Source organism: Micromonospora sp. S4605 (assembly GCF_003176715.1).
In the GTDB taxonomy this organism is placed as follows: Bacteria; Actinomycetota; Actinomycetes; order Mycobacteriales; family Micromonosporaceae; genus Micromonospora; species Micromonospora echinaurantiaca.
Genome location: NZ_QGSW01000237.1, coordinates 1 through 57,671 on the forward strand (window position 1 = coordinate 1; position 57,671 = coordinate 57,671).

The following is a 57,671-nucleotide window of genomic DNA, read 5'->3' on the forward strand; positions in this document are numbered from 1 at the left end:
CCCACCCCGCTGACCAGCCCAAACGCCACCGCCTAGAGAAACGCCCTCCAGGCGGTCCCACCCATCTCCGCCCAGGTCAGAACCAAAATTTCAGCTCTCCAGGTCCCCGAATTACGTCGAACCCGGGACGTAGCGGGAGCACCGGCTACCCGGCCGGGCGCCGGATCGGGTGACGGGCACATCTGGCGCGGCTGGTCACGCCTCGGGGATCCGCACGCCGGGCGCCAACTCGGCGAGGAGATCGAACACGGCGCGCAGGTCCTCGGCCGGCAGGCGCGGCTGGGCCATGCTGGCACCGATCGCGATGAGGTGAGGAACGAGGGCTGCGATGTGCACCCGCCGCTCATCACGGAGAATCCGGGCCCACGTGCGGCGCAGGAACTCGAGCCGTGCGCCGTCCAGTCGTTCCTGTACGGCGCGGGCCGCCGGGTCGGTGACCGCCCAACTGCGTACCGCCCGTTCAAGGTCGGCATCGAACAGGCCGGTCAGGCGGTCGGTCAGGGCGCCGAGAGCGGCCTCGGCCGCGACCTGTTCCAGTTCCGCGGCGAGGCGGTCCAGCAGCGCCAACTGGTCCTGCTCGTGTCGCTCCAGCAGCGCCCGGCGATAGTCCTCCACCCCGGCGAAGTGATGGTGGAAAGACCCTTTCGTCAGGTTGAGGCGGGCCGCGATGCGGTCAGCCCGGACACCCGATGCACCGTCAGCCGCCAGCGCCTCAAGGCCTGCGGTGAGCCACCGTTCGCGCGTCGACATAAGATCAACATACCATACGGTATGGTATGTTGGTGCGATGCCGGCCCTTCCTGACCCGATCTGGCCCGTCATCCTTCTTGCGGTGATCTCGTTCGGCGACGCGCTGTTGTGCCTACGTCCGGCGGCGTTCATCGCGAAATGTCTGGAGGACGTTCATTGGCCCCGCCGCTACTGGTGGGTCCTCTCCCCCGTCAAGTTCGCGGCGGCCGCCGGCCTCGTCGCCGGCATCTGGGTGCCGTACATCGGGCTCATCACGTCGGCCGCGCTGGTGCTGTACTTCATCGTGGCGATCGCGATGCACATTCGTGCCCGCGACTTCGGCCGCAACCTCTTCGTCAACGCGACCGGCATGCTGGTGGTCTGCGTCCTCACCCTCATCGTGAGCTTCTGAGGGACGTCTCACAACTCGGTGAAGGCGCTGCCCCGTGGCCGGGTTGGTGCCCGATCTCGGCACCGGGCACGACAGGGGCACCAGGTCAGGGAAGGTCGGGATCTGGGTGCTCGGCCACGAAAAGCTCGCCCGTCTCGTCGTCGACCAGCGAGTTGTCGACCAGCCACTCGACCGCCCGCCGCTGTGCGCGCACGTCGCGGAAGGCGTACCACGCCGGCAGCAGGTGCGGCCACTCCTCGTGCAACTCGTCCTTGAACCGGCGAAAGGCGCCCTTGCCATGGATGGCTCGCGCGAGCTTGCGGCCGGCCGACTCGTCGCTGATTCTCTCGGCAAAGTCGGCCATGTCCTGATACCAGAGGTAGGACGGCAGCGGATCGATGCAGATCAAGTCCAGATCATCAAGGTCAACGGGAGTGTGTCCATCGATGCCGCCGTCCGTCGTCCAGAGCACGATCTCGCCCGTCTGCGGGTTGATCAGCCATCGGTGCTCGTAGGCGGTCTGGTCCGCGAGCGCGGTAGCGATCTCCTCCAAGTCAACCCTGCTCAGGTCAAGCACATGGCCACCATAAACCGCTTCCAGCCGCGCTTCGAACAGCCACAGCGCGACCAGCGGCTGACGCGTGAGCTTGACCGTGCAGAGCGCGGCGCAGACCGCCAGCAGCCGGCGTCCCTGCACCGCTGGCCGGCAGGTCCAGGATCCGGCCCTCCGCCGAGCGCGGCCAGACCCGCCCGGAGGGCGTCCGGTCCCCCGTATCGGCAGCGGTCGGCCAGCTACCGACGCCGCGGTAGGGCACTCCGGGGCGCGTCAAATACTTTGCCCTTGCGCTAAGTGTCGTTCACGAACGATACTTAGCCACATGGCACAGTATTCGGCGCAGCTCGACGGCGTGTTCGTCGCCCTCGCCGACCCGACCCGACGCGGGGTCATCCGGCGCCTCGGCCACGGCCCGGCGAGCGTCGGCGATCTCGCCAGCGAGTTTCCGATGACCCTCCCCTCGTTCATGAAGCACGTACGGACGCTCGAGTCCAGTGGGCTGATCCGCACGACCAAGTCCGGCCGGGTGCGCACCTGTGTGCTCAACCGCGAGTGCCTCGCCGTCATCGACGACTGGCTCGCGGAGCAGCGCCGGATCTGGGAAGAGCGCACCGATCGCCTCGAACGCCTCGTCACCGACCCCGAGGAGAACCGACAGTGAATCCCGACCTGGACCTGACGCTGGAGCGGGTCATCCGCGCCCCCCGCGCCGCCCTGTGGACCGCGTGGACCGACCCGTCCCGCCTCGAGAAGTGGTGGGTCCCGGCTCCGACCCTGTGCCGCGTCGACCGCCTGGACGTCCGGCCCGGTGGCGCGTTCGTGACCCGACTGAGCGACGACGGGGTGGAGTTCGTCCCGCACGTCGACGCGACCTTCCTCGTCGTCGACGAGTTCGAGCGGATCGTGTTCACGAACGCGATCGACAGTGCCTGGAGGCCCGCGGACCCTACCCCGGTCCCGATGACCGCCGAGATCACCCTGAGCGATCATCCGGACGGCACGGACTACCGGATCATCGTCCGCCATGGCGATCCCGCCGCTCGCGCCCGTCACCAGGAACTCGGCTTCGCGCAAGGCTGGGGCTCGGTCACCGAGCAACTCGCCGGACTCGTCGAAGGCGAGGGCACGCAATGAAGATCGCCCTTACCGGATTCGTCACCCTCGACGGGGTCAGCCAGGGCCCCGGCTCGCCGACCGAGGATACGAGCGACGACTTCACCCGGGGCGGCTGGCTCGTGCCCTACCTGGACAAGCTCTTCGTCCAGCGCACCGCTGACTGGCTGGGTCTCGCCGACGGTCTGCTGCTGGGGCGGCGGACCTACGAGGCGTTCGCTCGCGACTGGCCCCGGATCACCGACCCGAACGACCCGTTCACCGAACGGATGAACTCACTACCGAAGTACGTCGTGACCAACACCCTCACGGAATCGAGTTGGCACCCGACGACCATGCTGCACGGCGACCCGATCCAGACCGTCGGGAGGCTCAGGGAGCAGCCAGGACGGGAACTCCAGATCCACGGGAGTGCGCGACTCGGCAGGGACCTGTTGTCGGCCGGCCTCGTCGACACACTCCGACTCGTCGTCGCCCCCACCGTGACCGGTTCCGGGCGACGGCTGCTCGACCGCCCGAGCGCGCCCGTCGGCCTCCGACTCGTCCGCCACGAGGCGACGGAGAACGGCTTGCTGCTGCTCGAGTACGAGCGTGTCGGCGCCGCCCCGGTGGCGGAATACGAGGGCGTCACAGCCTTCGGCGAGTCACCCCGCACACGACGTGGCCCGGCCACTGCCTGAACCTCCGAGGTCCTGCCCCGCCCCGGCAACGCGCGCCCCGGTGCCGGTGGTGTGGGCGGGCAACGAGGGCGGCCCCAACCGCTCCCGCAGAAACGGCCTGCGCGGCGCTGGTGTTTCACCGGTCCGGCCCGCGGACGGCTAAGGTAGCTCACGCCGGCCGACGTGTGCTCCCATGTCGACAAGCAGGGAGTCGACCACCACTTCCTCCAGCAGGGCTATGCCGTGTGCACGGACGACCTCAGCCAGTTGCGGGTCCCAGGGGGTGTCGTCGACTCGACCCGCCGGTGGGCCCGCACTCGGCACGGCACGCCGGTAGTCTTCCGCCTGGAGCAGCCACGGTTCCGCGCCCGTCTTGCTCATTATGTGCGCCGCGATCCGCAGGCCTTCGCCGTCGACGTCTCCGTGGTAGCGCAGCTTCGCCCCGCTGGCAGCGATCTGTCGCAACAACATGATCGCCGCCGTGCTCGGCCAACCGGCGACGCAGACAAGGGGTGGGCAGGCGACACCGAACCGCTGTAGCGCGAGTGCCATCACCGCCGGGTTCTCCACGACGAACACCGGTCCCCGCAGTCCACCGACGGGGTGGTCCTTGAGGTGAGCCAGGGTGACCACGGATGCCTGACCGGCGTCGGCCCAGGTGCGTAATCCTCGGGCGAGTGGGCCGTCGCCGGCGGGCCGCATCCCCGCGACCAGGACGGAGGTTGACAGCTCGTCGCACGCGACGCCCGAGTACTCCCACAGCCGTCGACGACCCTCCGCGTCGGTCGGTGTCTCCTCGTCGCGCAGCACGGCCAACGCCCGAAGCACCACCTTGCCGAGCCGGCTGTCTTCGTCGAGCGCATGGGAGTCACCGGTGAGGCGGGCGGCCAGCACCGGGAGCGGTTCGCCGGCCGCGGGCAGTGCCGTAAGGACCTCGAATGCCTGCTCCAGCAGCGTCCGGGTGGCGGAGGTGTCGCCGGCGACGAGGCCGCCGGCGCGAACGCGTTCGAGCCAGGTGAGCAGGGCCGGCTCGGCGAGGACGGTGGGATGCTCGCGGGCCCACTGCCAGAGCTGGGCACGCTCGGCGGCCCGTTGCCGGCGGTCCTCCGCTCGACTGGTGAGGGGGCCACCGATCGCCTCCACCACGCCTCGGGTGTCCAGTCCGCCGGTGGCGGTCTGCAGGATCGCGTCGAGCACCCGGACGGAAACGGTCACCTCCGAGTCCGGGGTGTACGCCAGGCCGAGGAGGTCGGCCAGCGCGACCCGCTCGGCCGGCTGGAGGTCGTGCAGGCGTACTCGGCTCACCCGCCCGTCGGTGCCCTCGAATCGGCGTCGAAGCTCCGTCCAGAGTGGTGCGAGTTCGGGACGGTCGAACCGGGCTGCCGTCATGGCTCGTCGTCGGCCACGACGTCGTGACCGGTCCACACGAAGCGGGCGGTGGTGACCGCGTCGTCGCCGTCCTCCCCGCCGGCGATCAACTGGTGGATGGCGATGCCGTCGACCTCCGCGTAGGTGCACCACTCCTGGTCGGAGGTGAGCAGCAGGTCGAGGTCGAGGGCTTTCAGCACGGCCATCAGCTGGCCGCGGTTGGTCTGGTCCACGCCGACGAAGACCTCGTCGAGGAGGATCAGTCGCGGCGCCGAGGGGGCTGCGCGGTAGTGCGCGCCGGCCGCTGCGAACAGCGGCAGGTGCAGCACGATGGCCTTCTCCCCGCCCGACTTGGCGCCGTGCTGGCGTCGGGTGACCGGCGACCAGTCGCCGGTGCCGGAACGGATCTGCACGACGAACCGGTGCCACCGCCGGTAGTCGAGGGCTTCGCCCAGCTGCTGCTCCCAGCCCTCGGTCGAACCGGCATTGCGGATGTCGTCGATGCGGGCGCGGAAGAAGTCGTGCAGGGCTGCCCGCTGGGTCTCGGTCAGCCGCGCCGGGTCCTGCAGCAGGAGTTCCCGGGCCTGCCGTAGCCGGGCGTCAAGGTCGCTGTTGACCTCCCAGATCAGTCGTACGCCGAGGCCCGACACGGTACGTACCCGTTCGAGTTGCGCGCTGACCTCGCGGACCAGGTCGGCGGCCTGCCGGATGCGCTGCGCGACGTGCCGGCGGGTGTCGCCGGTGAGGGTGCGGTCGAACAGCTGCCGCTCCTCCTCGGTCAGGTGAGCCCGCATCTCGTCGCGTTCGGTGGTGAGCCGGTGCACCAGGGCCGTGGGTGTGGTCGGCAGACCGTCGACGGTGGCGGTGACGATCTGCACGTCGCACTGTTCGTCGGGGATCATGGCCAGGTCGGCGTAGCCGGCAAGCGATGCGCTGATGAGGTGCAGCACGTTGCCCAGTTCGCCTTCGTCCTGGCGGAGGTGGCGGGGACCGTGTGGCAGGGCGCCGATCTCCTCGGCGAGCTGCCGCGCGGCCTGCAGGGTCGCGGTCACGGCACCGACGCCGGACAGGTCGGTGGCGAGCGCCGCGTCGGTGGCGAGCAGGTCGACGAGTCGGGCCAACCGGGCCACCGCATCGTCGCGGACACCGGTGGCGTCGTCGCGGTCCTGCTCGGCGCGTTCGGCTCGGGCGTTGAGCTCGTGCAGTTGCCCGATCAGGGCCTCGTGGCGGGGGCGCAACCGTCGCAGGTGCTGTTTGAGTGCCTCCGCGTGGGTGCGTAGCCGGTGCACCTCGTCGAGGACGGCCCGGTACTCGACGCCGACGGTCCGCTCCACCGCCTCGAGGCGGGCCGCCAGGCCGGCGGCGGATTCCTCGGCGGCCTGGGCGCGGGCCGCTTCCTCCTCGGCCAACTCAATAGCGTGGTCGGCGGTTTCGCGGGCGTCGTCGAGCCGGGTTGCCGTGTGCTCCTCCCGGCCGCGGTCGGTCAACCAGCCCTCGGCCGCCTGCCGCAGTGTCCGCAGCGCGTCGGTCAGCCGGCCGAGGTCCGCCGCGGCGGTGGGCAGGCCGTGCCGGGAGCCGACGAGGGTCAGCTCGCGCAGCGCGGCGCGGACCACCTCGTCGGCGGCGACAGCCTCACGGGCGGCCTCGTCGAGCAGGTCCTGCGCGCCGGCGAGCTTCAGCTCGGCCCGGTCGATCTGTTCCGCCGCACGCACGAGCGGGCGGTGATCCGGTCGTGCTGCCAGCTCCGCCTGAAGCGTGGTGCGCCGCTCGGCCAGGTGCCGGGTCGCCTCGGCCACCGTGGCGCGTTCGGCGTCGATGTCGGCGAGTTCAGCGGTCAGCTCGGTCATCTCCCGCTGCCGGGCCCGCTCCCGGGCTGCCGCGCCCAGGAACTCCACGTCCGGCTTGCCGGAGCTGCCGTGCAGCGGGCCGAGCCGCCAACTGCCGTCGGCGCCGACGGCGGCGACGTGATGAGGGGCGTTTGGCCCGAATGCCACGCCGGCGAGCGCGGTGGCGACCAGCGGCGCCGGCACGGGCGCCCGCTCGTCGGGAGCGAGCACCGCGAGCAGGGACTCGTGCGGCGCGGGCAGCGCGGTGGCGGCGGCGAGGTAGGTGTCGTGGCCACGGCGGTCCGAGGTCACCGATCCGTCGGGCCAGATCCAGGCGTCGAGCAGACCGGACGCCTCGAGGGCGGCCTCCACGGCGGGCTGCACCTCGGTCGGCACGTCGGCCCGCCAGTCGACCAGGCGCCACAGCGGTGCGCCGGGTCGGTCACCGCGGGGCGCCGTCCGCTGCCGCGGCGCCACCGGCTCGTGCGTGGCCGCACGCGACAACGCCGCCAGCCTGCCGGCGAGCGGTTCCCGCCGCCGAACCAGCTCGGCGTCGCGTGCCCGCCGCTCGGCGTGCGCGGCGGCGAGCTGTTCCCGTACGGCGGCCGACAGGTCGCCGACCAGGGCGTTGAGCGCTACCTCGTCGCCGGCCAGGTCCGCCAGTTCCGTCGCCCGGTCGGTGACCGGCAGGACGGCGCAGCCCGACGCCCAGCGGGCGATGGCGTCGCGCAGTTCGGCGACCTCGTCGTCGTACGCCCGCTTGACCTGCCGCAGCGCGGCGCTGGCGGCGTCGCGTTCGGCCGTCCGTCGCTCCCGCCGGGCCTGCGCCCGGTCGCGCTCGACCACCGCTCGTTCGTGGTCGGCCAGCGCGGCGGCGACGGCGGCGATCTCGTCCTCTCGGGCGCGGATGATCCCGCGCAGCAGGTGACGGGCCCGGTCCGCGGTCTCGGCGGCGAGCGGTTCGACGTGGGCGGCCATCCCGGCGGCCAGCGCCGCGGCGGTGGTGTCGCGCCAGGACCTGCCGGTCTGCGCGGCGGTGGTGGCGAGTTCGGCGACGAACCCCTCTGCCCGTTGACTGGCCCTCGCGGCCTCCGCACGGCGGCTGGCTGCCGCGACGGCGGCCTGCTCGGCGGTGCGTCTCGCGGTTGCCGCCTCCCGCCGCAGCTGGTCGAGTTGCTGGCCCTCGCGGTAGGCGTCGCTGTCGCGTAGGCCGCCGATGGTCTCCTCGGTGACGGTCTGGTCGCGCTCGTTGTCGCTGATGGCCGTGCTCACCTGCGCCAGCTCGGCGGCGGCTGTCGCGTGTTCCTGCCGGCGTTGGCGGGCGTCGCGGGTGACGTTGTCCAGCTTGGTGGTGGCCGCGACGACCTCGGCGGCGCCGCGCCGCAACGCCCGGCGCGCGTACCGTTGCTGGCGCTCGGCGAGCCGGCGTGCCGCGGTCACTTCCTCGTCGAGCCGAGCCAGGCGCTCGCGCCGTCGGTCCAGCTGCTCGAAGCCCTCGGCGATCTCGGCCAGGTCGGCGGCGTCCAGCGGTGGCAGGGCCTTCGACAGCACCTCGGACAACGCGTCGGGGTTCAGGTGCTCGGACAGTTTCGGCGTACGCAGCTGCAGCAGGGTAGCGATCAGCGCCTCGTACTGCGTCTCGCTGAGCCCACGGAACAAGCTCTCCCGTACCGCGCGCCGGTAGGACTCGGCGCCGGTGTGTACGGCGCCGCGGTCACCGAGTGCCTGAGCAAGGTCCTGGCGGGTCAACGGGACGTTGCCGTCCTTGACCAGGAACAGGCCGGCGGGCTCACCCACCCGCAGTTCGGTGGTGAAGTAGGTGGCGTCGACGGTGCGGGTGTTGGTGGAGGCGGCCAGCCGGGCGCCGCAGGTGAACCAGCGTGCTCCGTCGTCACCGTCGTGCCCGAACTCCAGCCACACGTAGCCCACCCGGGTGGTGTGCGGGTAGCCGTCGCCCATCAGGTTCCAGTGCATGGTGCGTTCGGAACCGCCGAAGGTGGACAGTCGCGAGGGGCGCAGGTTGGCGTCGAGCAGGTAGGGCAGCAGCAGTTCCAACGCCTTGGACTTGCCGGTGCCGTTGGGTCCCCGCAACAGCAGCCGCCCGCGGTGGAAGGTGAACACCTCGTCGTAGTAGCGCCAGACGTTGAGCACGCCGGCCCGGGTGGGCTGCCAGCGGTCGGTACGCAGCGTGCCGGCGGGAGCGTCGCCGCTGGGCAGAGTCAGGACGGTCACCGGCGGCTCCTCGCTCGGGTGGGGCTGACGACGGTGGGCGCGCCGATGGCGTAGCGGGCGGCGGCGGGCAGCGCCCGAACACTTCCGCCGGCCCGGTCGACAAGCCCGAATCGGCCGAGCAGGGCCAGCGCTTCCTCGGTGAGCCGCTGCGGGCCGCCGTCGGAGCGGTAGGTGCGCGCCCACTGCGGCACCGCCGCGAACCGGGTGGCGAGCTGCCCGACGAGCTGTTCCTCGCCGACCGGGTCGGGGCGGGCGGCGAGGACGGTGTCGAGCAGCAGCAGCGCCGCCTGCCCGGCGACGCTGCCGGAAGCCGGGAACCTCTCGTCCGTGGCCAGGGCATCCGGGTCGACGGCAAGGAGCCCTTCGGCGCGTTCCTCCAGCAGCATCCCGGCGTCGGCCACCGCGGTGCGCAGCATCCGACGGCCGGTGATGCTGGCGGCGTAGGCGCGTTGCGCGTCGGACAGGTCGCTGAAGTAGACCACCGGGTCGTCGAGGAGCCGCCGCACGATGGAATGCCGCAGCCACCGGTTGCGCTGCTCGTCGGAGACGTCAGCGGCGGGATCGTCGGCACCGCCGTAGCGAGGCTCATGCACCAGCGCCGCCACGTCCCGGTCGGGTAGCCGCGACGGCGCCTGCCGCGCGGCGAGCAGCCGGACCAGTCTGCCGCTGTCGACCCGGTAGAGCACCTTGGCGTCGGCGTGCTGCAGGTAGGCGTCGGTGCTGCCGTCGACGGCGGCGAGCACACCCAACTCCTCCAGCACGAGCAGGGCGTCGACGTACGCCCGGCGGTCGTCGTGCCGGGAGCTGTCGAACGCGGCGATGTCCGGCTCGACGGCGGACGCCTGGGCCAGCCGCTCGGCCACGATGCCGATCGTGGTCACCGGCCCGGCCAGCAGCTCGGCGGCCACCAGGCAGAGCAGGGTGTAGCGGCGACGGTCAAGCGGGCTCCGCGCGCCACGCGGACGGCGCGCCGGACGATCGACCGGTGGCCGTGGTGACGTCTTCATCAGCCGGGCGTAGCCGGCGCGGGGTTCGACGATCAACCGCCAGCCGGCGTGCGTGTCGAACCACGCGACCAGATCGGCGCGGTGCCGCACGACCAGGGCGAAGTCGGCGGCCGCGGTGTCGCGGGTGAGCAGGGGACGGGCCAGCAGGGCTCGGATCGCCTGGGCCCGCTCGGCCGCCCGCTCACGGTCGAGCTCGCTGCGCAGATCGCTCACGCCGACCGCCCGTCGATCACCATCGGGGCCTCGCTGCCGAGTCCCGGCGGGCTGGCGTCGCCGGGCGCCACGAGCCGCTCGGCCTCGTCGAGAATCGCCGGCAGGTCGGGGGGCTCGGTGTCCATAGCCTGGCGGGGAAAAGCGGGCGTCGGGCGGGCCTCGCTGATCGAGACCAGCAGATCGGGGGCGGACAGCACGCCGTGCGGTGTCCGCAGCAACGCGCGGCCGGCACTGTCAGCGCCGGTGAGCGTCACCACCAGCCGACCGTCGGCCGTCGCCGCGCGACGCACGCCGTGCCGTTCAGGGGCGGACAGCGCCCGCGACAGCAGCTCCAGCAGCCGCGCGAAACCGCCCGGGTCGAGCCGCCCGAACGCCGACAGTCGCACCGGCCCAGGCGTGGCCAGCTGCCGCCACGCCCGCTCGAGCTCCGCCCGCTCCGCCACCACCCGCTCGCGGCGCAGCCGGCGTACCTCGGCGGTGTCGCGGACCCTGGCCGTGCGGGCGACCTTGTCCGCCTGCCCGGTGGTACGCAGCAACGGTGACACGGGTGCCGCCGGCGCGTGCCACCACGACGTGGTGGCCGGTACCGCCGTCGGGTCGTCCAGTGCAAGGTGGGTGTGCCGGGCGGGCCACAGCCCGAACGCGGCGGACCACAACGTGTGCGCCGCCTCGTCGGAATCACAGGTGGCGAACCAGCGGGCCAACGCACGGAAGTCGGCGGCGGTGCTGGTGCCGCGCCGCCGACCGTCGGTCAGCCGTTCCAGGGCCCGCATCAGGGCGACGATGGCACGTCGGGCGACGTCGGCGAGCTGGTCGATGCGTGGGCGGGCGCCGTCGCCGGGCCGGAACCACGAGCACAGGCCGTCCCACCGCGCGGCACGCTGCTCCAGCCAGCGCGGGGCGGGATCGCTGCTGCCGGGCAGGGTAGGCAGGTCGGCGCCGCGCAGGGCCCGGTGATGCAGGACGGTGACGCCGCGCTGCTGGATGCGGGCCACCGCCTCGGCGATCGTCTGCCGGCGGCCGTCGAGGTTGGTGACGAACTCCGACAGGTAGGCGATCGTGGCCTGCTTGACCTCGGCGAACGTGTCGGGATCGGCGCCCTCCTCGCGCAGCAGCCGCTGAAGCTGGCCGTTGAACTGTTTGGTGCTGGCCCGCAGACCGGCGAGGTGCCCCTCGAGTTCCATGAGGGCGGCGTAGACACGGCGGTCCGCAGCGGCGTCGTCGGCGAGCAGATCATGCAGCTCACCGAGGCGATCGAGGATGGCGTCGAGCACCGCCGTCTGCAGCGCCCCGGTCGAGGACAGGTGCTGCACCGCGTGCAGCACGCCCTCGTAGGCGGCCTCCCCCTTGCGGCTCAACGAGTAGTGCAGGTTACGCCGTTCGTACTCGGCGGCGGAGGCGTAGTGGGCGCTGTGGTTCTGCGTACGCTCGATGAGCCCGTACTTGTGCAGCGCCCCGAGGGTGTAGTCGAGCGAGCTGTCGGCGACCGGCTCGTACCAGCCGACGCCGGGCAACGCCGCGAGGATCTCGTCGAAGGTCAACGCCGCGACCAGCCGCTCGTGGGCGTCGCCGAAGACCTGCATGACGGCGGTGTGCAGCTCGGCCCGGTCGGTGGTGGTGAAGGCGAACATGTCCGCCGGGACCTGGCGGAACATCGGTCGGGAGCGTGGACCGTCCACCACGTGCCCTCCCCTGCTCGTCGTACTGCGGACGTTCCCGCAGGCTACCGGGCGGCACCGACAGGCCGCCGCATCGCCGGCCACCGGCGCCGCGGGATCGATCGCGCCCAGCCCATGGTGGCACCACGCCGAAGGGGCTGGCCCGACCGGACAAGACCGCTTGGCCCGTCCGCAGGCCTGCGTCACCCCTTCGTGATCAACTTTGGCCCGTCCGGCCTGCGGAAATGGCCAGTCCCGCTCCCGGTCTCCGGATCAACACCTGATCTTGGATGTCGTACCCGCACGGCACGATGTGCGCCATGACGACGCACCACCCGACCACCCGCCGCCTGGTCTACGGCCACGCGCAACTGCACGACTGCCTCGCCTTCGCCGACGCGAACACCGCCGCCGAGGAGGCCGAGGAGATCAAGGCGCTCGCCGCCGCCCGCACCTGGGGAGAGGCCCGCCAGGTCCGGATGACCCACCTGTCGAATCCTGCCGCCGCGGATGAAGACTTCCCCGACGAGGATCCCGCCGACAACGAGCCCTTCGAGATCAACGAGCTGAACTCGGTCGCAGAGGGGGATTGGCCCCCGATGGTCACGGAGCGGGCCTTCAAGCTGCTCCCCGAGGACCTGCAGGACCAGTTCGGCGAGCGCCGGTTCACCGCACTCAACGGGGACTACCTGGAGATCCCGGTCGACCGCGAGGGCGAGCTGGTGGCGGAGCTGCGCAAGCGCGGCTACGAGGTCAGCCGCGACGACGAGGTCATCAACGTGCTCGACGGCCGCAGCTTCAGCCCACTCGGCTGAGCGTCTCCCTCCTTCCGCCGGCGGCGTCGCTGCTTCGGCGGCGCCGCCGGGGGATCCGGAAGGAACCGGAGGACTCAGGTGGTGGCGAGGGCTGCTCGTCGCTCTCGGTGGTCCGCCTTCAGGCTGGCAGACAGCCACAGCATGGCCCGGTCAAGCTGGCCCAGTTGTCGGAGCGGGCCGCTGAACGAGGCGAGCCGATCTGGAGCGCGCTCGTGGTCGGTAAGGACACCCGCCGGCCGCACGAGGGCTTCTACGCGCTCGCCCGCCGGCTGCGCAGCGAGTACGCGAACCTCGACGACGAGGTGCTGTGGCAGAAGGAACGCGAACGCTGCTACGCCGGAGCGCGCTCTGGCGGCATCCGCGTCAGCGCGCGTTAACGGACGTCAGGAACGGGCTGGGCTGCCCGCTCCAGGACACGTGCAGCGCCTCCCGCGCCCGCGTACTGGCAACGAACAGCAGGCACCGCTCCCGGAGCAGGTCACTTTCGTGCTGCATCGGATCCACCTCGGCCGGCGTGACCTCCTTGGCGAACGGCACCGACCGCGCCGTGACGCCGACCACCGCCACGCACCGGAACTCCAGCCCCTTCATCGCGTGCATGGTGGCGAGCCGCACCCCGTCGACGTCTGCCCCGGGCTGGTCCCGAACCCGCACAGAAGGAATCCCGGCGGCGGCCAACTCCTCCTGCACGTCGCTCAGCGTCAGGTTGAACCTGGCGCACACCGCAATCTCGCTCGCCGCCACACCCTGCTCCAGCCACTCCCCCACCCGCTCCACGAGCGCGGCGATCTCCGCCTGGCTCGTCGGGTACCCGGCGGCGTGGGGTCGCTTGCCGTGCAGCAGTGACCGGTAGCCGGCGAGGCTGTCGTCACCGTCGCCGCCGAGGTCCTCGATCCGCGACCCGACGAGCACGCCGGTGGACCAGGAGAGGATCTCCTCGGTGCTGCGGTAGTTGACCCGCAGCCGGCTGCTGCGCCCGGCGACGGAGATGCCGAGGGCGTTCAGCGAGACGCGGGAGTCGTAGATCCGCTGGTGCGGGTCGCCGGTGATGAAGAGGTCGTCCGGGCCGGGCGCCACCGCGGCCCGCAGCACCCGCCACTGCGCGGGATGCAGATCCTGCGCCTCGTCGACGACGACGTAGTCGTACCCGTGGTCGGTGAGGTCGGCGCCGTCGAGCAGCTGCGCCGCCCGCGCGCAGATCTGCAGGTGGGTGGCGGTGCCGGCGGCCGACAGCTCCTTCTGGAACATGTCCACGGCGTCCCACATCCGGTCGCGCTGCCGCGGGCCGAGCGCCGAGCCTCTCCCCGCCGGCTGGCCGCGCGGTACTCGTCCCGGCTCTGCACGTTGTGGGCGAGGATCACGTGCCGGAACTCCTGGGCGAGGAACTGCTCGGTCCAGGGCAGGTTCAGCCTGCGGCCCACCCGCCGCCAGACCTGCCGCTCGTCCACGTCACCGATGGGGGTCGGCACCCGCCCGGCGAGGGCCCGCACGGTGCGGTGCGCGAAGGCGTTCACCGTGGTCACCTCCACCCGCGCCAGCTGCTCCTCGTCGTCGAGGAGCAGCGCCAGGTTCTCCCGCAGGGTCGCGGCCAGGGCATTGGTGTACGTGGTGAGCAGCACTCGGCTGTCGGGCGTACGAGAGAGCAGGTGCTTGACCCGGTGCAGCGCCACCACCGTCTTGCCGGTGCCCGGCCCACCCGTCACCTGGGCCGGCCCGTTGCACGAGACCCGGTACGCGACACGCCGCTGCGACGGGTGCAGGAAGACCCGCCAGGCGGCGAAGGGCTTGTCGAGGATCTCGGCGAGCTCGTCCGGCCAGGTCACCAGGGTGATGCGGTTGGCGGTGTTGGCGATCGCCACGGCCAGGCTCTCGCTCGGCTCCGGCGGCGCGTCCGCCGGCCGGCGCTCGGCCACGACGTCGCGATAGACCTCGTCCGGCGTGAAGCCCTCGGTGAGGTACTGCAGCACCTCGAACTGGTCCTCGGGCAGCAGCGTGCCGAACGCGTCCAACTGCCGCTTGTCGATGATCGTGCGTACCGCCCGCAGCACCTGGTCATCGATGCCGAGGTGACGCAGCACCGTGTCGGAGTAGCGGGCGAACAGCAGGCTCGGCGCCTCCGCAGCGGCCTTCTCGAGCGCCGGAGTGAGCTGCTCGATGGCGACGACGTTGCGGACCTCCAGCGCCCGCGTCGCCGTGTAGAGCCGCTTCGCGGCCCAGGTGTACGCATCGTCGTGCGGCACGACGTTGAGCAGCAGAAAGGTGTCGCTGCCGTCGTCGGGCGCCAGCACCACCTCACGCCAGAAGTCCGTAATCCGGATGGTCCGCATCCGCGGGTCCGCGCATTGTTCACCGACGCCAGGGTGCAGGCTCCTTGTCGGCGTGCAAATCGGCGATGCTGCGCTGCTGGAACTTCTCCATCGCCTTGCGTGCACCGACGCTATCGGCTCCTGGCCGCTCGGCCAGATCACCGTACGCGAGCTGTCCATAATCCGACAGTGATTCATCACCTCTTGGATTCGGCCAGTTGCAATATCCACACTGATGCATGGCCCGCTCGGACGGTACGCCAGACGAAAGCCGGAGCCGCCACTCACCACCCCGGCCGCAGGTACGCGCGCCCGACGGTTTTTCCCCGTCGCTGCAGCCCCTGCTGGCGCGGATCGCCGACCGGCGTGCCGCGCGCAGCGAAGCAACCCTGCAAGCCGACATCCGCCAGCTTCTGCTGGCCGGCGATTTCGGGCTTTCCGACTTCCATCTCGACGACGTCGACCTCGAAGCTCCGGTAGGCGGCGGCCGACGCATCGACATCGAGGTCGGCTACACCATCATCGAAGTCAAGCGACGGCTCCAGACCGGGCGCCCGCTACTGGAGGCCGAGCGGCAACTCGGCGGTTACGTTCGGTCGCGGAGCAGGGAGAGCGGCCAGCGATACGTCGGAATCCTTACCGACGGCGCCACCTGGCGGGCCTACCAGCTGACCGGCGAGGCCCTGACTCTCATCGACGCCCATACATTGGCGGCCACTCGCCCCGACGGCCTGGCCCTCTTCTACTGGCTCGAAGGAGTGCTGGCGACGAGCCAGCGGGTCCGGCCGGCTCCCGCCGAGGTGGCTCGCCGCCTCGGCGCGCAGAGCACCTCACACAAGCTGGATCGCGCCGCGCTCGCCGCGCTCTACGCGGAGCACCAGCAGCAGCCGACCGTCAAGCTGAAGCGGAAGCTGTGGGCGGAGCTGCTGGACAGCGCCCTGGGCACCCAGTTCGTCGACGACCCGGATCTCTTCGTCGAGCACACCCTGCTGATGAACAGCGCGTACATCATCGCGCACCTGGTCGTCGGCATCGACGCCATGGAGTTGCAGCCGCACGATCTCATCACCGGGCAACGGTTCGATAAGGCCCGCATCCTGGGGGTGGTCGAGCACGACTTCTTCGGCTGGACCACCGAGGTGCCCGGCGGTCGCGAGTTCATCCAGGGGCTCACCCGGCGACTGGCCCGGTTCGACTGGCTGCGGGCCGACCACGACATCCTCAAGGTGCTCTACGAGTCGATGATCGGTCCCGAGACGCGCAAGCGGATGGGCGAGTACTACACACCCGACTGGCTCGCGGAGCACCTCGTCGACACCGTCGTCACCGATCCGGTGCGGCAACGGGTGCTGGACCCCGCCTGCGGCTCCGGCACCTTCCTCTTCCACGCCGTACGCCGGTATCTCGCCGCCGCCGAGGCAGCGGCCATACCGCTCGATGCCGCGCTGACGCAGCTCACCCACCACGTGGTCGGCGTCGACCTGCACCCCGTCGCCGTGGCGCTCGCGCGCGTTACCTACCTCCTCGCCATCGGCCACCAGCGGCTCACCGACCAGCGGGGCGCCATCACCATCCCGGTCTACTTGGGCGACAGCATGCAGTGGCGGGAACGCCGCGATCTCTTCACCGAGGAACACGTACGGATCAGTGCCGGCTACAACGCCAGCGAGGTCGAGGAATGGCTGCGCTTCCCCAAAGGCCTGCTCGACGAGCCGAGCCGCTTCGACCAGGTCGTCGCGGGGCTCGCCGGCATCGCCGCTAAGCCGCGAGATCCTGACAACCCGCCGTCGTTGGCCGCGTTCTTCCACCACATGGAGATCGAGCCGGACGACCAGCCGATGATCCGCGGCACCTTCGAGGCGATGTGCCGGCTGCACGACGAGGGTCGCGACCACATCTGGAGCTACTACCTGCGGAACCTGGCCCGGCCCGTCTGGCTCGCCATGGACGACAACCGGGTGGACGTCCTGATCGGCAACCCCCCGTGGCTCGCCTACCGCCACATGCCGCCGGGCATGCAGGCAATGTTCAAGAAGCTCTCCCGTGATCGCGGGCTGTGGCGTGGTAGTCAGTTCGCGACGCAGCAGGACCTCTCCGCCCTCTTCGTCGCCAGGGCCGTCCAGCAGTACCTCCGCGACGGTGGCGCGTTCGCCTTCGTTCTGCCCAACGCCGTGCTCGACCGCGAGCACTTCGAGGGCTTCCGCAGCGGATGGTACAAGGACGAGGTCGAGCCGACAGCGGTTGCCTTCACCGACTCCTGGGACCTGCGCCGCCTGCGTCCTCACCCCTTCCCGCGGGGCGCCAGTGTCGTCTTCGGCAATAAGGCGGCCACGCACAGCCCTCGCGGCCTTCCATCGGTCACCGAACGGTGGACGGGACGCCTCGGCGCCGATGCCAGGAGGTGGAGACAGGCCGCACCATCCATCCATCGGGAACGCGTCCCCCTGGGGCGGGCGTTCCTCGCCGATTCGCCGTACAAGCCACACGTGCGCAACGGCGCGACGATCTTCCCCAAGATCCTGTTCTTCGTCGAGACTGATACTGGCGGGCGGCTCGGCCTCGGTGCCGGCCGGCACGCCGTTCGCTCTGCGCGCAGCAACCTGGAGAAGGCCCCGTGGAAGGATCTGCCCACACTCGAAGGCGTCGTGGAGTGCGAATTCATCCGGCACGTGCTGCTCGGCGAATGCCTGCTGCCATACCGGATCCTGCCGGGGAAGAAGGCGGTGCTCCCGCTCGACGGTTCCACGCTGATGACCGGACCTGGATCCCGACTCGACTACTACTTCGGCCTGGCCGAATGGTGGCGGCAGGCTGAGGCAACCTGGGAGGCGCACCGCAGCAGCGCGCGCCTCACCCTGGCCGAGCAGCTCGACTTCCGACACAAGCTGACCGCGCAGTTCCCCGCACCGCCGCTGCGATTGGCCTATTCGGCCTCCGGGATGCACGTCGCCGCTGCCATCGTCGACGACCCGACCGCAGTCATCGAGCACAAGCTCTACTGGGCCCCGATCGCGACCTGGGAAGAGGGCCTCTTCCTCTCGGCGATCCTGAACAGCACCGTGCTGACCGAGCTTGTCCGACCAATGATGTCCTACGGCAAGGATGAGCGGGACATCGACAAGCACGTGTGGAAGCTGCCCGTTCCCCAGTACGACGTCGCGGACGCAGCGCACCAGCGGCTTGTGGAACTCGGGCGGCAGCAGTATGAAGCTGTCGCCGGGCTACACCTGACCGAGGGCACGAACTTCGTGACGATGCGTCGGCGAGTCCGAGCCGAACTCGCGCGACACCCTGCCACTCCCGAAATCGAGGCGGTCGTCATGGAGATGCTCGGTTGATCGACGCCTGTCAGTAATCTGTCGCAACACTCTCTGATGGAGGGGCTGAGTGGTCAGCAACGCGCCCGCTGCCGGATCGACGGAACGGCCGATACTGCTCAGGGCACATCGGATCGTGAACGTCGGTGGCGGCGACTACGCCTTCACCGATCTTCGCAAGACGGATCTCGGCGGCGTGCAGAGCCGGCAGTTTCGCTTCTTCACGCCGGTACGGCGGGACCGGATGCGCCTGCCCACCTCTCTGCCGGAGTTCGCGGGGTTGCGGCATGTGGCCAATCTGTCCGACAGCCCGGTGACGGTGGCGGCAGAGCTTGGAGGGCACTGGTCGGAGCACAACCTGGCGGCCATCACGCACGTCGCCGCGTGCAACTTCCGCTGTTCCTACTGCTACGTCGACTACCGCCATCTGGCCGGTCGGGACGCCTTCATTACCAACGCCGACGGCGTGGTGAACGAATTCGTCGCGCTCAGGCGTACGGCTCAGGCTGCCGGTCGGCAGCTCAGCCTGTTGCGCGTCAGCGGCGGCGAGCCGCTGCTCGCGCCCTCCCTCGTGATCGAGATCTACCGCGCCTTAGCGGCGCGGGGCCTACTCGAGTCCGTCGTCCTCAAGGTTGAGTCGAACCTCTCCGCCCTGCCGTACGCGTGGCAGCAGAGCACCCTTCGGCTTTCCGCAGTCGAGCGCGAGGAGCTGCGGCGCGTCAAGGTGCATACGACGCTCCATCACCCGCCCGGCAGCGGTGACTGGCCCGCCATCCGCGACGGGATCGTCCTGGCCCTCGAACTTGGCTTCGATCTGTTTCCGGCGGTCGGCGCCAACGACTGGACCGAGGAACAACTCGACATGAGCTTCCACGAGTTGGCCCGGATCAGCCCGGGGCTCCCCCGGCGACTCGCGGTGCGCCCCTTTCACCTCGACTATCCCGCGCTGGCGGACCGCCGCAGGCTGCCTCGACCAGCCGATTCCGAAGCGCCTTCGATGGTGTGGGAGAACATTCTGCGGCGGCACGCCGGTGTCGGGTATCTCGACGAACCCCGACATCTGATACCGCTCACCTGAGCACGAATATCGACCGCACACTGGAGGATCGATGCCCGAAATCGAGGCAGTCACGATATGCAGCAGCTCCAAGTTCTACGACACAGCCCAGCTTGCCGAGGCAGCGTTCCGCGACCTGGGCATGACCGTCTACACCCCGCGCTACGACTTCAACGAACGGCATGTGCGGGTCGACGAGCCGGACAAGATCCAGCTCACACGCGACTTCCTTGCGAAGATAGCGCGGTCGGACGCGATCTTTGTCGTGGCCAACGGCGGGTATGCCGGCGTCAGTGTGTGCATCGAGGTCGGCTACGCCGTGGGGCAGGGCAAGGTGGTGTTGTTCTCCGAGCGGCCGGCGGAGTTCGCGCTCCGGGCGCTGGTCGACGCGGTGGTCCCGGTCGAGGACATCGGCGCCGGAGTGCGATCGGTGACCAGGGCCGAGGCGGCGGGCAGGTCACAGTGATCGTCGCGGTGCCCAGTCCCTCGAGCCGACTGTACGGCCCGGTCGCCGACATCGTCGGAAGCCGCTTCGCCGGCTTGGACGAGGCTCACCGGAGGTCGCTGTGGCACCGCATGGGCGCGGATTCGCTGATCCGATGCCGGGGCTTCGACATACCGGAACTCGTGGCTTCAGGAGCCGTCGACGTCGGCATCACGGGCTACGACGTATGCGTCGAGTGGTGTCTCGCGAACGACCAGCCGCTCACCATCCGGGCGCTGCCGCCCGCCCGGACGTCATTCGTCACCTACTGCGCGGTCGCCGGCCGGAAGCCTCGCACGATCTACACCGAGTACCCGGCCATCACCCGGGCCTGGCTCGACGCATGCGCGAACCTACGATCGATGCGAATCGTACGGCTGAACGGGGCCACCGAGGGCGTGATCCGCGCCGACGACAGCGGCGCCGGAGTGTTGCTCGTGACGTCAGGCCAGACCCTGGCCGCGAACGGACTCGACGTGGAGGTGCCGCTTCTGGCCACCGACGTGTGCGTCGTGACCCGTACCCCGTCTTGCAGCGGGGGAACGCTGATCGACCTGCCGGCGCTGCCGGTGCTGCCCCTGCCGAGCTTTGCGACGCAACGGGCGTCCGGCGAGCCGATCCAGCGGCAGACGAGACGAAGGGCGGCGTCGGTGACGCGGGGAGCGTCAGGGGGATCATCGCGTGGAGCTTGAGGTGGCTACCGTGGCGTCCGGGTGGCACGACGTGCTCTCGGTCTTCTCCGAAGGACAGCCGGCGCGGGTTGCGACGCGGCACGGGATCTGTTTCGACATCCCGGGTCTCACCGTCTGGCTGCGGAATCCGGCGGATCTGACCCCGCCGCGGGGCTACCTGTACCCGGAGCTGATCAAGGACTACCGCGACCGGATCTTCGGCGACCAGCGGGAATCGTCGCTGCTCTACCAGCGGCTGCGGGGTTGGGTCGCGGCGGACGGCTCGCCAATCGACCAGTTCGAGCAAGCCACCGAAATGCTGCGGCAGGACGAGCACAGCAGGTCGGCGGTCTTCTCGATGTGGCGGCCGGAGGAGGACCTGGGCGGTCGCTTCCCGGTGTCACCGGTCGGTGGTGCCCTCCGGATCGTCGGCGACGACCTCGTTCTCTTCCTCACCGCCCGCAGCGTCGACGTCTGGGTCGGGTTCGTGCCCGAGTTGTTGACCTTCGCGCAGCTGACCTCCGACGCCGCTCTTTCTCTCGGGCTGCGCGGCAGCAAGGTCTGTTACCACTCGTGGAGCATGCACCTGTACGAGGTGGACTACCTCACCTATCTGGCGGGGGCACGATGACACGGTCACTCACCTTGCTGGACAGTGGTCTCGTCGACACGCACACCATCGACAGGGTGCTGCAGTCGGTCGTGTTCTTCTCCGACCGCGTCGTCTTGCGGGCCTCTTTCGAGGTTCCGGCCGCGTACCGGGAGCGGGCCGCCGAAATCAACCGGCGGGTCGACGAGCTGCGGGAGGCTGGGCTCCTGGGGCTCTGGGGCCACGAGTACGAGGTCGACGACGGCGGCCGGGTGCGCTTCGGCCAGGGCGCGAAGCGGGGACGCCGCGCTGACCTGGTTATCGCGCAGGGACAGATGCGCGAGAGCCTGACCCGGATGGACGAGGTGATGCGGGCGATCCGGGAAGAGGCGTACCGCCGGACCGAAACCGACACGCGCACGCTGCGGCAGGGAGCGGCGGAGATCGTCAGCCTGCGCAACCACATGGCCTCCCTCGTCATCTCCTCCGAGCTGCGGCAGGACGGCATGCTGTCCAACCCGGCGGTGAAGGCCCAGCTCACCCGGAGCCTCGGTCGGCCGCAACCGCAACGCTTCGAGGCCGAGGTGGTCAGGGAGGTCCTGGGAGAGCTTCAGATCGGCTCACTCGACCAGCTCAGCGTCGATCAGATCGTCGAATCACGCCGCTACAACGCCGGCTTCCGGAGCCTGCTCGACGAGTCGTTGCTCGCGCTGTCGCGGGGCCTCGATCCGGTCCTGACACCAGAGGCGACGGCGCGTGAGTTGACCCGTCGCTACCGCGAGACGATCGCGGAGTTCGCCCGGCCACGCGTCGCCGGCCAGGTCGCGCAGGAGGTGGTGTGGGATGTTCTCGGTGCCACCGTTCCGTCGACGGTCGTGTTCAAATACGGCCTCCGAGCACTCACCTGGCGAAAGGCAGCCCAGCGCGCCAAGCCCTTCCTGCTGTTGATGCACCTCGAGAGAGCGGCGCGGCGGCAGCCCCCGGACATCGGGTGAGCCCGATCAGCCGACCTGCGCGTCCGTGGGGGCCGGCGCATCGAACTGCCTGAAGGCGTCCTCGATGTCGGCGAGCGCGCGGTGTGCCGAGCGCGGCAGAAGGTGGCGGAGATGCCACATCGCAACCGGCACGCGGTCCCCGTTCGAGGCGTCGCCGTCCGCTGTCCTGGCCGCGGCGACCGACCACACGAGGACCAGGGCCAGAGCGTACGCGGTATCCGGGATGTCGAAGCTCAGGTCGAACCAACCTCGCGCCGCCTTGGGAAGGAGGAATGTGCGGCCATCCCGGCGGGCCTCGACGAGCCCGTCGGCCAGCATCACCACGCCCAGGCGCGGCGCGTTGTCCGCGACTCTCCACGTGATGTCGAACATCGACGCGAGCGTCGCCGCCGCCCCGATGATCGCCCTGCACTCGCTGCGGTTGAGGTGCCGTCGCCTGCGGAGCAGCCTCATGCCGCAGGCCCTGCGGACAGGTGTTGCTCCAGCATGTGCGGACCCTCCCACGAGGCCCTGCCATGGTTCAAGAACCGCCGGCCTGTGTCATGGATACCGCGCGCCCACGTTCACCTTCCACCCCCGTCCGGCCGCAGCGCGGCGACCCGGGCCAGCACCGGGCGGAACGCAGCATCCTGACCGTCCGGGCCGACCTCGACGCCTTCGAGCCACACCCACTCGCCGTCGTACCACTCGCTGAGGTCCGGCCGGACCCGGACGATCCGGAGCCGGAGCGGAGCCTCCGCGTACCGGTAGTCGGACTCGGCGAGCTGAACCACGTCCCCGGGCGCGACGGACACGCACGGGACGACCGGCACCCGAGCTACCGCCGCCCGCGCCGCCTCAGCGTGGCCATGCGGGCGCGCCGGCGGTTGCGGTCCGGTCCCGGCGGCCAGCGCCGCCCGCCGCGCCCACAGGATCAGCCGGTTACGGATCTGCGCGGGCGACAGGTCGAAAACGTTCATCGCCAGTACGTCCGCAGGTAGCGCACGATGATCGAGTCGGCCCAGGCCGCACGGGGGGCACGTGCCGTCGGCGCGGCAGTCCGGGCATTTCCTGGTACGGGGATCCTCGGTGGGGCTCCGCCAGTGCGCAGCTACGAGGTCACCCGCGACGACGAACTCATCAACGTGCTCGACGGCCAGAGCTTCAGTCCGCTCGGCTGAGCGTCTCCCTCCTTCCGCCGGCGGCGTCGCTGCTTCGGCGGCGCAGTCGGAAGGCCCCGCGCTCACCCGTCCGGCTTGCCGGCCTCGGCTGAGCCTGTCCGACCGCCGACCGCGCTCACGTCATCGGCGCAGGCGGCGGGAGCACTCGCCGTCGTGACCGTCGCGGAGCACGCAGCGCCGTCCACCGGGTAGCCGCAGGTCGCAGAAGACCCGGTGGCGGAGGAACTGCCGGTCCTCCTCGGAGACGGTGGTCTCCCCCGGGTCGGTCATCGGCAGCACGGACATCCAGCGACCGATGACCCGGGCCAGGCGTTGCGCGGCCGGCAGGTCGGCGGCGACCACGGGCAGGTGGATGACGTACCGCTGCGTCATCGTGCGCGGTCCTGGTCGGCGCGGGCCTGGTCGGACTGCCAGGCGCGCAGCGCGAGCTTGATCCGCGCGGTCTCCCGGCGGCTCTCGGCGAGAGCGTCGTGGAGTGCGGTCATGTCGAGGGCGACCCGGTCGAGGAAGGCGTACACGTCGTCGGGGTTCAGGCCGCGGCGTCCGAGCCGGGTGGGCGGGAAGCGGCGCTCGCGCACCTGCCACGGCAGCAGGCTGGGGTACGCGGCGGAGCGGTAGGTCGTCCCGGCGTTCACCGGGACCGACCTCTGGTTGCGAACGCTCATGTCAGCCTGCCTTTCTCGTCCTGGGTGCAGCGCAGCTCATCCCGGCACGACACCAGGGCTGCTCAGCTGGAGTGAGTCGGGGCGCGCGGCGACCGGTTCGGGGGATCCCGGCCGCCGCGCTGTGGTCATCCTGTGACAGTCCGGAGTGGATGCGCAACGTTTCAGGCCGCGATTTCGCTGCTGTGCATTGACTTTCTTTGCTGAACCACGTAGGTGTTGCAAGAGCACGTCACGCAGTGTTGCGTCATGAAATCAAGGAGTGTGCCGGTGGCCGAGGAGATCGGATCGACCGTGCCGCGCCGGCAGCTCGGCCGGCTGCTGCGCCAGTTCCGCAACGAGGCCGGGGTGACCCTCGACGCCGCCGCCGAAGCCTTGGAATACAGCCGGCAGAAGATCTGGCGCATCGAGTGCGGCATGGGCCCGGTTCGGGTGCTCGACGTCAAGGCGATGTGTGAGCTGTACGGGGTGTCGCCGGAGATGACCGAGGCCATGCGCGGGCTGGCCGCAGAGACGAAGTCGAAGGGCTGGTGGCACGCGTACGGCGACGCGGTGCCGAGCTGGTTCGAGCTGTACGTCGGCCTGGAGTCCGCCGCCGCCTACCTCCGCCGCTATGACGAGTCCCTGATACCCGGCCTCTTCCAGACCCGTCAGTACGCGCGGGCCATCTACCGGCTCGATCGGCCGGGGGCCAGTGAGAGCGACCGGGAACGAGCGGTCGAGGTCCGGCTGCAACGACAGGCACTGCTGACCCGACGGCTTCCAGCGGCGCCGAGGGTGGTGCAGGTGCTATCCGAGGCGGTGCTGCTTCGGTCCGTTGCGGGACATGGAGTTATGTCCGAGCAGCTCGATCACCTCAGCAGGCTGTCCGAGCTGCCAAACGTCTCCGTCCGAGTGCTGCCGTTGGCGGCAGGCCCGCACCCCGGTGCGGTGGCCGGCTCTTTCGTCATCCTCGATTTTCCGCCCACCAAGGGCGGCCGTGCAGCGCCCGAGCCCTCCGTGGTCTACAGCGAGTCGCTCACCGGCGCCCTTTACCTCGACAAGGCCGATGAGCTGCAAGCATACGAGGCAGCATGGAAGGGTTTGGATTCGCTGGCGCTCGGTGAGGCAGAATCGAGAGACATGATCAAGCGGCTCATCGGAGAGATGCGGCATGACTGACCTGACGGGCGCCGTCTGGCGCAAGAGCACCCGCAGCGGGGGCAACGGCGGCGACTGCGTCGAAGTCGCCACCAACCTACCCGGCAGCGTCGCCGTCCGCGATTCCAAGGACGCGGCGGGACCCGTCCTGGCCTTCCCCTCGCCTGCTTGGATGGATTTCGTCAAAACCATCAAGCACGAGAGACTAGGCGAATGAGTCAGTCGTACCTGGTTATCCTGGGCGACCGCGACGCCATCGGATGGGTGCTCCGGGAGGAGCGCATGGCATTCCCCTCTACCCCGCGGGCGGAGGTGGCGGCGCTTCGAAGAGGCGATCGGTTGTTCCTCTATGCGACGAGGGGTGCGTGGCGGAACCCGACCCGGGATCGGGGCAGGATCATCGGCCTCGCGTATGCCAGGTCCGGCGTCCGTCAATTCGACGAGCCGATCGAGGTGGCCGGTCGCGCGTTCGCCTCGGGCTGCGATCTCGACATCGATGGTCTCGTGCCTTACCCGGGTGGTGTGGAGCTGCAGCCTCTGGTCGCGCAGCTGGACGCTTTCCCCAAGCCACAGTCCTGGAGCATCTATCTCCGTCGGGCGCTTCTGCGGCTCTCGGATGCCGACTCGGGCACTCTTCTCGACCGTGTGCAGCCCCACCTCGTCTCCCGCCCCGACGCCCTCATGACCTACCACTGGGCCGCCAGCGCTGCGACCTCGACTGGCTCGTAGCACGGTGACGTAGGTTCCACGGCGGTTGTCAGCCGGGGAAACTCAGCAGGCGAGTGACAAACCACGAAGCGCACGGCAAGAGCGGGTGCGTCACCGGTGCTGGCGCTGCTGAGCGGCAATGATCTCGGCTCTTACGTCAGCCGGAAGTTCAACCACTTCGACATCAATCTCAAAGGCACGGAGTGCCGCGCTGGCCCACGAACGGGCGGTAGTGAAGTGTCGCGCTGCCTCGCCGTCGGAAAGACACAGTACGAGTCGCGGCGGGGTCGCCAGTGTGGACGCGACGAAGAGGAGCCGCATTGCGTCCGCCAGAACCTTGTGTTTCTGGGCGGCTTTCGGCGGGCCCTGGTGGGCCCATGCCTCGACGAGCACCGTCAGGTCCTCGTCGGCACCGTCGACCTCGACCCTCACCCCGTCCGGCAACGAGAATCGACGTGGTCTCAACACGCACCCCACCCGCTCCCCCAGCAGGCCCAGCATGATCCCTTCGGCGCGTCGCTGCACCGCACTGTCGCCAGCAGCCGGCTCTGGCAGGATCGTCTGCTCGACGACAGGGCTCGCAGGGACCGTGCCATGTAGGAGCTCGTTGACGATCTTTCCGCTCGGACCGACATAGCGGCGGAGTCGCCGGCTCTGTTCGAGCCGTCGACATGCCTGGTTGATGGTCTGCCGAGGCCGCACGTCGAGTCGGCGTGCGAGTTCGTCGTCATCGAGCGGAAGGCGGCCGCGCAGCAGCTCCTGCACAATCCGCTCCGCGATCGTCAGTTGAGTCATCTGCTTCTCCCAGTGCCGATTGCGACCAGTGAAGCCAACGTCTCCGTCTCCTACTACCACCGGGCCGTAGCCACTCTGCCGCTCAGCCGGCGTCGCCTGCCGACTCCAGGAACGGGCTGGGCGATCCACTCCATAAAACGTGCAGGGCCTCCCGTGCTCGGGTGCTCGCAACGAAGAGCAGGCAGCGCTCCCGGAGCATGTCGCTCTCATGCTGCAGCGGGTCCACCTCCGGGGGCGTGACCTCCTTCGCGAAGGGCACCGCGCGGGCCGTGACACCAACCACGGCGACGCACCGGAACTCCAAGCCCTTCATCGCGTGCATGGTCGCCAGCCGCACCCCGTTGACCTCCGCGCCGGGCTGGTCCCGCACCCGGACGGCCGGAATCCCCGCCCCGGTCAGCTCGTCGTACACGTCATTGAGCGACGTGTTGAACCGCGCGCAGACGGCGATCTCGCTTGGTTGGATGCCCTGCTCCAGCCACTCCCCTACCCGCTTGACGAGCGCCGCAATTTCGGCCTGGGATGTCGGATATCCCTGCGCGTGCGGCCGCTTGCCATGCAGCAGTGAGCGGTATCCGGTGAGGCTGTCCTCGCCCTCGCCGCCGAGTTCCTCGACCCGCGACCCGACGAGCACCCCGGCGGACCAGGACAGGATCTCCTCGGTGCTGCGGTAGTTGATGCGCAGCCTGCTGCTGCGGCCGGCAACCGAGATGCCGAGTGCGTTCAGCGAGACCCGGGAGTCGTAGATCTTCTGGTGAGGGTCACCGGTGATGAACAGATCGTCGGGACCCGGCACCACCGCCGCCCGTAGCACCCGCCACTGCGCGGGATGCAGGTCCTGGGCCTCGTCGACCACCACGTGGTCGAACCCGTGCGCCGCCAGGTCGGCACCGTCGAGCAGTTGAGCCGCCCGCGCGCAAACCTGAAGATGGGTGGTGCTGCCGGCAGCCCTCAGCTCGGCGGAGAACATTTCCACCGCCTCCCACACCCGGTCGCGCTGTCGCGCGCCCAGAGCCGACCCGCGCCCCCGGCGGCTCACCTCGCGGTACGCCTCACGGCTCCGCACATCCTGCGCGAGGATGACGTGCCGAAACTCCTGGGCCAGGAACTGTTCGGTCCAGGGCAGGGTCAGACGCCGGCATACCCGCCGCCAGATCTGCCGCTCGTCAGCATCCCCGATCGGGGTCGGCACCCGCCCAGCCAGGGCACGCACGGCTCGGTTGGCGAAGGCGTTTACGGTGGTCACCTCTACCCGCGCCAGCTGCTCCTCGTCGCCGAGCAGCAGCGCCAGGTTCTCCCGCAGACTCGCGGCCAGGGCATTGGTGTACGTGGTGAGTAGCACCCGGGTATCGGTGGAGCGCGAGAGCAGATGCTTGACCCGGTGCAGAGCGACCACGGTCTTCCCGGTGCCGGGTCCGCCGGTCACCTGCGCCGGCCCCTTGTACGACACCCGGTATGCGACGCGCTGCTGTGACGGGTGCAGGAACACCCGCCACGCGGCGAAGGGCTTGTCGAGGATCTCGGCCAGTTCGTCGGGTCGGGTCACCAGCATGATGCGACTGGTCGTGTTCGCGATCGCCGCCGCCAAGGTCTCGCTCGGCTCGGGCGGGGCGCCGGCCGGCCGGCGCTCAGCGACCAAATCGCGGTAGACCTCATCTGGAGAAAAGCCCTCGGCGAGATACTGCAGAACCTCGAACTGGTCCTCGGGCAGCAGCGCGCCGAACGCCTCAAGCTGCGGCTTGTCAACGACCGTCCGAACCGCCCGCAACACCTGGTCGTCGATGCCGAGATCGCGGAGCACCTTGTCCGAGTGCCGGGCGAAGAGCAGTGTGGGCGCTTGTGCCGCCGCTTCCTCCAGCGCCGGCGTCAGCTGCTCGATGGCGGTCACGTTGCGGACTTCCAAGGCGCGCGTCGCGGTGTTCACCGTGTAGAGCCGCTTCGCCGCCCAGGTGTACGCGCCGTCGTGAGGCACCACGTTGAGCAGGAGGAACGTGTCGCTGCCGTCGTCCGGAGCCAACACCACCCCGCGCCAGAAATCATTGATCCGGATGGTCCGCATCCGTAGGTCTCTGGCGTTGTTGACCGACTCCAGATGCAGGCCCTTGTCGGCGTACAGCTCGGCGATGGTGAGCTGCTGGAACTTCTCCATCGCCTTACGTACGCCGGCCTTGACCGGCTTCTCCAGTACGTCATAGCTCTGCCAGAAGCTGTTGGCGAAGGCGAGCTGCGGCACAGGCGGACCTCCCGGGTGGCACGGTGGCGGCGGACGGGGACACTAGCGGCCACGACATCAGTGGTGCGCGTGCGGCGCCCCTCGACAGCAGGTCAACAGGTTCGCTACGGCTACTGGGCCTCTTCGGTGTAAACGGAACGGAGCGCGGCGTACGCCTCCACAACCGCGAGCGTGTGGTGCGCCAGTCGATCGGACTCATCCTGCGACCCTCCCGCTCCTGCAGCACCGAAGCCGGCCAGCACATCTCCCGCGCGTCGTGTGGCCTCGCGAATCTCCTGCTCCCTGGCGAACTCGTCGCCCGCGTCAGCCAGGGCCTCGAACGCCGCCTTCCGCCTGGTCAGCTCGGCCTTTCCATCGTCGAGCGCCGCTGCCGCCCGCTCGCGCTGGATGGCCAGGTCACGAACCGCCGCACTGTCCGCTGGCAGCTTGCTGGTGTCCTGCTGGTCAAGGTCTTCGATGACCTTCCGGATGTCCTGCTGCCGGCCCACCAGGCGAGCTGTGTCCCACAAGGCGCGCGCCAGCGTCTCGCCGGCCTCTGCTTGTGGAATCAGCTGCTGAAATGCTTCTGTTCGCCGGTCGATCCTCTCGGCGAGACGGGCGATCTTGTCGAACTCCGATCGGTCATAGGAGTGTTCGAAGATCACGTGTTGGTCGGGGGAGCGTTGAAGCTGTTCCACCGTCAGTTCATCCGACGAGTTGACGAATCGGATGAAGAGGATCAGGGCGAGGATACTGAGCCCGATCCTCACCGGCCAGGGAGCGCCTGCGACACAGAACCCGAGGGCGCCGATGGCGGCGACCAGCACCATCAGGAAGCGAACCGCGTCACCGCTCGACTTGACCTTGGTGGTTGCCGGCACGACTGTTCGCGATACGCGATCGGCGTCGTCCGGTTCGCTCTTGCTTCCCGACAGTGTCATCGGCCGCAGCGCGACGACGGTCCGCTCCCTCTCCCGACCGATCCACAGCGCGAACGGTGGCTCTTTGCTAGGCAATCTTCTCTCACATTCATCTGACCGCGTCACGATCGTCACCACGACGTCGATGTGTCATTACGCCCCCAGAGACGATCCCCGTACGGCGGCGGATCGTCTCTGTCGCACGTCCTTCATCTTTCTGCCGGCTCAGGTGCTCTCCCCCAGCATGCGCATCACCCTTAGCAGCTGCTCACCCTCCAGGGCCACGACGAGTCGCCCGTCCTTGTCCAACCGTTCCAACGTCCACCTTCCCTTGTCGCGGCGCACCGTGACCTGGACGTGCTTCCCGACGCTGTGCCAGGCAGCGCCCCGCAACGACACGCCGAACTTCCCACGCTCAAGCAGCCCGACCTTGCGAAGGCTGCGGCATGCAGGGCAGCGGCCGTCGGGTCCGGCCACGCAACTGCCACACAGCCGTCCGCCACACAGGGTGCAGGGACGCACGGCGTCAGGGCAGGCGGCGCAGGTCGCGGTGAGACACGTACTGCACAGTTGAAGCCACCTGACAAGGTGGTGTCGCCTGCAGGCTGCTGCCTCACGTAGTTGCTCACCGGTCGCGGCATCGGTCACGAAGCCGGTGGTCTGTCCCGCCGGTACCGCGTAGCGGACCCGGATCATCTCGCCGGTGGGCAGGCGCCACTGCTCCTCCACAGACAAGCCGACCGCGATGTCGACCTTGGGAACCTGGTGAGCCGTCACCCGAGCACGCAGCCCGTGCACAACGGGATGTGGCAGGCTGACGCCTGCCGCGGGGGCGCCGGGCTTGGCGTGGGGAACGATCGCTGCGACGGCCGTCGCAGGCGAGAGCGCCGTCCGACGCGGCTGCCCGAACGGCTGCCGGCTGACCGCGGGGGATGTACGACGGGCCATCAGGCGGGCCCGCAGAATCATGGGTCCCTGGATCTGCTCGACCTGGGTGTGCGCAATGACCGACACCAGAGACCGTTCCCCGAGCAACTCCACACCGAGTGCCGCCCGGAAGAGGTCCATCTCGGTCTTCTCGGTGAGCCGGTGCCAGGTTGACCTGTCACCATCCCGGCACACGCCGAGCAGGGCGTGCTGCCCGACGGCCGCGACCACAGCAGTCCAGCCGTCCATGGCCGCGTAAGCGATGACTTCCGGCTCGGGATACCACCCGTCGCCCGCCCAGGGCGGCGCCTCATCCGGCGTGGTCCAGTCCACTCGCTCCTCGTGGATGGCGCTCCCCACCGCACGGCGTCGCACGAGTCCGTTGGACGTGAGAGCGAGCGTGACCTCGGTGTGCTGTTGGCAGGCGGCGGCGACCGTGCCGGGCGGTGAGGTGGCGAGCGATCCGGTGAGCCGCCGCATCGCCTGACGTTGTGAGGCCGACGACGGCGTCGGCACCGGTACCTGTGCCGCGCCGTTCAGTGCCACATCGAGAGCACCGATGAGGTTGAGGTCGAGGTCGCCTGCGCTGGGCCGGGTGGTCAACCCGCGGGCGTTCCCGGCGTGCCGGCCATCGGCTGTCTGCATTTCCCATTGGAAGGTGGTGCCGTGGCTCTGGTCGAGCACCAGCCAGTCGCTCCGGGTGGGGGCTGTCTCGGGAGTGACGGCGCGCAGAGCGACGTCACCGTGGCCGAATCGGTGGGCGGCTCCCAACCGCAGCCGCAGCAGATACTCGTTGTCGTCGGTGACGGTTTCCCAGCGGTGCACGCCGGAGGGCGAGATGAGGGCGATCTCCGATCGACTGGCGCCGTGCAGCACCACCACGGTGCCACCAGCATCTTCGCCGACCAGCACGGCGAGACCGTCGGCGCACAGGGCGGCCGGCAGTCCACTGATCTGCTCCTGGCTGGCGGGGGTGAGATGTTGGCAGGTGAGGCAGAGCGGGCCGGGACCGCATGCCTGGCAGACATCGCGACCGCACAGCTGGCAGATGTGGACCGGCAGGTGGCGGGAGCACTCACCGCATGAGTGGTCTCCGCAGCGCGCACACCGGGTCACCGCCACCGTGGACGGGTCATTCGACCGGCAGCTGCCACAGGCGGCCCGCTGGCAGGACACGCAGTCGGTGATGCTGCCGCCGTCACCGCAGCAGGGCCCGTACGCCCGGGCGCAGACGGGGCAGCCGGAAACCTGCTCGTGCTCGATCAGGTGTCCGCCGCTGTCCACGTACACCTGCCCGCGCGCGGGGGTGCCGTCCGTTAGCGTGGCCGCGATCGGCTCGCCGGGGGCAACGAGAGCCCGCCCGGTGCTCAGGCGCGCGTTCAGTGGCGCGGCCGGCGCAATCAGGTAGCGCCGGTTCGCCGTACCGTGCGGTGACCGCCATTGCTCGTCGATTGTGATGCAGTCGGCGACGGACACCGGCGCGACGGGTTCTGCTAGCCCGTGGAGCACTGCACGGAGGGCTTCATCGTCGGCTAGCTGGGCGCCGGCGAACTCCTGGTGGCCACTGTCCACGGCGAGGAATCCCGTTTCCGCGTCACCCGTTGCCTGCTCCACCAACGTCCGGCGGGTCTCCACCGTACGTTTCACCGTGACCTCCGTAGCCGCGGAGCTGTATTGCAGGTCCGCTGCCGGTGGCGCGGACCATGGATGCCGGACAACCACCCGGTTCGCTGGCAGGCCGGCCGCTGCCACCGTCCGCGCGAGGTGTTCCTCCGCCCGGACAGTCGCCTCGGGAAGCCCGGGAACGAAGAGGGTGCTGCTGGAGGTCCCGTCCGTCAGCAGGCACAGGTAGGAGCGGTGCAGGCCGTCCACCTCCACGCGGACCGGACCCACGACGGTTGCGGCGACCGGCCGGCAGAACGGTGCCACCTCGTGCCGGCTAACCTGCAGCGACTGACGGTCCTCCCAGGCGAGATGCGGTGTCCGGTCGCCGTCATGCCAGAGCTCCCGGTAGACGAACCGGCCATCGCGGATGTCGACCCGCCGCACGACCGCAAAGGGCATCGCCGCCACGGCCGGGGCCGGCGGCGCTGGTTGACGACGACGCAGGTCGGCCAAGAGCGCGGCGAAGCCGGCTTCGTTCTCGGCGGCAACCGGCGGGCCGGTGACCTCCGGCAGCATCTCGACCAGCGCACCGTCGATCGTCGCCCCAGTACCAGGCTGCCAGGTCCACCACGCCGACGGTGACACCTCCGCCCACACACTGCCGGCCGTCAGGTCCGCTGGGGTGACCTTTGGGGCCGCCGCGACCAGGCCGGTGCCGGCGGGTAGCCGCAGCCGGTGAGCGAGGCCCCGCAGCCGCGCCCGAGCCGGGTCCTGGACGTCCGCTGCGGGCACCAGCGTCTGCCGGTCACCACGTCCGTCGACGAGCACGGCGTGGCGCTCCCCGACCAGCAGGTAGGCCGCGCCACCCAGGCGCCAACCGGTCTCCCATTCACTGTCCAGCTCCGCTGCGCGCTGCGGCCGGACGCAGCCGGTGCACAGCAGGCCACCCGTACGGCAGGTGGCGCAGGATCCTCGATTGCAGCCTCGGCATTCCTGCACCGTTCGCTCGGGGCCGCACGCCCCGCACCAGTCGGTCTCGCAGGTCTGGCAGGCCGACAACGCTGACCGATCAACGACGTGACCGCCGCCGCACAGAGTCAGGGTCGCGAGCGGCTCGCCGGTCGCCTCGCAGGTCAAACCGTGCTGAGCGAGGTTACCCGTCCACGGGTACCGCAGTTCCCGAGCGGTGCCGTTGGCGTGTTCCCAGCGTTCCACCACCATCAGTCGGTCCGAGCCGTGCATCTCGAGGGTGAGCAGCTCGGCGCGCAGTTCTGTGTCCACCTCGGTGGGTGTGGGTCGACGGGCCGCCTCGATCGCCCGGTTCAGCTGGCGTTCCCGCTCCTGCAGCTCGTTGTACGCCTCGTAGGCACCTCGTTTGTGCCAGCTCTCCTGCGCCTCTTGCCAGGCCTTTTCCGCCGTCCTGAGCTGCTTCTCCAGGTTCGCGACGAGCGCCTCCTGCGCCTCTCGCTGCCGGCGCTGCTCGGCTTCCCGCGCCTCCCGCAGGGTTTGCCGCAGCTTCACAGCCGCGTGACCGTCGATGGTCTCGAGGACGTCCTTCTCCGCCATTTCCGTGGGCATCGGCGCCCCGTCGGGCAGCGGTGCCCGACGCCGGTTGATGTCGACGGCCGGTCCGACGGCAACACTCACCAGTTGCTGGTTGCCGCTCGTGGCGCCCTCCTGCACCCGGTACGTCGCTCGCGCGGCCCACTCGTCCACCGGCTCGATGTGACGTTTGACCAGCTGTACGTCCGGGCTGTGGGCGATCACCGGCCGCTGGTGCACGTCGGGCAGCTCGGCCACGGTCCCGGCCAGGTCACCGCGCTCACGCAGCACCTCCAGCAGTTCGTCGAAGAGCTCGGATCCGACGACGCAGAGCTGTGCCTCGGGGTGGTGGTCCAGTGCGGCGTTGGTGAAGGCGAGGACGAGCTCGCGACGGCCTCCCAGCGCCTCGGCGAGGTCGTCAGGCAGGGTGGCGACGGTGAGCCCTTCCGAGGGCTGGCTCAATGTCGCACCGGCCGACGTCAGGAAACGCGCGACGAACCGCTCAAGGTCCTTCTGTCGGCGGCGCGGACGCTTCGAGGCCTGGGGCAGCAGTTCTCGGGCCTCCGGTTGCGCGGCGCGCTTGCGCCGCTCTTCCTGCCGTTGGGCGAGCCAGTCGCTCAGGCCGGCGTCGGCGGTCATCATGGTCATGGCCCGACTGCGGGCCTGCTCCAACTGGTTCCCCAGTTCGTCCAACCGGCGCTGCATGGTGGCGTCGCTCTTGGCGTAGAGGGCCTCCAGCACCCGGTTCTCCATGCTGGAGTCCTGCGTGCCCTCCAGCTCACCGAGCACGGTCACCACCTGCCCGAACAGCAGCTCGAACATGGCGAGCTTGTCGTGCAGCAGGCGGTATACGGCCTCGTCGAGGGTGTCCCGGGCGAACAGGTTCGCGATGTGCACGTCACGGGTCTGGGTGAGTCGGTGCACCCGTCCGATGCGTTGTTCGACCCGCATCGGGTTCCACGGCAGGTCGTAGTTGAGCACGCAGTTGCTCACCTGCAGGTTCTGACCCTCGGCACCCGCGTCGGTGGAGACCAGCACGCGGGCTCGGCCGGACCGGAAGTCGGCGACCGAGGCGCTGCGGGCGGCATGGGTCATTCCGCCGTGGAACGGCGCGGCGCTGATTCCAGCGCCGTCCAGCAGCCGGAGAATCCCGGTCAGGGTGTCCGTGTGCTGGGTGAACATCAGCACCCGTCCGTGTTCGTCGAGCCAGCGCTGGACGACCTTCAGTGCGGTCTGCTCGCGGGAGGTGTGCCGGATGTCTCCCGCCAGGTGACCGATCTCGGCGAGGACCTCCCGCAACTGCCGGTCCGGTTCCCGCTCGGCCATCCGCAGAGCGCTGCGGGACACCGCCTGCGGGGACGCGGTCAGCCGCAGCGCGAGTTGCCGGCGCCGCATGGTGTCGGCCGGACCGGTCATCCGGTGCCGCAGCGTGTGCAGGAGGAGGTCGTAGAGCTGGCGCTCCGGCGGGGTCAGCACGACGCCGTGGTCCTGCGGTGGCATCCGGTGGACCCGATCGACCCCCGCCTGCTGTCGGGTGGTTCGTACCACCACGCTGCTGATCAACTTACGCAGCTCTACGGCGTTCACCGGCCGCCGCGGGTCCGCCCGGTCGACGAAGCGGCGCGAGAAGTCGTACTCGGAGTCGAAGGTGCCGGGGCGCAGGAGCTCGACCAGCCGGTACAGCTCCAGCAGGTTGTTCTGGACCGGGGTGGCGGACAGGAAGAGTGCGCGGGGTGCCTTCGCGACGAGTCCACCGACGATCTCACGGGTACGTTTCGCGCCCGCGCCGGACAGGCGGTGGGCTTCGTCGACGATGACCAGGTCGAACCGCTTTCGGAACCGTTCTGCGTTACGGAGCACAAGCTGCAGGGTCATGATGACGCGGTCCTGCTCGAACGCTCTGGCGTCCTGGCCGCTGGCCACGACGGTGAAGTCCTCGTCGAACTTGTCGCGCAGCTCGTCGCGCCACTGGTCGCGAAGCGGTGCCGGGCAGATGATCAGGATCCGTTGCGCCAGCCCGCGGAGCATGAGCTCCTTGAGAATCAAACCTGCCTCGACCGTCTTGCCGAGACCGACCTCGTCGGCGAGGATGCCCCGCCCGCCCATGCGGGTCAGGACCGTGCGGGCCGCCGCCTCCTGGTGCGGCATGTGTTCGATGTGTGCCGCGTCGATGGCCAGCAGCTCGTCGAACTGGTCCAGGGTTGCCAGGCGCTCTCCCTCCAGCCGCAGCTCGACCGCGTCGGCCGGATCCCAGCCACGGTTCTTGAGCGCACTCACGGCGTGGTTCCGGGCGCTCTTGAGAAAGCCGATCTGGCCCTGCCAGGCGTATTCCTCGCGCTTGCGCAGGCGGTATCGACTTCCGGTGCTGGCTCGGCGCCGAGGGCTGGCAACGGAGCGCGCAGCCGCTGCGCCGCTGGCCGCGGGCGTGGCTCGCGCGGCCACGACAGCGCCCGGAAGCCCCGCAGCGAACGACAGATGGGCTCCCGGCGCGGAGACGACCAGCCGCAGCGGGCCGTCGCCGCGGCGCTCCAGTCTCAGCAGGCCGCCTACTCGAGCTGTGTCCTGAAGGTACTCGGCCAACGCCTCGCCGTGCAGGCGTCGCCGGCCAGCGACCCACGCAACGGCAAGCGACTCGTCGTCCACGACGAGAGCCAGGTCTGCGGAGTGGCTGGGAAGCCCGAGCCGGGTCTGCTCGACCGGCCCCAGGGAGATTTCCCCGTTCTCCAGCAGTTCGGCCGTGATGGTCCGCTCGACACTGACCAACTCACCCACGCCGTCCCCCCAACCGTTCCCGCCCGGCACCCGTGATCGCCAGGCTGGTGTAACTCCTGCCGTCCCTGCTCACCTCGTCAGAAACGAGAAGCCCTTCAGTGATCAGGCGAGCGGCCGCCTCGTCCCAGCGCCGTTCGGCCCCCCGGATGTAGCGGAGGGCACCGAACTGGGGGCAGCGCCGCAGACCGGCACCGATGGGATGACCGCCCGGCAGCACTTCCGCTCCCAGGACGGCCGCCCGCAACCCGACCGCCCCATAGCGGCCGGTCCGCAACGTCGATGCCCACGCCACCGCCTGCAGGACGGTCAGCTCCACGTTGACCAGGTGTTCCGGATCCGGCACCGCCGAGGCGGGAAGATCATGCCACGCGGGCCTCCCCCCGCAGACGTCGCACGCCTCCCGCTGATCTCCGCAGGCGTAGGCGGGGAACCCGAAGTAACGGACGATGTCGGCACGTCGGCACCGTGCGCTCCCGACGTACGAGATGACCGCGTTGAGCTGCTCGCGCTGCCAGGCGCTCCACCGGCGGATCTCCCGCGTCAACCGGGCGCTGTCCACCTTCCTCGTCCTGAGCCGGAGCCGGCGGTAGCGCTGTGACGAGGAGAACGTGACCAGTCGGTCGAGCGACCAGGCGACCAGGTCGCGCTCCAGTTCGTCGGGGTCGATGCCGTGTTCCTGCTGGAGCCGGTCGAAGTCGATGCGGCTACCGACCTGAGGCCGCAGCCGCAGGAGCACCGACATCTCCCGGAACCGGCGTCGCTGTTGTTGATCCTCCGGCTCCCGGACGCCCACGTGAACGGTGCCGCGCGCCGAGCAGTCCGGCAGCAACTCCACCGCGCCGGCGCGTTCCAGCCAGCCCAGCAGGACGTTGAGCTCGTCCGGATCGATGCCGGCCGCGTCGGCCAGTTCCTCCTGGTGGAACACCACGTCCCCGCCGCGCGTGCCCTGATCGCCCAGCAGGCTCAACACACGCTGTGTCAGCGCACGCCGGTCGGTGTCCGTCGCCTCGGCCACCTGCGCACGCCGTCGGGCGATGTCACCGCCGCTGTAGAGCAGGACGCATTCCCCGCGCAGCTCCGGGGCCCGTGCGGCACGACCGGCCTCCTGCACGTACGCGTCGAGCGACTCGGGCAGGTCGTAGTGCACTACCCAGCCGACGTCGGGCTTGTTCACGCCCATCCCGAAGGCCTTGGTGGCCACGATGATCTGAGTGGTGCCGGCGAGGAAGTCGTCCTGGACGGCTTCGCGCTGCTCCGGCACCATGCCGGCGTGGTAGTGACGGGCGGCCAGCCCGGCGCGTCGGAGCAACGCCGCGATCTCCTCCGTGACGGCTCGGCGCGACGCGTAGACGATGCCCGGCGCGGAGCCCATGACGGTGGCGATGCGGAGCAGTTCCCGGGCACGTTCCCGTTCATCGGCGACCTTGGTGACCTGGAACCGAAGGTTCGGGCGGTCGGAGGGCAGACTGACCGTGACGGGGTCGCGCAGCTCGAGGGTGGCGATGATGTCCTGGACCACCGGCGGGGTTGCGGTCGCGGTCAGTGCCATGCGTGGTGCGCGGTCGAGGTGAGCCACCGCCCGGGAAACCTGGCGGAATTCGGGCCGGAAGTCGTGTCCCCAGTCACTGACACAGTGCGCCTCGTCCACGACCAGGGCAGCGAGGTCCTGTCGTTCCAACGCCACCCGCAGCACCGGATCCCGCACCAGCCGCTCCGGCGACACGTACAGCAGCCGCACCTTGCCCGCCGCGAGGTCCCGGAGGATCTCGGTGCGGACGGTGGCGGGCGTGCTGCCGGTGATGCCCTGTACGCCGCGCAGGCCCCGACGCCCGCGTAGGTCGTCGAGTTGGTCCTTGATAAGTGCGACGAGAGGGCTGACGACCACGGTCGCTCGGTCCTCGGGACGCAGCAGCGCTGGCAGTTGGAAGCAGAGCGACTTGCCGGTGCCGGTGGGCAGGATGCCGACCGTGTCAACGCCGGCGAGATGGGCCAGCATCAGCTGCAGCTGCGGTTCCCGCAGCTCCTGCACGCCGAACAACAGGCGCGCGCCTTCCCGCAGCTTCGGCTCCGGGTCCTCACCCGGCACCAGCCGCAGCCGTTGCAGGATCGCGTCCACCTCGTTGCCCGCCAACGCCAACGCGTCGCGCAGGTCCGGTTCCTCGCCGGTCACGAAGCGCAGGGCGTAGCGCCAGGCGTCGTCCCGGTCGACGGCGTGGTACAGCTCCGGCCCGGGGAGCGTGGACAGCAGCATGCGGTTGGCGGTGCTCGGTGACTGCATACGTCGATCGCCGATCAGCGCCACGCCCCGGTCGGTCTCGCTGCGGATCAGTCGGCCGAAGCCCTGGGCCAGCAGCACTGCCGTCTTGGGCACCACATAGTCGAGGAAGGGGTCTCCGCCCCGGTCCGCGATGGCACGGATGCGTGCGCTGACCACGGCGTCATCGGGATGGGGGTAGGGCGGTTTCTCGATGACCAGGTAGCTCAAGGTCTCGCCCGGAGCGTCGAAACCCTGCCAGTACGAACGCAGCCCGTAGACCACGGTGCCGGGATCGGCGCGGAACCGGTCGGAGATCTCCGTCCGGCCGGCCTCCCCCTGGACCAGCAGTCGCACGCCGCGGTCGGCGAGGGCGTCGCCCTGCTGCCGGACGAGCTGCGCGACGCTCGCCATCCGCCGTCGCGCCGCGAACAACGTCATGGCCCTACCACCGGTCAGCGACAGCAGTCCCACCTGGTCCCGGGCGAACTCCTCCACGAACTCCTGTTCCTGGCTCGGAACGGGGACCGGGAGGTGGTTGGTGAGGACAACTGCGGACTGGGTGGCGTAGTCGAACGGGCTTCGCAGCTGGCGTCCGTCGAACACCCCCGGCTCACCGCTGCCGGGCGCGACCCGGATGCTCAGGCGGGAGGCGACGTAGTCGAAGGTGCCACCTGTGGTGAGGGTGGCGCTGGTCAGGGTGACGCTTCGGGCCGGGCGGACCACAGCGTCCGCGAAGGCGGGGCCGACGTCGATGGGAATGCACTCGAACGTCCAGTCGGACTGGGCATCCCCGCTCTCGTCCTCGGACGGAACATCGGAGGCCAGCTCGGCCGAGAGGCGGTACACCCAGAGGTGTTCGTCCGGCAGGGCGCGCAACCGCCAGAGCACCTGCACCTTCTCGGTGACGGCCTGGATCAGCCCGGAGAGGCGGGACGCCACGGTTCGAAGCAATGGGTGGGCGCCTTCGTTGCTCTCCCCTGCTCGCGCTCGTGCGGCGGTCTCCACCGCGGCCAGTTCCTTCTTCAGCTCGCCCAGGCGGTGGCTGGTCTGCCGGACCTCTTCGACGAGCTGTCGATATTCCGGCCGGGCATAGACGACCCCACTGCGGGGAACTGCCGTGCGCGCCGCCCCGCCGTATTCGTGCAGGTAGCGCAGGACCGCGGTGGTGAGGCTGTCGCAGTGGCGGCGGAGTTGGCGGGCCATGGCGGGCAGTTGACGTCCCGCGCCTAGGTCGATGCCGGAGGCAACCAAGCGTCGAAGCTGTCGGTCGAGCCCGTTCCGCCCATCGAGCCGGGTGGCGAGATTGAGTAGTTCCCGACGGCTGGTCTTCTCCGTCCATGCGCTCGTAAGCGAGTCCTCGAGGTCGTGAGCTTCGTCGAACACCAGGTCGCCCGCCCCGTCGGCGAGGACGTCGCCGGGACTGCGCACTCCTTGCTGGGCGAGCCGGGCCCACGTGGCGATCAGGGCGTGATTCACGGCCAGTACGCCCGGGCGCTCCCTCATCCCGTTAAGCCGCTGGAAAAGGGGACAGCTCGTCACCCACGGACAGAGTTGCCGTTCGCAGGAGCGCGCGTCGGTCCGAAGCGTGTCGCGGGTGGTCCGATAGGCCGGTCGCCGACTGCTGAGGTTGGTGTCCGAGATGTCATCCCAGACTCCTGTTTCGCTGACGGCGAGGCCGCGGATTGCTACCGCCAGTGCCAGCCATTGATCCGGCTCGGCCTCCTCGTCCGATCCGTCGAGCGCCGCACCGATCTCCCGTGGGCAGATGTAGTTGGCGACGCCGAAGAGCTGGCGGAGTGGGGTGGAGAAGAGTCCCTGGTCCCGCAACCGGGTGACGTCGCGGCGCAGCTGCTGCTGCAGCACCTTGGTGGCGGTGGCGATTACAACCGGCCGATGCTCACCGCTGGCGCGTCCGCCGGCCGGCGTGAGGTAGGCCAGGGACTTCCCGGTGCCCGTCGGTGCCTCGATGGCAAGCAGCCCACCGTGGTCGAGCACCTGGGCGACTGCCACCGACATCTCATGCTGGGCCGGCCGTGCGGCATAGCCCCATTCGCCCAGGCGGCCGAAGACCTGACGAACGGCCTCCCCCGCCGACCGGAACTCCTCACCGAGCGGCTGGATCAGCGGATCCTGCGCGCAGGTCAGCCCGTCCCGGGCGCGCTCGGGTAGCGGGCCGTCCGGCAGCAGCCGTGCTACCGCGGAGCCGGCCGCCGCCAGGCACGCGCGGGCGAGCTGCCAGGACGGCTCCGAAGCATCGATGAGCTCGATGATGGCGGCCAGGCATTCCGCTGCCGCCGCGGCGTCTCCGGCGAGGTCGTCTCCGGTGGTTGGGACGTCGAGGGCTGCACACAGTTCCCCGAGTCGTTCCGCCGGTCGGGTGGGGTCCTGCAGCAACGCCAGCAGCCGCAGATCCACTCGAACGTCCGGAAGACCGTCGCGTACCTGGTGCGGCACCTTTGACCAGTCGATGTCGTAACCCACCACGCATGCCGCTCCGGCGGCAAACGTACGCAGCTCGTCAGGTCGCTGCGCAACTGCGGGGAAGTGCCGGGACCTTCCGTCACCCATGCGTACGGCGACCAGCTCCCCATCGACACTCGACTGATCGACAGCGATAACAATGCAGTCAGCGAGCGCGATGGGCATTGGCAGCGGCGTACGCCTCCACGCCGGGACGGTCGGACGGCCCGGCGGCTGCGGCCGCTCGTCGGCAGCTTGGGGCGAAGCCTCGACGACGGTCTGGGACGGAACAGCGAGACGGCCCTGGTCGTCGAGGACGAACGCGCCCGGGAACCGTTGCGGCAGCCTCGCCAGCCGGGCGGGGGCGACCACGATTCCGCTGGCGCGAAGGAGCGTGGCCACCTCCTCCGGGGGCAGCGGGCCCCGCTGCAGCAACAGATCGCTAGCCGCCGTGAGATTCGGCGGCATCATCGGCAACACCATCTACTTCCCCAGACCCCCGTGCAGCCCAACCTTCGCCGGGCAAGGGTCGGAAACACCGGCTGGAGCGCCGGGGCCGGCCTCACCGTTCAGGTTCCGGCCCTCGTCCGAACCACCTCCGCTCGGCATTCTGACCTGCCCAGACAGAGGCGCGAGCAGCAATAACCTAGCGAACGGGCGTCCCGCCCGAACCACCCGGACGGACGTTCCTGACGTCCACCGTCCTGCTGACCTCATAGTCAGTTCGGCTCACTCGAGGGCGGCCGGACTCGACCGCGCTTGCCCGATTTGTAGGCAGCATCCATCGATGAGTACTTTGCGGCCCGCGCGATCATGCCGTTCTCCGTCTGATCGGCAAGGTAGGCGAGCGCGGCCGCCTCTTCCGCCAGATCCTCCCGAAGGTGTGGCGGCGCGGTGGGCAGGGTTTCGGCGAGGGCAGCCTGCGCGTTGCGGATCTCGGTTAGCGCGGCTGTCGGTGCACCTGAGCTGAGGTGGCCAGACGCGCGGCGCTTCGCCTGCTGCAGGTGGAGATAGACCAGCTCGGTGCGGACGGTCGGATCGGGGATCCCCTCTGCGGCCTGGTCGCCGGGGACGACGTTGACGTGCAGCGGCACAGTGACCGTGTGCTGGGTGAGGCCGGGCAGCTCGACCCAGGTGAACCGCAACGAGGCGATCTGAGCCAGGCCGAGTGCAGCGATGGCGGGAACGTCGAAGGTCAACAGCACCTTGCGGGTCTCGTCCGCGTAGAAGCTGCCCAGTTCGACGAGGAGTCCGTCGTTGCTCGTCGTCACGGGCAGGTCGTTGACGACGTGGACCGCTCGTACCTGCGGTGCGACGTTGATCAGCAACGAAGCGGCCTGGGCGGTCTGGGAGAGCAGCCCGTCGACCTCGTCGGCGATGAGCGCGCCGGCGGTGTCGGGCTCCTCGGCGAAGAGTTCGTTGCCGGAGCCGCCGCAGGCGATCGCCGACATGAGCCGCTCGTCGTAGCCGAGCCCGTAGCCGAGTGTCGATGTGGTGATGTTGTCGGTGTTGGCCTTCGCGGCGATGCCGCCCAGCCTGTCCGGATCGGTAACGCCAGCGTTGGCGTGCCCGTCCGAGATGAGCAGCACGGTCGCACCGGTCGCCCCGGCCACCCGGCCGGCTTCCTGCAGTCCGCGCAGGTAGCCGGCGGACAGATCCGTGCTGCCGCGCGCGCTGAGCTGTCCGATGGCGCGTTTGACCGCCTCCTTGTCGGTGAGCGGCCCGGCTGCGACCGTCACCTCGACCCGGTCGTCGAACGCGACCAGGCCGAAGTTGTCACTGGGATCGAGCTTGTCCACCAGACCGATGAGTGCCGCCTTCGCGCCGTCGATCCGGGCACCGGTCATCGATCCGCTACGGTCGAGCACCACCTGCAGGGTGGATGCCGCGCGGACGGTAGCCGAAGCCGGCGCGGACGGGGCGGCCAACTCGATAAGGACGGCGAGCTCGCTGTCGGTCTCGAGTGCCACCACGTCAAGATCGAGATGAGCCGAGATGTGCATGAGGGGTCTCCTTGAGGGGAGAAGGGAAGGGTGGTCACAGGCCGAACACCTTGTGGGCCAAGCTGCGCCAGGCGGGGTAGTCAACCCCGCGCCGGTCATCCGTGGTCACGAGCCTGCCTCGGCTGCCGCCGCCATCCTCATCGGGACGGATCCCGTTGGCGACGTACCAGGCCTTTTTCTGCACCCACTTGGAGGCGTAGCGAGGGTCGGAGAGCATGCCGAGGTGCTCCCAGATGACGGTCTCGCCCAGGTCTGTGAGGATCGTGAAATCAGGTCGGACCGTACGACCGTCGTCGCCTGTGAAGGGCGACTCGTAGTCGTAGGACAGCCCCAGCTCGTCCAGCAGGTTTGCGATGAGCACCTCACTCTTGCTCCGGACCAGCTCGCCACGGGCGGTTCGGTGCACGAGACCGCGGTCGATCACAGCGTCGCCAACCTGGATCGGCTCGGAGGCCACGAAGAGGTTGGTGAGCCTCCTGGCGGTGTCGGAGTAGACGGCGGAGCCCAGCCTGGCGACCTCGTCGAGGTCGGCCTCGTGCAGCAAAATCACCTTGTGCTGCTGCCGGGTCAGGGCCGTGTACAGCAGCTCGCGGCTCAGCCCCGCACCGTCCGGCAGCACGACAAGCGTGATCTGGAACTCGCTGCCCTGCGCCTTGTGAATGGTGATGGCCCACGCGAGTTCCAGCATCGGCGCCCGGTCGTCGTCGGACCAGTCGCGGTAGGCGTACTTGACGCCAGCACGACCGCCGAGCTCGATCTCGGTCTTGTTCGGCGCCCAGTTCACCTTCCCGGACCGCGTCTGGCCGATCACGACGCCAAGCTCGCCGTTGGCGACGAACCGCTCCGCGTCCTTCGGATACATCGCGTAGGGACTGAACTTGTGGTTGCGGATGTTGATGACCTTGTCACCGACGACGATTCGCTCGGGCCCGATCGGCTTGGCGTTGTAGCGCTTCGGTCCGATCGCCTGCTCCAGCGCGCGCGTGCCGAAGGTGTCCTTGAGGGCTCGGTTGATCTCGGTGGTGCCCCAGCCACGACTGCGGACCGGGGAGAGGATCTGCCAGGCGTCGGCCTTCTTCGCCGCGCCGCCGGGGTAGTAGAGATTGCCCCTGCCGGAGACAACGCCACCGTAGCTGCGGCCGAAGGCGGTCGACAGCTCTTCGTCGGAGGCCTCCCGCAGCTCCGGGATCTCGTCCCGCAACACCGTGAGCAGGGTGGCGAAAAGGTCAGCCCGGTCATAACGCACCGCCCGCAGGGTTGGCAACTGCTCGCCGGCTCGCAGCCGTTCCCAGACGAGGTCGGCGGCCGGCGACAGCTCGCCGTCGGCGAACCAGCTAGCGAGCACCAGGTCGTCACGCTCCTGGCCGACCTGGCGGCGAGGAATCGTCAGCTCCGCGTAGCCGGGGGCGCAGCGGGGTGTGCGCGTGGCGATGTCGGCGGGTGCGAGCCGCCGCACGATGTCGACGAAGGGGCGGCCTGCGCCGATCGGCGGGAGCTGGCGCGGGTCGCCGACGAGGACCAGACGTTGCACCCCGGTGACCGCGTCGAAGAGCGCCGCGAGTTGCTCCTCGGTGAGCATGGAGGCCTCGTCGACCACGACCGTCCTGTAGTTCTTGGCGCGGGTCTGGACGTCTCCGGTCACGAGGTAGCGCTCGGTCCGCGGGTTGTACCGCTTGGTGGCGATGAGGAACTGGGCGAGGGTGACGGCCTCCGCCTGGACACGGTGGGCCAGCTGTACCCGGGCCTTCCCGGTCGGGGCAACCAGGAGGACGCCGCCCGCGTCGACGGTCTTCGTGTGCCGCAGCACCTGAAGCAGCGTGGTCTTGCCCGTGCCGGCGGAGCCGATCAGCACGCTGATGCGCGAGGAGTACAGCGTGTTGAGAGCGGCCACCTTCTCCGCCCGCGCTCGCGTCTCGGCGTCTCGCTCCTCGTCGGTCAAGTCACCACCGATCGCGCCGAGGAGGTCATCGAGCCGCCGCGCGAAGTCCGGCACCTCGGTGATCGACGGGGCCTTCAGCCGCCGCTCGACCTCCTTGCGGATGACGGCGCCGACCTCGGCCAGTTCGGTGAGCTGCAGGGCAGCGGCGCCATTGGGCAGGGGCACACCGGTCAGCGGGCCTTCCGGCGGCAGGGTGTCGGCGGACAGTTGGTGGGCGTCGAGGACATCGCCGGTGACCGGGCAGGGCACGCTCAGCGTCCGAGCTCTGATGCTGGTGACGATGTCTGTCTGGGGCTGGAGCGTGTGTCCCGCCGCCTTCGCCCGCTGCAGTTCGTCCACGATGAGGGCACGAACCCGGCGGGCGTCGAGGTCGTCCGACATGGCGCTGGGGGCCGGTACTGGGTGCTCGGCGGCGACGGCGGCGTCCGGGAAGCAGCCCCGGTCGATGATGGCGAAGGGTACGGCGTCGGGTTGGCCTCGGTCGGCCTCGAACAGCCGGTACGGGTTCGTGATGATCTGCTCGTCGGTCAGTGCCGGGTCGCGTTCCTCGACGACGAAGAACCGTTCGGCCTGCTCCCGGGTCAGCGAGAAGCGGCTCAGCAGCTCAAGGAGCTTCCGTCGCTCCGGCTTGAGCGCCTTCCAGGTGGCGCGGACGGTGCCTGTCAGGTGCGTCTTCGCGGCGATCCCGAGTCGGTCGGGGTCGGCCATCGCCTGCTCGAGAGTCAGCCACGGGTCCGTTCCGGGACCGCCCGCGGCGGCGACCAGGTGGGCGAGGGTCACCGACTGCGGAACCCCGAAGGCGGCCAGTACGCTGGCCAGCCCCGGCCGAGGTCCCCGCAGCTTCCAAAGCCGGTTGAGCTGCCCCTCCAGCCAGTCGAACCCCAGCGGCCCCGCCGCGGCTCCGAGCAGCCGCTGCGCGGTGCGGCCCGCGGCCATGAGGGCGAGCAGGGCGTCGATGGCCAGGTCGTGGCTGACGTGCTCGGTGACGTACGAGAAGGCCTCCCAGCCCCCTTCCGGGGCAAAGGCCAGGGCGTCGGAGATGTCGATGCCCCGGTCGTCCCGGGCGGCGAGCAGCGCCTGGTACGGCATGAGGAACCCGCGCTGCTGGTCCGGCCGTAGCGAATGCGAGATGTTGGTCTCCCACATCTGTGCCGGGAACTGCTCCCCGCCGCTGCTGCGGTATGCGCCGGTGGGGTTTACGTCGGTGACCATGGCTGCCCCGACCAGGAGCCGGCGAGGGTCGTCGCTCAGCGGGCTGTGCTTGGCGTAGAAGAAGACGAGACTCGACTCGCGCTGCACAGTGCTGAAGAAGGCGTCGAGGATGGTCCGCTGATTGTCGCCGTGCATCATCCAGGTGGAGCTGTCCCAGCCGGTGATGGCGTCCACCTGCTCTTCGAGCTCCGGACGAAGGCCGAGTCTGCGTTGTTCGTTGATTTCCCTCGCGCCATCGCGGGACATCCACCGGAAGGGCACCGCCTGAGCGGCGTACGCCGGTATCGGTTGCGGGGTGAGCTGGAACGTGGCGAACGCCGGCGACTTCTGGGTGAAGGGATGCTGGCGTTGGAACGGGATGACCCGCGGGGACATGAAGGTGCCCCGTTCTGCCACACACGGCGGCGCGTCCGCGAGGGGCAGATCGGCGATCTCGCTGCCGGCCAGGCGCCGCTCGTGGTCGTCGTTCCGGCGCTGGCCGATGTTCTTCAGCAGCACACAGGTGCCGTTGCCGTGTGGGTCTGCGCAGATCGTGCCGTTCCAGCCGGCGTCATGCCAGGGCACCCGGATGGAGATGTGTTCGATCGGCCGGGCCGGCTCGTTCATGGCGCTCTCCTCGTTCCGTGCCGCGGATGACGACGGCGGGGTGGTCGGGTGGTCGGGTGCGTGCGAGTTATCGCGACTGGCGCAGCGAGGCGAGCAGGTCGGCGATCTCGGTGGTAGTTGGGTCGCCCGCTTCGCGCAGTCGTTTCAGGTCGGCGAGCAGCGTTGACAGGGTCTGCTCGGCGGCCTGCCGCTGACCGGCGCCGAGTTGCAGCAGGCCGATCTGGCGGCGCAGTTCGAGGGTTCGGGGGTCCTCGTCGCCGTAGGCCTGACGCTCATCCTGAAGCAGGTCGTTGAGCTGCCGCAGCGCCTGACTGGTCTGCCCGGTCAGCGCGTGGCAGGTCGCCTCCTGCAGACGGCAGCGCAGCAGGAGGTCGGTGTGCGTGGCGTCGGCGGCGGCGAGGTCGGCGGCGAGGTCGTGGTACGCCGGCGCGGCGCGACGGTAGTCCCCGCCCTCGAACAACACGTTGGCCAGTTCGAACCGCAGGCTCACCACGTCCCGGTCGGTCTGGCCGAATGCGCGGCTCGCCGGTCCGGCCGCTTCCGTCAGCACCTCTGCGGCCTGGCTGTAACGGGACTGCCGAACCAGCTCATGGGCTTCGCTGCGGGCCCGGTCCAGGTCACTCCGGTTGAGCCGTTCGTGTTGGGGTGCCGGCTCCGGTTGGCGTGGCGGTGCTGTGGTGGGCTGCGGCGATACGCCGGCTGAGGTACTCGAGACCACGGTCGTCTCGGCGAACACTCGGCTCAGGACGCCCGCGTACAGCCGGACCGGGCTCGTCGTCGACGGGGGATCGAGGACACCAGGCAGCGGACCGAGGGCGGTGGCGAAGGGCAGCAGCCGGTCGTAGACGGCCTCGGCGCTCGCCGGCCGGGACTGTGGCTTCTTCTCGAGCAGGTCGAGCACCAGTTGTTCCAGGTCGGGGGGCACCTCGGCGCGGATCGAACGCAGGGCGGGCGGGGTCTCCTTCACCTGCTTGCTCATCACGGAATAGGACGTCGAGCCGGTGAAGACGTGTTCGCCGGAGAGCATCTCGTGCAGCGTGCAGCCGAGCGCGTAGAGGTCGGTGGCGGGGCTGCTCAGGTTCGCCTCGACCTGCTCAGGGGCCATGTACGCCGGCGTACCCAAGGGCTGGCCGGTGTGGGTGATCTTCGAGAAGTCGGCGAGGGTCGGCGCCACGGCGAGGCCGAAGTCGAGGACCTTCACCCGTCCGTCCGGTTCCAGCATGAGGTTGCTCGGCTTGAGATCCCGGTGCACCAGTGAGGCGCGGTGGGCGGCGGCGAGCACGGCGCAGACCTGGGCCGCGATCGCGGCGGCCCAGCCGATGGGCAACGCCCCCTGCTCGGCGACGAGGTCGGCGATGCTGATCCCGTGGATGCGTTGCATGACCAGGAAGGGGCGGCCGTCGCCGTCGACCCCGACGTCGTAGACGGCGGGCACGCCGGGGTGTTCCAGCCGGGCGGTGATGCGCGACTCCCGCACAAACCGACGGATGTGCTCATCGTCGCGGGTGCCGTCCGGGAAGCGGATGAACTTGACGGCGATCTCCCGGTCGAGCTTGGTGTCCCGCCCGAGCCAGACTTCGCCCATGCCGCCCCGGGCTAGCGGAAGAGTCTCCAGCTCGTAGCGCCCGTTGCTCAGCGTCCGCCCAGACACAGCCTCTCCCCTGCCCCCACGGCGATGGCCACGCTAATCATCCGTTGCTCCGTCCGGCCTCAGGCTGCCATCGGCGAGACCCGCGAAGCCTAGTGCGACAAGGGAATCCGCGAGGTCCGCCAACTCCCGTACCGACTGTTGGAAAGCCGACAGTGTCTCGAGCGCCTCGCCGTAGACGCGCTGGGCGTCGATGGGTAGCCGGGGCAGCCTTGCGCGGTGCAGATCGGTACGCGTCGAGCCGGACGAGGTACGGGGTGCCGCTTGCGCGATTCGGAGGAACCCGGCGAGAAAGTGAGGGTCGAGCTGCTCCGGGTCGACCCGGAAGAGAAGGAGCTGCGGGCCGAGCAGCGTCCCGTCCTCGGTGAGCACCCGTACGGCCGAGTGCCGCCCGGGCGGCACAGCGACCACGTCGCCCTGCCGCAGGGTGATCGAACCGGGGGCGATGCTTGCGGCTCCGGATGGCGGACGACCGAGCCGAACGTCGTTGGCGGTGAGGACGGGTTGGTCTCCCCGGTCGGTCCGCATTCCCATCGGTGCTTGACGGATCGACACCGCGCCCGACTTGGCGAGTTCGCCGATGGTGGTTGTGGCCAACGGCTCGGACGGAGCCGGCATCGACAGGTCGGGCAAGGTGTCCGCGAGGGTCCTGGCGGCCGTCAACAGCCGGGTTCGCACCGGACGGAACGCCGGTCCCCTGGCGGCTGGGCTCGCGATGACGTGGCGGGCGGGCGTGAGGTCGACGACCTCATCCAGCAGGTCTTTGATGCGGAACGACCGGCTCAGGCCTGGTAGGTCGGTCTCCGGGTCGGCGAGGAAGGCTCGCCACGCCTCCTCGACCAAGTCTCGATCGGCGGTTGCATCGACGAGCAGCACACGCGTCTGGTCTGCACCATCAGGGCGGCGCAGCACCCACAGGTCCGGGCCGCCGGGAGCGGTGGTGCCCCATCCGGGCAGGCTGATGACCGCCCGGAGGGCGCCGGAGCGAAGCAGGTTTGCCCGGATACGGCGACCCGCGCGGCGGCTGGCGGCGGCGGCCGGCATCAGGATGGCCACGTGTCCCCCGGGCCGGACGTGGGCGAGGCAGTGCTGCAACCAGGCCAGCTCCGACTCGCCCCGCGGTGGCAGGCCGTACGCCCAGCGAGGGTCACTGGTGAGTTCGTCGTATCCCCACGATCGATCGCCGAACGGCGGGTTGCAGACAACGACGTCAAAGAGTTCGTCGGCGAAGGCATCGGCGCGCAGGGAGTCAGCGACGATGAGTCGCGCGTTGTCACCGGCCAGAAGGAGGCGGGAGACGGCCAGTCGGGCCGCGGTGCGGTTGATCTCCTGGGCAGCCAGTTCGGTGGCGCCGGCAGCCCGGGCGGCCAGCAGCAGGGTGCCGATTCCGCACGTCGGGTCGAGCACCCGCCCACGCGCCGCGCCGGACAGGGTGATCATGAGGTTCGCCACCCAGGAGGGCGTGACCGTGTGTCGGCGGGAGTGGACCTCCAGGTACCGCTGGCGGAGGAAGTCGAAGACCGCTCGCGGGCCTTCGAGGTCGGCCGCTTCGGCGGCCAGCCGCACGATGGTCACCGCGTCCGCGTCCGGTAGGGCGGTGACCAGGTGCGCGAACTCCGGGACAACCGCCGCCCTCGCGTCGGCGAGGCGGTTCCGCACGATGTCGTCCGGCTGGTCCGAGAGGATCTTCCAACCCGCCGGATCCCGCTCCTGATAAACCAGGAAGCCACCGAGGTAGCCGATGCGGTCGCCCAGCTCCAGGTCGGCCGCCGCACCGCGCAGCGACTGCCAGACCCGGTCCATTGCGGTAAGCTGGAACGGCTTGTCGTGTCGGGTCAGCCAAGCCTCGACCTCACTCAGCGCAAAGAGCGGGCTCGCCGAGCTGCCACCAACCGGGTGGGGAAAGTCGGGAAACCGCCGTCGCCAGTTGCTGACGGCGGCTCGGCCAACGCCGGCGAGTCGGGCGATATCGCCAGCCGCGACCGTGGCACCGTCCACCGTCACCACCCCTGCCCGGCATTGCGCAGCCGGGTCAGCACGCCCCGGCTCTGAAGTTCGGCGATGTGCTCGGCTGCCCGCTGGGGTGCCGTGCCGCCGCGCACCAGCAGCCCGGCTTCGATGTTGCGGTTGACTCCTGACTGGGTGAGGTTGGCGCTGGACACCAGCAGCACCCGGCGATCGGCGACCGCGATCTTCGCGTGCATCTTGGCGGGGTGCTCGGCGCGTTGCTCCTTCGGCCAGTGCCAGAGCTTGACGCCGGGCACGGTCCCAAATGCCGCCGCCGGCTCCGTGCCCTGCAACGCGCCTCCCGCACCATCCCGGGTCTCGACCACGACGGTGACGCGAACGCCACGCGTGACCGCCGCCGCCAGCGCCGTCAGCAGCGGCTGGTACGGCGTCGCTGAGTACGTCATCAGCAGCAGCTCGCCCCGGGCCTCTCCCACGAGTTCAACCAGCACCTGGGCGGTTGATCGAACCGGCACCGGATGGGTGCTCGGCCCGCTCCACACCGACTCGATTCGCACCTCTGCCGACCGCTGGGCGTGCCCGGCCGCCAGCCCCCTCAGGTACGCCGCCGCCTCCACCGGCGACATCCCGGACGCATGCTGTGCGGCCAGCACCGCTCCGGCCGCATCGGCGAAGCCGGGCACCGGGACGGCGTGCCGCAGCGCCTGCTCCGGCCAGCCGCCGCCGAGGCGGTCGGCCAGCACCCGCAGGTGACTCGGACCGAGCCGATGCACCGCGGCCTCGGCCGCCGCCTCGAACGCCGGATACCAGCTCATACCGGCACTCCGCTCCGCTCCGTGTCGCCATGAGGCACCGTCGGGCAGCCCTGATGATTCGTTCGCTGACGCCCGCTCATGGCAGCTCGGGGAAGAGCGCCAGTTCCGGCTTGTCGATGGGTACGACGAATCGTCGGTCGAGGAAGCGGTTGCCGCGTTCGCAGGTCGTCTCGGAGACGAACAGGCAGACGTGGCAGGCGGCGCCGTGCAGGAAGTCCTCCGGGTGGTGCGGAAGCCGCTCGGAGCAGAGCGGATCCGATGAGCAGTGCATGGCGTCGTTCAGCGCCCGGTGGGTGAGGCGGACCAGGTCGTCGTGCTCGGCGAGCGAGACCAGACCGCCGAGCGTCCCTTCGGCGTCGGGGACGGCCGTGTAGATGAGGATGCCGGCCCGCTGCGGGTCCTCTGGGGTGCCGGTGTAGATGCGCTCCGACAGGCTGGCCGAGCTGTAGCCGCACTCCAGTGCGATGGTGCGGATCAGCAGGTGCGACAGGGTGTGCAGGGCGAAGTACCGCTCCCCCGGCCAGTGCCGCATCCGGTCGAAGCCGCCGCGGATACGCCCGGAGTAGCGGTTCTCCCGGAACCGTCCGTACGCCTCTCGGTGCGTCTCCATGGTTTCGGTGTCGGTGACCCGGCGTTCCCACTCGACGAGGAGGTCCTCGGGGAGCCGGAGGAAGATCCCTTCGCCGCGTACCTCGCTGGCCGGCACCCAGGTCGGCGTGGCCTTGCTCAGGGGTGCCCGCAGGACGAGGTCGGGGTCCATCGGGTCGGGTGCGTCCAGACGGGTGAAGCCGACCAGCGCGCGGACCTCGCGCAGCCGCTCGGCCTGGATGACGTCGGCGTAGAACTCCTTGAGCTGGCCGGGCACGCCGTTCGGGTCCCGCCGCAGCGTGAAGTCAGGCGTGGCGGGCGGCAGTTCCCCGCCGGAGAAGATCTCCCACTCCGGGGTGTGCAGGTCCGGGTAGCCCTTCTCGTCGTCGTTCTTGGGGCCGCTGCGGTGCCGCTCGATGGCCGCCCAGATCTGCTCGTCGGTCCACCCTTTGAACTCCCGTTCCACCACCGGGACGGCGGCACGGGCGAATGGCAGAAACGCAGGGCTCTCCATTTTCTCGAAGGTCGGCCAGTGCTGCTCGACCTTGGTTTGCAGCTCGCTGGCACCCGTGCGCGGAACGGCGAGCGCGGAGAGCGTTTGCGCGAACCACTGGTTGGACGCGCCGACCACCAGGAGCTTCAGCTCTCCGTTGCACTCCCCCGGCTCGAAGTCACCCAGGTGTGCCCGCCGGCCCCGGCAGCGGGGGAGTTTGTCCGCGCCGCGCTGGCCGAGGACCTCCTTCATGTTGCGGCGTGCGCCGCACGGCACGCACCGGATCTCGACGTTGGCGCCGAGGTTGCCGCCCCGGTCGTCCATCCGCAGCTTCGGGTGGCTGACGTTGGGACAGCTGCCGCCCTGGTGCACGTACTGGGCGTACGGGAAGTCGTCGAGGTGCCCGGCCGTGCAGGCCAGCACAAAGCGGGCCGCCACCGCCATCGGCCGCCGGCCGGACTTCTTCCGTCCGCAGACCGTGTGGAAGAACCGCGCCTCGTGGGGCTTGCGGGCCTTCGAGTTCTCGAAGCCGAAGACTCCGCCCTCGATCGGGGCCAGTTCGTCACACGCCGTGCAGCGCAGCCAGCCGGGGAAGGGCGTGATCGGCACACCGACCTTGGCCGCCGGGCCATTGGGCTGCTGGTCGGCGCCGTCCATCCACGGCGCCGGCCGCAGTTCCTTGATGGACTTCTGCTTGAGCAGCTTGCGGACGGCGGCGAGGAGTCGGGGCTCGGCAATCGCCTCCCAGTCGGGCACCACGTCGTGGTTCCAGTCGTCCAAGCCCCGCACCAGCACGGAGAAGTTCGGCAGGTCGACGATCGCACCGACGCCGGTGGTGAACATCAGGTGGCTGGGCCGGACGGAGCCGACCCGCCGGAAGTGCTTGCTCGCCATCAGTTCCCCTTCCCCGCGAGGGTCGACTCGCCCAGCTCGTCCCCGTCGGGCCGGTCCTCGTCCCGCACGTCGTCACTCGGCGGTCCGAACGACCACTCCGGCGCCCCGTACTGCGGGTCGAAGATCTTGTCGCCGGCCGGCAGCACCAGGTTGATCTCGTTCTCGGTCTCCCGCATGGACTGCCCGACTGTGCATTCGGTCCACCGCTCGCCGCCGGCCACGCTGAGTAGGCCGGTCAGCTTCTGCTGCTTGAAGGTCCCGTCGGCGTAGCCGAGCCGCGTGGCGCCGGTCTTCCGCTCGTTCCACACGTCCCGCAGCCGGTTGATCCGCTCAAGGAGGTAGTCCCGGCCGCGGTCGCCGGCGATGTCCTCGGCCCGCTGGAGGAACCGGCTGACGACTCGCTGCACCTCGGGGCCGTCGAGCGGCACGTCGTGCGCATCGGTGTTGCGAGAGAAGCCCTCCTCCGCGTTGCGGACGGCCGCGACCAGGGTCGCGGTGGTCTGCCGGTCCAGCGCCCGCCGGGTGTACGGGGTGACCGACAGCGCCTCCACCTGACGGTAGAAGGTGGCGTGGTAGTACTCGAAGTCCTCGTAGTGGGCGAGGTCCCGGGGGCGGGTCCAGTTGTAGAGGGTGACCACCAGGCCGGGCCGGCGGGCGTCCCGGCCGACCCGGGAGGACGCCTGGATGTATTCGGCGGTGTTCTTCGGCTGGCCGGTGACCACCATGAGACCGAATCGGGACACGTCCACACCGACCTGGAGCATCGAGGTGGCGAGCACGGCGTCGACCGGGAGTTGGCCCTCGTTCTGTCGCTTGTAGTAGCGGTCGGTCACCGGGTGCAGGTTGAGCCGCGGGTTGGAGGCGGTCTTGGCCTTCATGGCCTCCCGCATGTCCTCGAAGATCGCCTTCCGTCGAACGGTCGTGTCGATTTCCGGGTCGAAGCCGACTTCCAGCCGCTTCAGCACCTCGCTGATGTCGCCGGACGAGATCCGGGACGTCAGCTCCTGCACGTTCAGCATGCTCGGCCCGACGAGCCGGTCGGAGAGGTCTTTACGCCGGCCGTGGGTGCGGACACGCGTGGCGACCTGGTCGTCGAGGAGGCGCCGCATGCCGGCCAACTCTCGGGTGGCGCTGAAGTAGCCGACCGTCGTCATGTACGGGTCGGCCGGTCCGCCGTACTTGTCGAACAGGGTCTGTCCGGCGAGCAGCAGGATCTCGGCGACCCGAATCTCGGCGGACTTCATCCGTACGCCGTGGGCGCAGACACCGAGGTAGCGGCGGCCGGGGTTGGCAACAGTGACCGGCACCTGCTGGCTGAAGAACGTGTCGGTGATGTCGATGACCGGCGGCGGGAAGACCGCCAGGTCCCGGCCGAATACGCCGAGCACCTGCTCCCGCGCCCGCTTGGTGGTGGCCGTGGACGCGACGATCTTCGGTCCGGCCTCGCCACCGTCGGGCAGCGGCCAGGTGCAGAGCTGGTCGACGGCCGCCTCGAAGAGGCCGACCACGGTGCCGAGCGCGCCGGAGATGAGGTGCAGCTCGTCCTGGATGATCAGGTCGGGCGGACGCAGCCGGATCACCGGCTGACTGGTGACCGCCTCCAGGCTGCCCTTCTTGTTGTGCCGGGCGCCGCAGCCGGTCCGCGCATCGAGGTCGTCGTGCCGGTAGCCGTGCCGGGGGCAGCGCTCGCGCACCCGCCCGAAGAGCAGGCCCGCGTAGCCGCGCCACGGGAGCTGGGCGAGCTTGTCGACGGTGGCGATGACCAGGCTGGGGGCGTACCGGTAGATCTCCTCGTCGACGGTGAGGATCGGCAGGCCCTCGCTGCTGCGCGTGCGGGAGAACGGGCAGGCGTCTACCCCCTCGGCCTCGGAGCAGAAGAGCAGGACGCGGCGCAGGTCCTCCTTGGGTTCCAGGTCCCGCTCGGCACGCAGCTTCGACCCGCACCACGGGCAGCTCAGCGTCTGGAGGACGTTGGTGAACTTGCCGTGCCCCGCCTCGCGGGCCTCCGCGATTTGCTCGGCCGCCTCGTCGAACCAGTTCGGCGAGACTCCACCGCCGACCCAGAGCCCGATACGGAACGGCTCCTTGCCCCAGGTGCCCTCGTCGCGCTGGCGCAGCACCTCGGCGGCGCAGATCAGCGCGGCGGCCCGCTGGAACTGCTGCGCGGTGAGCAGCCGCAGCGTGTAGCGCATGAGCACCGCGACACCAGCCTCGCCGCTGCGGGCGTCCGCCCCAGAACCGACCACGCCCTGCAGCCGGCGGATGGCGAAAGTGAACGCGGTCAGACCCAGGTACGCCTCGGTCTTGCCACCACCGGTCGGGAAGAAGAGCAGGTCGACCGTGGCGTCCCGGTCGGCGGCCCGCTCGGGGTGCGCCGGGTCCGTCAGCGACGGCAGGTTGAGCAGCACGAACGCGAGCTGGAAGGGCCGCCAGGAGGCAGCAGCGGCGCCGCGCGCGCCGATGGCTGCCTTGGCCTCCGCGTACGTCAGGCCCTGCTCTTCCCGGAGCCGGGCAACCTCGCTGTGGCGACGCTGCAGCGCCATGGCCTCGTTGGCGAACCGGAACGCGGCGAGCGCCTCGGCGTGCTTGTCCGCCTCGGGGTTGGTGAGCACGGCGATTCCGGCTCGGATGCGCTTCGCCGCCTTCTCGGCGTTCATGACCGCGGTCTGGGCGGCCTCGCGGAGCGCCTCGGGCAGGTCGGGAATCTTCGCGGCCTCGTCGTCGAGCCAGGCCTCGTACCCATCGGCGAGTGGCGCCAGACCGGTGCGGAGGCGATCGATGTCGGCGGCGGCGAGGGCGTCCATGGACAACTCGACGCCGGCCAGCGGCGTGCCCTTACCCACCGGGGCGACCGTGGCGGGGACGTTGTAGGTGGGGAGCCAGGTGGTGAAGAGCTTGTGGGCGCAGCGCTCGCCGTCGCGTACCCAGGGGTGGACGGCGACGTTGCGGCCGGAGGCGTAGCGGCGCTGCGACCGGTAAAGCAGGCGGAGGTGCGCCTCCTCCAGGTCGTCGCCGGTTCCCTTGACGCCGTCGAGCGGGTCGTCGATCGGCAGGAAGACGGCGGCGTGACCGTCCAATGCGGTCACCGTCAGCGCGGACTGGAAGAGCCAGGCGGTGTCGGCGTTGCTCTCCGGCTCGAGCTGCGTGTTGATCAGGGCGAGCTGCACGACCCGCCGGCCGTCGCGCGGCCGGACCTCGACGGAGAGGTGCACGCCGGGGTCGTCCTGGCTGGGGACGGTGAGCGGGATCCGGTACGAGGTGTCGCCGTCGAGCCGGACCTCCTTCGCGTTGGAGACCGGCTCGCGGTACCAGACGCGACGCTTCTTGCCCTTCTCGTCCTCGGACTCACGCAGGTCGTAGCGGCCCCACTCGGCGGTCACCGACAGCACGTCGGTGTCGCCGGCGACGGCGAACGACAGCCCGATCGAGGAGGCCCACATCTTGCCGAGGTTCTGCGGCGTGACCACCTCGGGCAGATCGGCCTCGCTGCCGTCGCCCTGGACGGCCGCGTTTACGTCGTGCACCTCGGACGAGTCGCGGCGGTCGGCGCGCGGCCGCTGCTTCGGGCCGAGCATGCCGACGAGGTAACGCTCGCGCGGACCCATGGCGCCGGGACGGAACTCCTCGTGCTCACCACCCCACGGCCCGAGCAGGTCCCGCCCGATCAGCTCCTCCAGCTCGTCGCGCACCTGGTAGGAGGTGGCCTCGGGGAAGGTCTGCGGCACGTCGAGCGCCGGAATCAACACGGACTGGTCCTGTCCCGGGTCCTCCGCCCTCGCCAGGGACAGCGCCTGCTGCTCGCCACGGGGGTGCGGGAAGAGTCCTCCCTGCGCGTCAACCGTCACGAGGACCTCCTCAGCTTGGCAATGTGCATTGCATTGGTCCGGAGTTCACGACGCCTCATGCGACTACCTGCCGGACAAGTTCGGCAACACCGACCACGATCGCGCCGCCAACGGCGATGACAGCCGCGCACCCACCCTTCTTGGCAGCAGTCGGCATCGCCGGCTGCCGATTGTGGGCGACGGGCACGGTGATTCGCATCGTGTGGATCTCGTCCCAGTCCTCGTGGCGCTCGACAAACATCGCGTGGTACTCGGCGGGTGTCAGCTCGCGTGGGCGCCAGAACTCGTGCCATTCGGGACGAGCGGGCGGGGTTGCTGCTGCCTGCTCGGCGGCGAGCCGGTTGGCGACCTGCTCACCGCGTGGATCGGTGAACAGCCCGCCGGGAACCGTCGCCACCTCGCTCTCCAGGCGCTTCCGCGCCTGATCTGGTGACACCACGTCGACACCGGCAGCGAGGGCCTTGGCGATCCGCGGATCGTTCTCTGCGGCACGGTCGCAGATGACCAGGCGGAC

Annotated in this window: 40 protein-coding genes and 1 pseudogene (1 of these 41 running past the window's edge); 16 read left to right on the top strand and 25 right to left on the bottom strand. The window is 69.9% G+C overall.

The window, feature by feature from the left end; genetic code table 11:
* Nucleotides 1–195 precede the first annotated feature (195 nt).
* On the bottom strand, nt 196–750 hold the full coding sequence (locus DLJ47_RS20360) for a TetR/AcrR family transcriptional regulator (protein WP_158289856.1): 555 nt from the start codon (nt 748–750) through the stop codon (nt 196–198).
* A gap of 37 nt (nt 751–787) precedes the next feature.
* On the opposite strand from DLJ47_RS20360, the gene DLJ47_RS20365 reads away from it, so the two are divergent.
* Entirely contained in the window at nt 788–1,141 is a 354-nt protein-coding gene (locus DLJ47_RS20365) for a DoxX family protein (RefSeq protein WP_109901779.1), read from the top strand.
* Between the two features lie 85 nt (nt 1,142–1,226).
* On the opposite strand, the gene DLJ47_RS20370 is transcribed toward DLJ47_RS20365, so the two are convergent.
* Nucleotides 1,227–1,817: a UPF0158 family protein gene (locus DLJ47_RS20370; RefSeq protein ID WP_199235931.1), complete on the bottom strand. Its 591-nt coding sequence runs from the start codon at nt 1,815–1,817 to the stop codon at nt 1,227–1,229.
* 181 nt (nt 1,818–1,998) lie between these two features.
* Here DLJ47_RS20370 and DLJ47_RS20375 point away from each other — a divergent pair, with 181 nt between their 5' ends.
* The 3 genes from DLJ47_RS20375 to DLJ47_RS20385 are packed head-to-tail and all read left to right on the top strand — an operon-like array spanning nt 1,999 to nt 3,469.
* The gene (locus DLJ47_RS20375; RefSeq protein ID WP_109901711.1) at nt 1,999–2,337 is read left to right on the top strand and encodes an ArsR/SmtB family transcription factor; all 339 of its coding nucleotides are present in this window, start codon (nt 1,999–2,001) and stop codon (nt 2,335–2,337) included.
* Nucleotides 2,334–2,810, top strand: coding sequence for an SRPBCC domain-containing protein (locus DLJ47_RS20380; protein WP_109901713.1), 477 nt, complete (start codon nt 2,334–2,336; stop codon nt 2,808–2,810). Before DLJ47_RS20375 ends, DLJ47_RS20380 begins: the two co-directional genes overlap by 4 nt.
* Nucleotides 2,807–3,469 carry a dihydrofolate reductase family protein gene (locus DLJ47_RS20385; RefSeq protein ID WP_109901715.1) on the top strand — a complete coding sequence of 221 codons (663 nt, stop codon included), beginning with the start codon at nt 2,807–2,809 and terminating at the stop codon, nt 3,467–3,469. The genes DLJ47_RS20380 and DLJ47_RS20385 overlap by 4 nt, the downstream gene beginning before the upstream one ends.
* 138 nt (nt 3,470–3,607) lie before the next feature.
* Here the strand turns inward: DLJ47_RS20385 and DLJ47_RS20390 are convergent, their stop codons facing one another.
* Genes DLJ47_RS20390 through DLJ47_RS20405 form a run of 4 tightly spaced genes read right to left on the bottom strand, consistent with a single transcriptional unit; the run spans nt 3,608 to nt 11,749 of the window.
* Nucleotides 3,608–4,837, bottom strand: a complete 1,230-nt coding sequence (locus tag DLJ47_RS20390) for a TIGR02679 family protein (protein ID WP_109901717.1) — start codon at nt 4,835–4,837, stop codon at nt 3,608–3,610.
* Nucleotides 4,834–8,874, bottom strand: coding sequence for a TIGR02680 family protein (locus DLJ47_RS20395; RefSeq protein WP_158289857.1), 4,041 nt, complete (start codon nt 8,872–8,874; stop codon nt 4,834–4,836). Before DLJ47_RS20395 ends, DLJ47_RS20390 begins: the two co-directional genes overlap by 4 nt.
* Entirely contained in the window at nt 8,871–10,094 is a 1,224-nt protein-coding gene (locus DLJ47_RS20400) for a TIGR02678 family protein (RefSeq protein ID WP_109901721.1), read from the bottom strand. Before DLJ47_RS20400 ends, DLJ47_RS20395 begins: the two co-directional genes overlap by 4 nt.
* A complete protein-coding gene (locus DLJ47_RS20405) occupies nt 10,091–11,749 on the bottom strand; it encodes a TIGR02677 family protein (RefSeq protein ID WP_199235932.1) in 1,659 nt (552 codons plus the stop codon). Before DLJ47_RS20405 ends, DLJ47_RS20400 begins: the two co-directional genes overlap by 4 nt.
* A 323-nt stretch (nt 11,750–12,072) precedes the next feature.
* On the opposite strand from DLJ47_RS20405, the gene DLJ47_RS20410 reads away from it, so the two are divergent.
* Both DLJ47_RS20410 and DLJ47_RS35855 read left to right on the top strand, forming a co-directional pair.
* Nucleotides 12,073–12,567, top strand: coding sequence for a hypothetical protein (locus DLJ47_RS20410; protein WP_109901723.1), 495 nt, complete (start codon nt 12,073–12,075; stop codon nt 12,565–12,567).
* A 212-nt stretch (nt 12,568–12,779) separates the two neighbouring features.
* Complete coding sequence (locus tag DLJ47_RS35855) at nt 12,780–12,944, top strand: hypothetical protein (protein ID WP_158289858.1); 165 nt, start codon at nt 12,780–12,782, stop codon at nt 12,942–12,944.
* On the opposite strand, the gene DLJ47_RS36360 is transcribed toward DLJ47_RS35855, so the two are convergent.
* Both DLJ47_RS36360 and DLJ47_RS37780 read right to left on the bottom strand, forming a co-directional pair.
* Nucleotides 12,931–13,833 (bottom strand): 3'-5' exonuclease, encoded by a 903-nt coding sequence (locus DLJ47_RS36360; RefSeq protein ID WP_342447639.1) that lies wholly within the window; start codon nt 13,831–13,833, stop codon nt 12,931–12,933. The genes DLJ47_RS35855 and DLJ47_RS36360 overlap by 14 nt on opposite strands.
* A gap of 212 nt (nt 13,834–14,045) precedes the next feature.
* Nucleotides 14,046–15,071: pseudogene (locus tag DLJ47_RS37780) on the bottom strand (UvrD-helicase domain-containing protein); the annotation flags it as partial.
* Nucleotides 15,072–15,112: 41 nt separating this feature from the next.
* On the opposite strand from DLJ47_RS37780, the gene DLJ47_RS20420 reads away from it, so the two are divergent.
* Genes DLJ47_RS20420 through DLJ47_RS20440 form a run of 6 tightly spaced genes read left to right on the top strand, consistent with a single transcriptional unit; the run spans nt 15,113 to nt 21,986 of the window.
* Nucleotides 15,113–18,211, top strand: coding sequence for a class I SAM-dependent methyltransferase (locus DLJ47_RS20420; RefSeq protein WP_109901725.1), 3,099 nt, complete (start codon nt 15,113–15,115; stop codon nt 18,209–18,211).
* Nucleotides 18,212–18,260: 49 nt separating this feature from the next.
* Nucleotides 18,261–19,268 (top strand): hypothetical protein, encoded by a 1,008-nt coding sequence (locus DLJ47_RS20425; protein WP_146228153.1) that lies wholly within the window; start codon nt 18,261–18,263, stop codon nt 19,266–19,268.
* A 31-nt stretch (nt 19,269–19,299) separates the two neighbouring features.
* Nucleotides 19,300–19,713, top strand: coding sequence for a hypothetical protein (locus tag DLJ47_RS35860; RefSeq protein WP_158289859.1), 414 nt, complete (start codon nt 19,300–19,302; stop codon nt 19,711–19,713).
* Nucleotides 19,710–20,423 carry a hypothetical protein gene (locus DLJ47_RS20430; protein WP_158289860.1) on the top strand — a complete coding sequence of 238 codons (714 nt, stop codon included), beginning with the start codon at nt 19,710–19,712 and terminating at the stop codon, nt 20,421–20,423. The genes DLJ47_RS35860 and DLJ47_RS20430 overlap by 4 nt, the downstream gene beginning before the upstream one ends.
* A complete protein-coding gene (locus DLJ47_RS20435; RefSeq protein WP_109901731.1) occupies nt 20,413–21,033 on the top strand; it encodes a thymidylate synthase in 621 nt (206 codons plus the stop codon). The genes DLJ47_RS20430 and DLJ47_RS20435 overlap by 11 nt, the downstream gene beginning before the upstream one ends.
* A 14-nt stretch (nt 21,034–21,047) precedes the next feature.
* The gene (locus DLJ47_RS20440) at nt 21,048–21,986 is read left to right on the top strand and encodes a hypothetical protein (RefSeq protein ID WP_146228154.1); all 939 of its coding nucleotides are present in this window, start codon (nt 21,048–21,050) and stop codon (nt 21,984–21,986) included.
* A gap of 6 nt (nt 21,987–21,992) precedes the next feature.
* Here the strand turns inward: DLJ47_RS20440 and DLJ47_RS20445 are convergent, their stop codons facing one another.
* Nucleotides 21,993–22,439, bottom strand: coding sequence for a hypothetical protein (locus tag DLJ47_RS20445; RefSeq protein ID WP_109901735.1), 447 nt, complete (start codon nt 22,437–22,439; stop codon nt 21,993–21,995).
* A 110-nt stretch (nt 22,440–22,549) separates the two neighbouring features.
* Entirely contained in the window at nt 22,550–22,945 is a 396-nt protein-coding gene (locus DLJ47_RS20450) for a hypothetical protein (RefSeq protein ID WP_109901737.1), read from the bottom strand.
* 27 nt (nt 22,946–22,972) lie between these two features.
* Here DLJ47_RS20450 and DLJ47_RS35865 point away from each other — a divergent pair, with 27 nt between their 5' ends.
* Nucleotides 22,973–23,146 (top strand): hypothetical protein, encoded by a 174-nt coding sequence (locus DLJ47_RS35865; RefSeq protein WP_158289861.1) that lies wholly within the window; start codon nt 22,973–22,975, stop codon nt 23,144–23,146.
* Nucleotides 23,147–23,266: 120 nt separating this feature from the next.
* Here DLJ47_RS35865 and DLJ47_RS20455 read toward each other — a convergent pair whose 3' ends face one another.
* Complete coding sequence (locus tag DLJ47_RS20455; RefSeq protein WP_109901739.1) at nt 23,267–23,518, bottom strand: hypothetical protein; 252 nt, start codon at nt 23,516–23,518, stop codon at nt 23,267–23,269.
* Nucleotides 23,515–23,811: a DivIVA domain-containing protein gene (locus tag DLJ47_RS20460; protein WP_109901741.1), complete on the bottom strand. Its 297-nt coding sequence runs from the start codon at nt 23,809–23,811 to the stop codon at nt 23,515–23,517. Before DLJ47_RS20460 ends, DLJ47_RS20455 begins: the two co-directional genes overlap by 4 nt.
* A gap of 267 nt (nt 23,812–24,078) precedes the next feature.
* Here DLJ47_RS20460 and DLJ47_RS20465 point away from each other — a divergent pair, with 267 nt between their 5' ends.
* Genes DLJ47_RS20465 through DLJ47_RS20475 form a run of 3 tightly spaced genes read left to right on the top strand, consistent with a single transcriptional unit; the run spans nt 24,079 to nt 25,677 of the window.
* Nucleotides 24,079–24,969 carry a helix-turn-helix domain-containing protein gene (locus DLJ47_RS20465; RefSeq protein ID WP_109901785.1) on the top strand — a complete coding sequence of 297 codons (891 nt, stop codon included), beginning with the start codon at nt 24,079–24,081 and terminating at the stop codon, nt 24,967–24,969.
* Nucleotides 24,962–25,165 carry a DUF397 domain-containing protein gene (locus DLJ47_RS20470; protein ID WP_109901743.1) on the top strand — a complete coding sequence of 68 codons (204 nt, stop codon included), beginning with the start codon at nt 24,962–24,964 and terminating at the stop codon, nt 25,163–25,165. The genes DLJ47_RS20465 and DLJ47_RS20470 overlap by 8 nt, the downstream gene beginning before the upstream one ends.
* Nucleotides 25,162–25,677: a hypothetical protein gene (locus DLJ47_RS20475; RefSeq protein WP_109901745.1), complete on the top strand. Its 516-nt coding sequence runs from the start codon at nt 25,162–25,164 to the stop codon at nt 25,675–25,677. The genes DLJ47_RS20470 and DLJ47_RS20475 overlap by 4 nt, the downstream gene beginning before the upstream one ends.
* 90 nt (nt 25,678–25,767) lie before the next feature.
* On the opposite strand, the gene DLJ47_RS20480 is transcribed toward DLJ47_RS20475, so the two are convergent.
* The 13 genes from DLJ47_RS20480 to DLJ47_RS20540 all read right to left on the bottom strand — a co-directional run.
* Nucleotides 25,768–26,451: a hypothetical protein gene (locus DLJ47_RS20480; RefSeq protein WP_109901747.1), complete on the bottom strand. Its 684-nt coding sequence runs from the start codon at nt 26,449–26,451 to the stop codon at nt 25,768–25,770.
* Nucleotides 26,452–26,533: 82 nt separating this feature from the next.
* Nucleotides 26,534–28,684, bottom strand: a complete 2,151-nt coding sequence (locus DLJ47_RS20485; RefSeq protein WP_109901749.1) for a UvrD-helicase domain-containing protein — start codon at nt 28,682–28,684, stop codon at nt 26,534–26,536.
* A gap of 110 nt (nt 28,685–28,794) precedes the next feature.
* Complete coding sequence (locus tag DLJ47_RS20490; protein WP_146228155.1) at nt 28,795–29,721, bottom strand: hypothetical protein; 927 nt, start codon at nt 29,719–29,721, stop codon at nt 28,795–28,797.
* Between the two features lie 87 nt (nt 29,722–29,808).
* The gene (locus DLJ47_RS20495) at nt 29,809–36,429 is read right to left on the bottom strand and encodes an SNF2-related protein (RefSeq protein ID WP_146228156.1); all 6,621 of its coding nucleotides are present in this window, start codon (nt 36,427–36,429) and stop codon (nt 29,809–29,811) included.
* Nucleotides 36,422–41,629, bottom strand: a complete 5,208-nt coding sequence (locus DLJ47_RS20500) for a RecQ family ATP-dependent DNA helicase (protein ID WP_109901755.1) — start codon at nt 41,627–41,629, stop codon at nt 36,422–36,424. Before DLJ47_RS20500 ends, DLJ47_RS20495 begins: the two co-directional genes overlap by 8 nt.
* 236 nt (nt 41,630–41,865) lie before the next feature.
* Nucleotides 41,866–43,149: a vWA domain-containing protein gene (locus DLJ47_RS20505; RefSeq protein ID WP_109901757.1), complete on the bottom strand. Its 1,284-nt coding sequence runs from the start codon at nt 43,147–43,149 to the stop codon at nt 41,866–41,868.
* A gap of 34 nt (nt 43,150–43,183) precedes the next feature.
* Nucleotides 43,184–46,906, bottom strand: coding sequence for an AAA family ATPase (locus DLJ47_RS20510; protein ID WP_109901759.1), 3,723 nt, complete (start codon nt 46,904–46,906; stop codon nt 43,184–43,186).
* A gap of 67 nt (nt 46,907–46,973) precedes the next feature.
* Nucleotides 46,974–48,557: a serine/threonine-protein kinase gene (locus DLJ47_RS20515; RefSeq protein WP_199235934.1), complete on the bottom strand. Its 1,584-nt coding sequence runs from the start codon at nt 48,555–48,557 to the stop codon at nt 46,974–46,976.
* A 33-nt stretch (nt 48,558–48,590) separates the two neighbouring features.
* A complete protein-coding gene (locus tag DLJ47_RS20520) occupies nt 48,591–50,552 on the bottom strand; it encodes an N-6 DNA methylase (protein WP_109901787.1) in 1,962 nt (653 codons plus the stop codon).
* Nucleotides 50,553–50,554: 2 nt separating this feature from the next.
* Nucleotides 50,555–51,337 (bottom strand): DISARM system phospholipase D-like protein DrmC, encoded by a 783-nt coding sequence (gene drmC / locus DLJ47_RS20525; protein WP_109901763.1) that lies wholly within the window; start codon nt 51,335–51,337, stop codon nt 50,555–50,557.
* Between the two features lie 76 nt (nt 51,338–51,413).
* Nucleotides 51,414–53,312 (bottom strand): DUF1998 domain-containing protein, encoded by a 1,899-nt coding sequence (gene drmB / locus DLJ47_RS20530; RefSeq protein ID WP_109901765.1) that lies wholly within the window; start codon nt 53,310–53,312, stop codon nt 51,414–51,416.
* Entirely contained in the window at nt 53,312–57,157 is a 3,846-nt protein-coding gene (gene drmA / locus DLJ47_RS20535; RefSeq protein ID WP_109901767.1) for a DISARM system helicase DrmA, read from the bottom strand. The genes drmB and drmA overlap by 1 nt, the downstream gene beginning before the upstream one ends.
* Nucleotides 57,158–57,212: 55 nt before the next feature.
* Nucleotides 57,213–57,671, bottom strand: partial view of an exonuclease domain-containing protein gene (locus tag DLJ47_RS20540; RefSeq protein ID WP_109901769.1) — the final stretch only. Its footprint extends 1,125 nt past the window's final position; only the last 459 of its 1,584 coding nucleotides appear in the window; its start codon lies beyond the right edge, outside the window — the gene reads right to left on this strand; the stop codon is at nt 57,213–57,215.

Coding starts and splice junctions, on each gene's coding strand:
- DLJ47_RS35865 (WP_158289861.1), top strand. CDS start 22,973: ATGATCGAGTCGGCCCAGGCCGCACGGGGGGCACGTGCCGTCGGCGCG.
- DLJ47_RS20480 (WP_109901747.1), bottom strand. CDS start 26,451: ATGACTCAACTGACGATCGCGGAGCGGATTGTGCAGGAGCTGCTGCGC.
- drmB (WP_109901765.1), bottom strand. CDS start 53,312: ATGGCGAGCAAGCACTTCCGGCGGGTCGGCTCCGTCCGGCCCAGCCAC.
- DLJ47_RS20455 (WP_109901739.1), bottom strand. CDS start 23,518: ATGACGCAGCGGTACGTCATCCACCTGCCCGTGGTCGCCGCCGACCTG.
- DLJ47_RS20410 (WP_109901723.1), top strand. CDS start 12,073: ATGACGACGCACCACCCGACCACCCGCCGCCTGGTCTACGGCCACGCG.
- DLJ47_RS20445 (WP_109901735.1), bottom strand. CDS start 22,439: ATGAGGCTGCTCCGCAGGCGACGGCACCTCAACCGCAGCGAGTGCAGG.
- DLJ47_RS20500 (WP_109901755.1), bottom strand. CDS start 41,629: ATGGTGTTGCCGATGATGCCGCCGAATCTCACGGCGGCTAGCGATCTG.
- DLJ47_RS20385 (WP_109901715.1), top strand. CDS start 2,807: ATGAAGATCGCCCTTACCGGATTCGTCACCCTCGACGGGGTCAGCCAG.
- DLJ47_RS36360 (WP_342447639.1), bottom strand. CDS start 13,833: ATGTGGGACGCCGTGGACATGTTCCAGAAGGAGCTGTCGGCCGCCGGC.
- DLJ47_RS20450 (WP_109901737.1), bottom strand. CDS start 22,945: ATGAACGTTTTCGACCTGTCGCCCGCGCAGATCCGTAACCGGCTGATC.
- DLJ47_RS20390 (WP_109901717.1), bottom strand. CDS start 4,837: ATGACGGCAGCCCGGTTCGACCGTCCCGAACTCGCACCACTCTGGACG.
- DLJ47_RS35860 (WP_158289859.1), top strand. CDS start 19,300: ATGCCCGAAATCGAGGCAGTCACGATATGCAGCAGCTCCAAGTTCTAC.
- DLJ47_RS20365 (WP_109901779.1), top strand. CDS start 788: ATGCCGGCCCTTCCTGACCCGATCTGGCCCGTCATCCTTCTTGCGGTG.
- DLJ47_RS20375 (WP_109901711.1), top strand. CDS start 1,999: ATGGCACAGTATTCGGCGCAGCTCGACGGCGTGTTCGTCGCCCTCGCC.
- DLJ47_RS20405 (WP_199235932.1), bottom strand. CDS start 11,749: ATGTTCCGCCAGGTCCCGGCGGACATGTTCGCCTTCACCACCACCGAC.
- DLJ47_RS20360 (WP_158289856.1), bottom strand. CDS start 750: ATGTCGACGCGCGAACGGTGGCTCACCGCAGGCCTTGAGGCGCTGGCG.
- DLJ47_RS20475 (WP_109901745.1), top strand. CDS start 25,162: ATGAGTCAGTCGTACCTGGTTATCCTGGGCGACCGCGACGCCATCGGA.
- DLJ47_RS20470 (WP_109901743.1), top strand. CDS start 24,962: ATGACTGACCTGACGGGCGCCGTCTGGCGCAAGAGCACCCGCAGCGGG.
- DLJ47_RS20510 (WP_109901759.1), bottom strand. CDS start 46,906: ATGAACGAGCCGGCCCGGCCGATCGAACACATCTCCATCCGGGTGCCC.
- DLJ47_RS20505 (WP_109901757.1), bottom strand. CDS start 43,149: ATGCACATCTCGGCTCATCTCGATCTTGACGTGGTGGCACTCGAGACC.
- DLJ47_RS20460 (WP_109901741.1), bottom strand. CDS start 23,811: ATGAGCGTTCGCAACCAGAGGTCGGTCCCGGTGAACGCCGGGACGACC.
- DLJ47_RS20420 (WP_109901725.1), top strand. CDS start 15,113: ATGGCCCGCTCGGACGGTACGCCAGACGAAAGCCGGAGCCGCCACTCA.
- drmC (WP_109901763.1), bottom strand. CDS start 51,337: ATGAGCTGGTATCCGGCGTTCGAGGCGGCGGCCGAGGCCGCGGTGCAT.